The sequence below is a fragment of the Microbacterium karelineae genome (genome assembly GCF_009745985.1).
Taxonomy (GTDB): Bacteria; Actinomycetota; Actinomycetes; order Actinomycetales; family Microbacteriaceae; genus Microbacterium; species Microbacterium karelineae.
Map to the genome: position 1 here is coordinate 1 of NZ_WFIX01000180.1, position 57,671 is coordinate 57,671.

At 71.0% G+C, this 57,671-nt stretch carries 48 protein-coding genes (1 of these 48 running past the window's edge); 22 read left to right on the plus strand and 26 right to left on the minus strand.

What is annotated here, in order from left to right; all coding sequences use genetic code 11:
- Positions 1-159 precede the first annotated feature (159 nt).
- Genes GB932_RS08565 through GB932_RS08575 form a run of 3 tightly spaced genes read right to left on the minus strand, consistent with a single transcriptional unit; the run spans position 160 to position 3,255 of the window.
- Complete coding sequence (locus GB932_RS08565) at positions 160-1,047, minus strand: carbohydrate ABC transporter permease (RefSeq protein WP_156760285.1); 888 nt, start codon at positions 1,045-1,047, stop codon at positions 160-162.
- A complete protein-coding gene (locus tag GB932_RS08570) occupies positions 1,047-1,958 on the minus strand; it encodes a carbohydrate ABC transporter permease (RefSeq protein WP_156760286.1) in 912 nt (303 codons plus the stop codon). Before GB932_RS08570 ends, GB932_RS08565 begins: the two co-directional genes overlap by 1 nt.
- A gap of 25 nt (positions 1,959-1,983) precedes the next feature.
- Entirely contained in the window at positions 1,984-3,255 is a 1,272-nt protein-coding gene (locus GB932_RS08575) for an ABC transporter substrate-binding protein (protein WP_156760287.1), read from the minus strand.
- A 150-nt stretch (positions 3,256-3,405) separates the two neighbouring features.
- On the opposite strand from GB932_RS08575, the gene GB932_RS08580 reads away from it, so the two are divergent.
- The 3 genes from GB932_RS08580 to GB932_RS08590 all read left to right on the plus strand — a co-directional run bounded on the left by GB932_RS08580 (position 3,406) and on the right by GB932_RS08590 (position 5,631).
- Positions 3,406-4,587, plus strand: a complete 1,182-nt coding sequence (locus GB932_RS08580; RefSeq protein ID WP_156760288.1) for an ROK family protein — start codon at positions 3,406-3,408, stop codon at positions 4,585-4,587.
- A 134-nt stretch (positions 4,588-4,721) separates the two neighbouring features.
- Positions 4,722-5,159, plus strand: coding sequence for a TlpA family protein disulfide reductase (locus GB932_RS08585; RefSeq protein WP_156760289.1), 438 nt, complete (start codon positions 4,722-4,724; stop codon positions 5,157-5,159).
- The gene (locus GB932_RS08590; RefSeq protein WP_156760290.1) at positions 5,152-5,631 is read left to right on the plus strand and encodes a DUF4395 domain-containing protein; all 480 of its coding nucleotides are present in this window, start codon (positions 5,152-5,154) and stop codon (positions 5,629-5,631) included. Before GB932_RS08585 ends, GB932_RS08590 begins: the two co-directional genes overlap by 8 nt.
- A gap of 239 nt (positions 5,632-5,870) precedes the next feature.
- Here the strand turns inward: GB932_RS08590 and glgB are convergent, their stop codons facing one another.
- The 7 genes from glgB to GB932_RS19205 form a co-directional block, all read right to left on the minus strand.
- Complete coding sequence (glgB, locus tag GB932_RS08595; protein WP_156760291.1) at positions 5,871-8,078, minus strand: 1,4-alpha-glucan branching protein GlgB; 2,208 nt, start codon at positions 8,076-8,078, stop codon at positions 5,871-5,873.
- Positions 8,075-9,496 carry a maltokinase N-terminal cap-like domain-containing protein gene (locus tag GB932_RS08600; protein ID WP_156760292.1) on the minus strand — a complete coding sequence of 474 codons (1,422 nt, stop codon included), beginning with the start codon at positions 9,494-9,496 and terminating at the stop codon, positions 8,075-8,077. Before GB932_RS08600 ends, glgB begins: the two co-directional genes overlap by 4 nt.
- Entirely contained in the window at positions 9,493-11,256 is a 1,764-nt protein-coding gene (gene treS, locus GB932_RS08605) for a maltose alpha-D-glucosyltransferase (RefSeq protein WP_156760293.1), read from the minus strand. The genes GB932_RS08600 and treS overlap by 4 nt, the downstream gene beginning before the upstream one ends.
- The gene (locus tag GB932_RS08610; protein ID WP_156760294.1) at positions 11,253-13,205 is read right to left on the minus strand and encodes an alpha-1,4-glucan--maltose-1-phosphate maltosyltransferase; all 1,953 of its coding nucleotides are present in this window, start codon (positions 13,203-13,205) and stop codon (positions 11,253-11,255) included. The genes treS and GB932_RS08610 overlap by 4 nt, the downstream gene beginning before the upstream one ends.
- A gap of 248 nt (positions 13,206-13,453) precedes the next feature.
- Positions 13,454-13,804 carry a plasmid mobilization protein gene (locus tag GB932_RS08615; protein WP_156760295.1) on the minus strand — a complete coding sequence of 117 codons (351 nt, stop codon included), beginning with the start codon at positions 13,802-13,804 and terminating at the stop codon, positions 13,454-13,456.
- Complete coding sequence (locus tag GB932_RS19610; RefSeq protein ID WP_306769944.1) at positions 13,804-13,935, minus strand: hypothetical protein; 132 nt, start codon at positions 13,933-13,935, stop codon at positions 13,804-13,806. The genes GB932_RS08615 and GB932_RS19610 overlap by 1 nt, the downstream gene beginning before the upstream one ends.
- A gap of 409 nt (positions 13,936-14,344) precedes the next feature.
- Positions 14,345-14,758 carry an FIG domain-containing protein gene (locus GB932_RS19205; protein ID WP_197517401.1) on the minus strand — a complete coding sequence of 138 codons (414 nt, stop codon included), beginning with the start codon at positions 14,756-14,758 and terminating at the stop codon, positions 14,345-14,347.
- A gap of 113 nt (positions 14,759-14,871) precedes the next feature.
- Here GB932_RS19205 and GB932_RS19210 point away from each other — a divergent pair, with 113 nt between their 5' ends.
- From GB932_RS19210 to GB932_RS08635, 3 genes are all read left to right on the plus strand, one after another.
- A complete protein-coding gene (locus GB932_RS19210) occupies positions 14,872-15,531 on the plus strand; it encodes a TetR/AcrR family transcriptional regulator (protein ID WP_197517402.1) in 660 nt (219 codons plus the stop codon).
- On the plus strand, positions 15,528-16,103 hold the full coding sequence (locus GB932_RS08630) for a P-loop NTPase family protein (protein WP_156760297.1): 576 nt from the start codon (positions 15,528-15,530) through the stop codon (positions 16,101-16,103). The genes GB932_RS19210 and GB932_RS08630 overlap by 4 nt, the downstream gene beginning before the upstream one ends.
- Positions 16,104-16,212: 109 nt before the next feature.
- Positions 16,213-18,105 (plus strand): YhgE/Pip domain-containing protein, encoded by a 1,893-nt coding sequence (locus GB932_RS08635; RefSeq protein ID WP_156760298.1) that lies wholly within the window; start codon positions 16,213-16,215, stop codon positions 18,103-18,105.
- A gap of 105 nt (positions 18,106-18,210) precedes the next feature.
- Here the strand turns inward: GB932_RS08635 and GB932_RS08640 are convergent, their stop codons facing one another.
- Complete coding sequence (locus GB932_RS08640; protein ID WP_156760299.1) at positions 18,211-18,492, minus strand: putative quinol monooxygenase; 282 nt, start codon at positions 18,490-18,492, stop codon at positions 18,211-18,213.
- A 37-nt stretch (positions 18,493-18,529) separates the two neighbouring features.
- On the opposite strand from GB932_RS08640, the gene GB932_RS08645 reads away from it, so the two are divergent.
- The 3 genes from GB932_RS08645 (at position 18,530) to glgP (ending at position 22,641) form a co-directional block, all read left to right on the plus strand.
- The gene (locus GB932_RS08645) at positions 18,530-18,817 is read left to right on the plus strand and encodes a hypothetical protein (RefSeq protein WP_156760300.1); all 288 of its coding nucleotides are present in this window, start codon (positions 18,530-18,532) and stop codon (positions 18,815-18,817) included.
- A gap of 39 nt (positions 18,818-18,856) precedes the next feature.
- Positions 18,857-19,879, plus strand: a complete 1,023-nt coding sequence (locus GB932_RS08650; protein WP_156760301.1) for a DNA glycosylase AlkZ-like family protein — start codon at positions 18,857-18,859, stop codon at positions 19,877-19,879.
- 191 nt (positions 19,880-20,070) lie between these two features.
- Positions 20,071-22,641 (plus strand): alpha-glucan family phosphorylase, encoded by a 2,571-nt coding sequence (glgP, locus tag GB932_RS08655; RefSeq protein WP_156760302.1) that lies wholly within the window; start codon positions 20,071-20,073, stop codon positions 22,639-22,641.
- 18 nt (positions 22,642-22,659) lie between these two features.
- Here glgP and GB932_RS08660 read toward each other — a convergent pair whose 3' ends face one another.
- From GB932_RS08660 to GB932_RS08680, 5 genes are read right to left on the minus strand one after another with little or no spacing between them, the layout of a single operon-like run.
- Complete coding sequence (locus GB932_RS08660) at positions 22,660-23,754, minus strand: Gfo/Idh/MocA family protein (protein ID WP_231916086.1); 1,095 nt, start codon at positions 23,752-23,754, stop codon at positions 22,660-22,662.
- The gene (locus tag GB932_RS08665; RefSeq protein WP_197517403.1) at positions 23,751-24,539 is read right to left on the minus strand and encodes a ThuA domain-containing protein; all 789 of its coding nucleotides are present in this window, start codon (positions 24,537-24,539) and stop codon (positions 23,751-23,753) included. The genes GB932_RS08660 and GB932_RS08665 overlap by 4 nt, the downstream gene beginning before the upstream one ends.
- 38 nt (positions 24,540-24,577) lie before the next feature.
- Positions 24,578-25,441, minus strand: coding sequence for a carbohydrate ABC transporter permease (locus GB932_RS08670; protein ID WP_156760303.1), 864 nt, complete (start codon positions 25,439-25,441; stop codon positions 24,578-24,580).
- A 10-nt stretch (positions 25,442-25,451) separates the two neighbouring features.
- Complete coding sequence (locus tag GB932_RS08675) at positions 25,452-26,369, minus strand: carbohydrate ABC transporter permease (RefSeq protein ID WP_156760304.1); 918 nt, start codon at positions 26,367-26,369, stop codon at positions 25,452-25,454.
- A gap of 52 nt (positions 26,370-26,421) precedes the next feature.
- Positions 26,422-27,639: a sugar ABC transporter substrate-binding protein gene (locus GB932_RS08680; RefSeq protein ID WP_231916087.1), complete on the minus strand. Its 1,218-nt coding sequence runs from the start codon at positions 27,637-27,639 to the stop codon at positions 26,422-26,424.
- A 155-nt stretch (positions 27,640-27,794) separates the two neighbouring features.
- Between GB932_RS08680 and GB932_RS08685 the strand changes: the two genes are divergently transcribed.
- The gene (locus tag GB932_RS08685) at positions 27,795-28,799 is read left to right on the plus strand and encodes a LacI family DNA-binding transcriptional regulator (RefSeq protein WP_156760306.1); all 1,005 of its coding nucleotides are present in this window, start codon (positions 27,795-27,797) and stop codon (positions 28,797-28,799) included.
- A gap of 3 nt (positions 28,800-28,802) precedes the next feature.
- On the opposite strand, the gene glgX is transcribed toward GB932_RS08685, so the two are convergent.
- Entirely contained in the window at positions 28,803-30,953 is a 2,151-nt protein-coding gene (gene glgX / locus GB932_RS08690) for a glycogen debranching protein GlgX (protein ID WP_156760307.1), read from the minus strand.
- Positions 30,954-31,052: 99 nt separating this feature from the next.
- Here glgX and GB932_RS08695 point away from each other — a divergent pair, with 99 nt between their 5' ends.
- The 3 genes from GB932_RS08695 to GB932_RS08705 are packed head-to-tail and all read left to right on the plus strand — an operon-like array spanning position 31,053 to position 36,518.
- Entirely contained in the window at positions 31,053-32,513 is a 1,461-nt protein-coding gene (locus GB932_RS08695) for a DUF3375 domain-containing protein (protein ID WP_156760308.1), read from the plus strand.
- Positions 32,506-33,171: a DUF4194 domain-containing protein gene (locus tag GB932_RS08700; protein ID WP_156760309.1), complete on the plus strand. Its 666-nt coding sequence runs from the start codon at positions 32,506-32,508 to the stop codon at positions 33,169-33,171. Before GB932_RS08695 ends, GB932_RS08700 begins: the two co-directional genes overlap by 8 nt.
- Positions 33,168-36,518 (plus strand): ATP-binding protein, encoded by a 3,351-nt coding sequence (locus tag GB932_RS08705; RefSeq protein ID WP_156760310.1) that lies wholly within the window; start codon positions 33,168-33,170, stop codon positions 36,516-36,518. Before GB932_RS08700 ends, GB932_RS08705 begins: the two co-directional genes overlap by 4 nt.
- Before the next feature lie 9 nt (positions 36,519-36,527).
- Here GB932_RS08705 and GB932_RS08710 read toward each other — a convergent pair whose 3' ends face one another.
- From GB932_RS08710 to GB932_RS08735, 6 genes are all read right to left on the minus strand, one after another.
- A complete protein-coding gene (locus tag GB932_RS08710; protein WP_156760311.1) occupies positions 36,528-37,349 on the minus strand; it encodes an alpha/beta fold hydrolase in 822 nt (273 codons plus the stop codon).
- Between the two features lie 133 nt (positions 37,350-37,482).
- The gene (locus GB932_RS08715) at positions 37,483-37,914 is read right to left on the minus strand and encodes a heat shock protein transcriptional repressor HspR (protein ID WP_156760312.1); all 432 of its coding nucleotides are present in this window, start codon (positions 37,912-37,914) and stop codon (positions 37,483-37,485) included.
- Positions 37,915-37,959: 45 nt separating this feature from the next.
- Positions 37,960-38,916, minus strand: a complete 957-nt coding sequence (locus tag GB932_RS08720; protein WP_156760313.1) for a DnaJ C-terminal domain-containing protein — start codon at positions 38,914-38,916, stop codon at positions 37,960-37,962.
- Positions 38,917-38,988: 72 nt separating this feature from the next.
- Positions 38,989-39,600 (minus strand): nucleotide exchange factor GrpE, encoded by a 612-nt coding sequence (locus GB932_RS08725; RefSeq protein ID WP_156760314.1) that lies wholly within the window; start codon positions 39,598-39,600, stop codon positions 38,989-38,991.
- Positions 39,600-41,456, minus strand: a complete 1,857-nt coding sequence (dnaK, locus tag GB932_RS08730) for a molecular chaperone DnaK (protein WP_156760315.1) — start codon at positions 41,454-41,456, stop codon at positions 39,600-39,602. The genes GB932_RS08725 and dnaK overlap by 1 nt, the downstream gene beginning before the upstream one ends.
- A gap of 109 nt (positions 41,457-41,565) precedes the next feature.
- Positions 41,566-42,762 carry an MFS transporter gene (locus GB932_RS08735; protein WP_231916088.1) on the minus strand — a complete coding sequence of 399 codons (1,197 nt, stop codon included), beginning with the start codon at positions 42,760-42,762 and terminating at the stop codon, positions 41,566-41,568.
- 58 nt (positions 42,763-42,820) lie between these two features.
- Between GB932_RS08735 and GB932_RS08740 the strand changes: the two genes are divergently transcribed.
- The 6 genes from GB932_RS08740 to GB932_RS08765 all read left to right on the plus strand — a co-directional run bounded on the left by GB932_RS08740 (position 42,821) and on the right by GB932_RS08765 (position 53,719).
- A complete protein-coding gene (locus tag GB932_RS08740; protein ID WP_156760317.1) occupies positions 42,821-44,230 on the plus strand; it encodes an MFS transporter in 1,410 nt (469 codons plus the stop codon).
- Positions 44,231-44,254: 24 nt separating this feature from the next.
- Complete coding sequence (locus GB932_RS08745) at positions 44,255-45,091, plus strand: HAD-IIB family hydrolase (RefSeq protein WP_156760318.1); 837 nt, start codon at positions 44,255-44,257, stop codon at positions 45,089-45,091.
- Positions 45,092-45,312: 221 nt separating this feature from the next.
- Complete coding sequence (locus tag GB932_RS08750) at positions 45,313-47,763, plus strand: helix-turn-helix domain-containing protein (protein ID WP_156760319.1); 2,451 nt, start codon at positions 45,313-45,315, stop codon at positions 47,761-47,763.
- 204 nt (positions 47,764-47,967) lie between these two features.
- Positions 47,968-50,556, plus strand: coding sequence for an immune inhibitor A domain-containing protein (locus GB932_RS08755; RefSeq protein ID WP_156760320.1), 2,589 nt, complete (start codon positions 47,968-47,970; stop codon positions 50,554-50,556).
- Positions 50,557-50,705: 149 nt separating this feature from the next.
- Complete coding sequence (locus GB932_RS08760) at positions 50,706-53,132, plus strand: tetratricopeptide repeat protein (protein WP_156760321.1); 2,427 nt, start codon at positions 50,706-50,708, stop codon at positions 53,130-53,132.
- A gap of 131 nt (positions 53,133-53,263) precedes the next feature.
- Positions 53,264-53,719: a nitroreductase family deazaflavin-dependent oxidoreductase gene (locus tag GB932_RS08765; RefSeq protein ID WP_156760322.1), complete on the plus strand. Its 456-nt coding sequence runs from the start codon at positions 53,264-53,266 to the stop codon at positions 53,717-53,719.
- Positions 53,720-53,730: 11 nt separating this feature from the next.
- Here the strand turns inward: GB932_RS08765 and GB932_RS08770 are convergent, their stop codons facing one another.
- On the minus strand, positions 53,731-54,354 hold the full coding sequence (locus tag GB932_RS08770; protein WP_156760323.1) for a TetR/AcrR family transcriptional regulator: 624 nt from the start codon (positions 54,352-54,354) through the stop codon (positions 53,731-53,733).
- A gap of 70 nt (positions 54,355-54,424) precedes the next feature.
- On the opposite strand from GB932_RS08770, the gene GB932_RS08775 reads away from it, so the two are divergent.
- The gene (locus GB932_RS08775) at positions 54,425-55,030 is read left to right on the plus strand and encodes an NAD(P)H-dependent oxidoreductase (RefSeq protein WP_156760324.1); all 606 of its coding nucleotides are present in this window, start codon (positions 54,425-54,427) and stop codon (positions 55,028-55,030) included.
- 4 nt (positions 55,031-55,034) lie between these two features.
- On the opposite strand, the gene GB932_RS08780 is transcribed toward GB932_RS08775, so the two are convergent.
- Complete coding sequence (locus GB932_RS08780) at positions 55,035-55,841, minus strand: MerR family transcriptional regulator (protein WP_156760325.1); 807 nt, start codon at positions 55,839-55,841, stop codon at positions 55,035-55,037.
- A gap of 94 nt (positions 55,842-55,935) precedes the next feature.
- Here GB932_RS08780 and GB932_RS08785 point away from each other — a divergent pair, with 94 nt between their 5' ends.
- Positions 55,936-56,571, plus strand: coding sequence for a GyrI-like domain-containing protein (locus tag GB932_RS08785; protein WP_156760339.1), 636 nt, complete (start codon positions 55,936-55,938; stop codon positions 56,569-56,571).
- On the opposite strand, the gene GB932_RS08790 is transcribed toward GB932_RS08785, so the two are convergent.
- Positions 56,543-57,325, minus strand: coding sequence for a siderophore-interacting protein (locus tag GB932_RS08790; protein ID WP_156760326.1), 783 nt, complete (start codon positions 57,323-57,325; stop codon positions 56,543-56,545). The genes GB932_RS08785 and GB932_RS08790 overlap by 29 nt on opposite strands.
- 74 nt (positions 57,326-57,399) lie before the next feature.
- On the opposite strand from GB932_RS08790, the gene GB932_RS08795 reads away from it, so the two are divergent.
- Positions 57,400-57,671: the beginning of a PhzF family phenazine biosynthesis protein gene (locus tag GB932_RS08795; protein WP_156760327.1), read on the plus strand. Its footprint extends 556 nt past the window's final position; only the first 272 of its 828 coding nucleotides appear in the window; it begins with the start codon at positions 57,400-57,402; its stop codon lies beyond the right edge, outside the window.

Below are 57,671 nucleotides of genomic sequence, written 5' to 3' on the forward strand. Positions count from 1 at the left end.
CGTTCGCATCGGCGAACGACCGGGGATAGATCTGATAGACGGCGGCCTGACGCCACCAGTCGGCATCTCCGGAGAGGATCGTCTCGGCGTGTGAGAGGGCGGTTGTCATAGATGGATCCTTACGCAGATCGGGGTCGTGTGGGGAGTTCTCTCGCATCATCAGCCCTTGACGGCGCCCTGCGTGACGCTCTCCATCACCCAGCGCTGGGTGAACAGATACACGACGATCGCGGGAGCCATCGCCATGAGGTACGAGGCGAACGACACGTGGTAGTTGCTGCTGAACTGGTTCTGGAAGAGGTTCTGTCGCACAGGGAGCGTCTGCAGCGCCGGATCCGAGATGATCAGCGACGGCATCATGAAGTCGTTCCAGGCATAGAGGAACGCGAAGATGCCGACCGTCGCGCTCATGGGCGCGAGAAGCGGGAAGATCAGCTTCCAGAACGTCTGCCACGTCGTCGCGCCGTCGATGCGCGCCGACTCCTCGAGCTCGAGCGGGATCGACCGCAGGAACGCCGTGAACAGCAGCACGCTGAAGCTCAGCTGGAACATCGTCGCGAGCAGGATCACGCCGCCCGGGTTGTCGAGCCCGAGCCGGCCCGTCAGCTGGATCTGCGGGAGTGCGACGACGGGGAACGGGATGAACATCGCCGCGAGCAGGTAGAAGAACGACCAGCGGAAGAGGCGCCGATCCCAGTTGCGCACGATCGCGTATGACGCGAGCGCCGCGAGCAGGATCGTCGCGCACACGGTTCCGGCCGTCACGAGGAACGACATCGCGAAGCCGACGGGGAACTTCGTGAGCTGCCACGCCTCGACGAAGCCCTCGATGCTCAGCGGCATGGGCAGGGAGAACGCCTGCCCGTCGACGGACTGTCCCGCCGTCTTGAACGACATGGAGATCGTCACGTAGAGCGGGATGAGCACCGTGACGGTGCAGAGGAGGAGGACGACCGTGGCCGACCAGTTCACCCGCTCGGGGCGGGTGCGCACCTTCGCGGCGCCGCCCGCGACGAGCGAGCGCGTGGTGGTGTTCTGCGTGGACATCAGAGGGCGCTCCTTCCGCGCGTGACCGAGAGCTGGAGCACGGCGACGAGCACCGCGACGAGGAAGAAGATCGTCGCGTTCGCCATCTGGTAGGCGTAGTCGCCGCCGTTGAAGCCCGTGATGATCGTCATCGCGACGCTGCGCGTCGCCGTGCCCGGGCCGCCGTTCGTGAGGCCGACGATGATGTCGTAGGCGTTGAGGAAGTTCTTGAATCCGAGGATCACGTTGATGAGCACGTAGCCCGCGACGAGCGGGATCGTGATCTGCATGAGCTGCTGCGGCTTCGTGGCGCCGTCGATGTCGGCCGCCTCGTAGACATCACCCGGGATCGACAGGAGTCCGGCGATGTAGATGAGCATGGCGCCGGGGATCGCCTGCCACGCCGTGACGATGACGATCGCGACCCAGGCGAGATCCGGATTCGCGAGGATGCTCGTCTCGAGCCAGCCGATCCCGAGCAGGCTGCCGAGGTCGGTCGCCGAGTTCGAGAACAGGAAGTTGAAGACGTAGGCGATGATGATGCCCGAGACGACCATGGGGATCACGAATACGGTGCGCAGGGCCGCCTTGAAGCGGATCCGCGCCGTGAGACCGACGGCGAGCAGCAGCGCGACGACGTTGACGAGGATCACCGTGGCGAGCGAGAACCCGAAGGTGAACAGGTAGCTCTGGAGGATCGCGGGGTCGCCGAAGGCGGCGACGTAGTTGATGAAGCCCACGAAATCCCAATCGCCGATGCCGATCGAGTTCGTGAAGCTGAAGAAGATGCCGATGACGCCGGGCACCGTGATCGCGAGCGTGAACAGCGCGAGCACCGGGAGGAGGAAGAGGTAGTAGATCGGATCGACTCGGCGCGATGAGCGCCGCACGCGGCTGTCTCCTCGCGTGACGATCGTCGTGGTGGTGGACATGTGAGCGGGACTCCTTCGTTCTGCTCTACTGACGCAGCGCCAGCCGCGCCCAGTCGGCGTCGAGCGTGCGCAGAATCGATTCGGGGTTCGAGCCGAGCACGATGGCCTGCCCGTAGTTGAAGACGGGGATCGTCTTCGGGATGAGCACGGAGGCGCCCTGATAGACCTGGCCGGCGTCGTAGAACTCCTGCATCCCCTCGACGCGCGGGTCGTCGTTCGGGGGTGCGTCGACGGTGGGCACGAAGCCGAGCTGCGAGGCGTTGTACGCCTCGATGATCTCCGGCTGGTACAGGTGCTCGAGGAACGCTCGGGCGGCCTCGGGGTGCTGCGCGTCGGCGGGGATCATCGCCGCGAGGTCGACGTTGACGCGCACCTTCCGGTCGTCCGGATCCTCGGTCATCGGCAAGGGGAACGTGCCGACCTCGAGGTCGGGGGCGATGCGCCCGACCTCGGCGATCGCCCACGGACCCTGCAGGTACATGGCTCCCTCGCCGTTCGCGAAGGCGACGTTGCCGTCGTCGTAGCCGCGGCTCGGCGCGTCGGGGTTCGTGTAGTTCTCGGCGAGGTGCACCATCTGCTCCATCGGCCCCGCGAAGTCCTTCTCGAACGACACGGCCGAATCGGGGCCGACCTCGGTGCCGAGGCCCGCCAGCTGCTCGAAGAAGTCGATCGTGTCGACCTCACCGCCGATCGAGTAGTCGAACCACCCCTGGCCGATCGTCCAGTCGTCCTTGAAGGTCGCGTAGAACGGGGCGACGCCGGCATCCTGGAGCCTGTCGCCGACCTCGATGAGCTCGCTCCAGGTCGTCGGGACCTCGAGGTCGTGCTCGGCGAAGATCTCCTTGTTGTAGATCACCGACGACGCCATGAGCGAGTAGGGCAGGGCGCTCGTCTGCCCCTCGCACACGCCGTACTGGTCCATGAGCGGCTGCAGGTCGGGGCGGATCGTCGCGGCGGCGTCGGTGCCGGAGAGATCGGAGAGCGCGCACCGGTCGACGAAGCGCGAGACCTCCATGTTGTAGTTCGCGAGCATGAGGTCGGGCGGGTTGCCGCGCACGAAGCTCGCCGAGACGACGTCGACGCCCGAGGTGTCGATGACGACCTCGACGTCGTCCTGCGAGGCGTTGAAGTCGGCGACGACCTGCGTCATGAAGTCGATCGCCTCGCGCTTGCTGAAGGTGAAGCGGACCGTCTCGGCTCCGGATCCTCCCGTGCAGCCGGCGAGCGCCGTCGCCGCGAGCGCGAAGCCGATGCCTCCTGCGGCGAAACGCGCCGCGCGTGTGGTGAGTGGGGACACCGTCGTCCTTCCGTCGTGGACAGCTGTCGATATTCGAAACTGTTTAAATTTAGAATGCAAATCAACTGTGACCCGATGGTGCCACCATCTATCGGCAGCTGTCAACCCCCTCCTCTGGGTCCCGCGACCAGCGGACGCTATCGTCGACTCATGCCCCGTTCCTCGGCCACATCGCCGCAGCTCATGCGCAGGATGAACGCGACCCTCGTCGCGCGCTTCGCGTTGCGCGCCGAGGAGTTCACCGCCGCCGATGTCATGGCCGCGACCGATCTCACGCGCGCAACGGTGCTCGGAGTGTGCGCGGACCTGGTCGCCGCGGGGTGGCTCGAGGAGCGCGCGGACTCGCGCGCCGCAGGGCTCACGAGCAAGGGGCGCCCCGCCCGCCGCTACCGGCTCCGCCGCGAGGTCGGCGTGCTCGTGGGACTCGATGCCGACGAGCATCACTACATCGTGCGCGTCACCGACGTGCGCGGCGGTGCGCTCGCCGAGACCACCACGGCCGTGGACTCGCGCACGATCGGCCCCGTAGGCCGCGCCGAAACCGCGCGCGCCGCGATCCGCGAGACGCTCGCGGACGCCGGCCGGGCGCCCGACGAGATCCTGCTCACGGTCGTCGGGATCCCGGCACCTGCCGGACCGTCCGGCGACTCGCCCGCGGGCGAGGGCGGCTACTGGCCGCTCATGAACGCGCACTTCGTGGACGAGCTGGAAGGCCGCGTCATCGTCGAGAACGATGCGAACCTCGCGACCCTCGCCGAGAGCGCCGCGTCGGACGACGGCCTCGGCGACAACGTGGCCACGCTCCTGGCGGATGAGCGCTTCGGAGCGGGCCTCATCGTCGACGGTCGACTCCTGCGCGGTCCGCGCGGCGGAGCCGGCGAGATGCGGTTCCTGCGCCTCATATTCGATGAGGATCACGCCTCCGACGGCCTCGGCGCCCTGGCCCGCCACTGGGCCCGCGAGGCACTGCGCGGATCCGGCGCCCCGAGCAGCCTGCGCGACCTCGACGTCGTCGAGCCGAGCGACGTCCTCCGCGCCGCGCGCGATGGGGATCCTCTCGCGTCCGACATCGTCCTCCGCCTCGGCGCTCGCATCGCCCGGATCGCGTTCGCGCTGACGAGCCTGCTCGATGTCGAGAAGGTCGTCGTCGCGGGCGACCTCTCCGGAGAGCTCGACGACGTCCTGCGCGTCGCGCGGGAGCTGCTCGCCTCTGACTACCCCCCTCCGATCCCGGCCCTCGAGGCGAGCGCTCTGGGCGGCGACGCCATCATCGCGGGAGCGATCGAGCGCGCCCTCGCCGAGGTCCACGAGGATCCCCTCGCGTTCCTCTGACGGCGCACCGCGTCGTTCCCGAGTGCCGCTCTGCCGTTGAGCCGCCGTCACGGGACGTGAACGCGCTCGGGAGCCGGTATGAAACAGTGCGACATCCCACCCCGCGGGAGCCCGCGCGGCAGTACCGTCGTGGCATGTCGCCACTGACCGCGGTCTTCATCGCCCTCGGCGTCGTGCTCGTCGCCGTGGGCCTCGGCCTCACTCTGCGCGCGCGGGACGGCCGGGTGCGCGAGACCGGCCAGGGCGATGTGACCGCACAGGCGCTCGACGTGGATCCCTCCGCCTTCGGCACCCGCGCGACGCTCGTGCAGTTCAGCACCGAGATGTGCGCCCGCTGCCCGGCGACCCGCCGCCTGCTCACCGAGATCGCGGACGAGCGGGACGGCGTCGCGCACGTCGACGTCGACCTCACGGACCGCGCAGACCTCGCCCGCGACTTCCACGTGATCCAGACGCCCACGACCCTCGTCATCGACGGCGCACGCGTCGCCCGTGCGCGCATCGGCGGCGCCCCGAACCGCGAGTCCGTCCTCGCCGCGCTCGATGGTCTGGGGGCACGAGACCATGCCTGAGACCGGAATCGATGTCCGCGGCCCGCGCTTCGGCGCCGCGATCACGACGGCGATCCTGTTCGTCGCCCTGGTGCAGGCGCTCGCCGGATCCGCGTCAGGCGCCGTCGCCGCGCTCCCGCTCAGCCAGCGCGCCGCCGATCCGGGCTTCGTCGCCGTCGCCATCGCCGCCGCGCTCTTCCTGTGGGGCGTCCTCTCCCCGCGCACGGCGCCGTGGGGCGTGATGTTCCGCCGCGTCGTCGCGCCGCGGATCGGCCCCGTGCGCGAGCGGGAGGACCCGCGCCCGCCGCGCTTCGCTCAGGGCGTCGGCCTCGCCGTGACCGCCGTCGGTCTCGCCCTGCACCTCGCGGGCGTGCCGTGGGCCCTGCCGATCGCCGCCGGCGCGGCTCTCGTCGCCGCGCTCCTCAACGCCGCATTCGGCGTGTGCCTCGGCTGCCTGATGTACCTGGGCCTCGCCCGCCTCACGCAGCGCTGACGCTGAGCGCTCCCGAGTGCCGCACCGCCCTTTCAGCGCGGAGGAGGGGCCGGGACGCACTCGGGAGGCGCCTGCTCCCAGATCGCGACACGGTCGCCGCGCGCCTGGGTCGTCCAGCGAATGATCACGCCGCGGTCGCTCGGCGACGAGCACCCACTCGCCTTCCTCCGACGGGTTCGCAGGTGCCTCCCAGTCGCTCTGCGCCCCGAGAGCGACCACACCGCACCCGCGAGCGCCCCTCACGCCACGGAGGTGAACCAGACCGTCGCGAGAGGCGGGACGGTGATGTCGGCGTACGCCGGGAAGCCGTTCCACCCGCCCTCGACGGCCTCGATGGATCCGTAGTTGCCGACGCCGCCGCCGCCGTATGCGGCCGCGTCGGTGTTGACGACCTCGGTCCAGCGGCCCGCGCGCGGCAGGCCGATGCGGTAGCCGGAGTGCGGCATCGCGGCGAAGTTCGCCACACACGCGAGCAGGGACGCATCGTCGTCCGCCGACGAGCGCCGGAGGAACGCGAACACGTTGCCGGCCGCGTCGTCGGCCTGGATCCAGCCGAACGTGGCGGGATCCACGTCCCACGCCCACAGCGCCTCCGCCCCGCGATAGGCGGCGTTGAGGTCGCGGATCGCGGCGTGCACGCCGCCGTGATCGGGCAGGTCGAGAAGCCACCAGTCGAGCTCGCGCGACTCCGCCCACTCCGAATCCTGGGCGAACTCGCCGCCCATGAAGAGCAGCTGCTTCCCCGGGAACGCCCACATGAACCCGTACAGCGCCCGCAGCGTCGCGAGCTGGCGCCAGCGATCTCCCGGCACCTTGCGCAGCAGGGACCCCTTGCCGTGCACGACCTCGTCGTGCGACAGGGGCAGGACGAAGTTCTCGCTCCACGCGTAGACGGCGGCGAACGTCATCTCGTGGTGGTGGTACGCGCGGTGCACGGGATCACGGGTCAGGTACTCGAGCGTGTCGTGCATCCAGCCCATGTTCCACTTGAACCCGAAGCCGAGCCCGCCCGCGCTCGTGGGCTGCGTGACACCGGGCCAGGAGGTCGACTCCTCGGCGATCATCGTGATGCCGGGCACCCGCTTGTATGCCGTCGCGTTCAGCTCCTGCAGGAACTGCACGGCCTCGAGGTTCTCGCGTCCGCCGTGGATGTTCGGCGACCACTCACCCTCCTCGCGCGAGTAGTCGAGGTAGAGCATCGAGGCGACGCCGTCGACGCGCAGGCCATCGGCGTGGAACTCCTCGAGCCAGAACAGGGCGTTCGCGTAGAGGAAGTTGCGCACCTCACGGTGGCCGAAGTCGAAGATGTGCGATCCCCATTCCTTGTGCCACCCGCGCTGGGGGTTCGGATCCTCGTACAGCGGCGCCCCGTCGAAGCGCGCGAGCGCCCACTCGTCGGTCGCGAAGTGCCCCGGCACCCAGTCGAGGATCACGCCGACGCCCGCCTGGTGCAGCCGGTCGACGAGCAGGCGGAATCCATCGGGATCGCCGAAGCGGCTGTCCGCGGCGAAGTAGCTCGTGACGTGATAGCCCCAGGATCCGCCGAACGGGTGCTGCATGACGGGCATGAACTCCACATGCGTGAAGCCCAGGTCGGCGACGTATCCGACGAGCTCGTCGGCGAGCTGCTCGTAGGTGCGGCCGCGCCGCCAGGATCCGAGGTGCACCTCGTAAATCGACACGGGCTCGGCGACGAGCGCCTTCTCGCGCCGCTCCGCGATCCACGCGTCATCGCCCCACGCGTACGCGCTGTCGTGCACGCGGCTCGCGGTCGCGGGCGGCTCCTCCGCCCAGCGTGCGAGCGGATCCGCCCGCTCGTGCCAGACCTCGTCGGCGCCGAGGATCGAGTACTTGTACCGGGCACCGTGGCCGATGTCGGGAACGAACAGCTCCCACACGCCCGACGTGCCGAGCTGCCGCATCGGGTGCTCGCGGCCGTCCCAGCTGTTGAACTCGCCCTTCACCCGGACGCCGCGCGCGTGCGGCGCCCACACGGCGAACGACGTGCCGGACACATCCGGCACGACGCCGGCGCCGTCGAAGGTGCGCACGTGCGATCCGAGCACCTCCCACAGGTGCTCGTGGCGTCCCTCGCCGATGAGGTGCAGGTCGACCTCGCCCAGCGTGGGCAGGAAGCGATACGGGTCGTCCGACTCGTGCGGCGCTCCGTCCGCGTAGGTCGTCACGACACGGTAGGTCGGCACCTCAGGAAGATCCAGGACGCCCGACCAGACGCCGTACGCCTCGTGCACGAGCGGCGCGTCGGACCATGTGCCGTCGGCCGCGAGGATCCGCAGCGACACCGACGACGCGAGAGGGCGCAGGACGCGCACCGTGACGGATCCGGCATGCGGATGGGCCCCGAGGATCTCGTGCGGATCGCCATGGCGGCCGTCCGCGATCATCTCGAGGATCCATGCGTCCGTCGTCTGCAGCTCGTTCGTCATGCGGTGTCTCCCGTGTGTCCGAGGCGCGCGATCGCGGCCAGGGGGATGCCGACCCAGCTGGGCCGGTTGCGCTGCTCGTAGACCGCCTCGTACACGGCCTTGTCGGCCACATACGCGTCGAGCAGCAGGATCTCATCTGCCGGCAGCGCTCCGTCTCCCAGCCCGACCTCGTCGGCGTAGGCCGAGACGAACGTGTCGCGCGCCGACGCCGCCCATTCGTCGCATTCCTCCGCGCCGCGCGCGACGGGATCCCGGCCGTCGGCCGGCGACATGCGCACGACCGCGAGCGCGTAGTCGAACGAGCGCAGCACGCCCGCGACGTCGCGCCACGCGGAGTCGGGCAGCAGCCTCTCGGCGAGCGGCTTGGCGGGCTCGCCCTCGAAGTCGACGATCCGCCACCCCTGCGGCGTGCGCAGCGCCTGGCCGAGGTGCATGTCGCCGTGGATCCGCTGCACTGCGAGGCCCGGCAGCTCGCCGACGCGCGAGAACAGGCCGCGCAGCCGCGGCGCATGGGCGTCGAGCTCGGGGACGGCGAGGATCGCGCGATCGAGACGCTCGCGCATCCGCTCCGCGAGCGCGACCGCGGCGTCCGGGCCGCGCCGCTCGCTCGGGAACACCTCGCGCAGGTGGCGATGGATCCGCGCCAGCGCGCGGGCGAGCTCGGCCGCCTCGCGCGCATATCCCGCGACGCTCGCGCTCTCGTCGACGAGCATCGTGCGCACGCTCGACAGGGCCATCTCGAAGCCGTCCGTCGCCCCTCGCAGGTAGGCCTGCAGCATGGCGAGCTGCAGCACGGATCCCTCGCTGACCGCGTCGGCCCAGCCGATGAGGTCGGGGACGTCGCCGTTGCCGGCCTCCGTGAGGGCGCGGAGGATCTCGATGTCAGGGTTTCCGCCGGGCGTCACCTTGCGGAAGACCTTCATGATCGACTGCTCGCCGAACCGCACGGAGGAGTTCGACTGCTCGCCCGTGAGCGGCGACGACGACGCGTCGGGATCGAGCTCGACGGCGGCCGCCGCCACGCGGTGGAAGCGGGCGCCCGGCACCTCACGAGGCGCCGACGGCGTCGCCACGGCGAAGGCATCGAGCCAGAGGGCCATGGCGTCGCGGTCGTGCACGGCGTCGTATGCCCGGCCGGATCCGCCCGCCAGCACACCGACGAGCGCATGCTCGAGCCGGGCGACGGGTTCGTCGTAGTACGACAGCGGCACCTGATAGGTCTCCTCGCCGCCCTCCGCATCGTCGTACGCCACGTCGATGAGGTGCACGCGCACGGCTTTCAGCCCGCCCGCGGCGTCGTCGGGGCCGAGCTCGGCGATCGTCCTCGCTCCCATGACGCGGAACGGGCGCCCCTTGCCCCCGAACCAGCGCGTGCGCACGAGGTACGACTCGAACGCGTCGGGCGCGAGGGCGATCACAAGACGCCGCCCTCGGGATCCGAGGCGGGTTCCTGCAGTCGGAACCACAGGAACGCGTGCCCGCCGAGCGTGAGGAAGTACGGCAGCTCTCCGATGCGGGGGAAGGGGACGCCGCCGAGGATCTCGACCGGGACGAGACCCTCGAAGCGCCGCAGGTCGAGCTCGACCGGCTGCGGGAACTGCGACAGGTTGTTGACGCAGATGATGATCTCGCTCGAGGTGTCGTCGATCGCGTGCTCGCGCGAGAACGACAGCACCGACGGATTGGATCCGCCCAGGTCGTTGAACCCGCCGAGGCCGAATGCGGGGTGCCGCCGCCTGGCGCGCATCATCTGCCGCGTCCAGTTCAGCAGGCTCGAGTGGTTCTCCTGCTGCGCCTCGACGTTGACCGACTGGTATCCGTACACGGGATCCTGCACGAGCGGCAGCGCGAGCTTGCCGGGGTTCGCGCGCGAGAATCCCGCGTTGCGGTCGCTCGACCACTGCATGGGGGTGCGCACGCCGTCGCGGTCGCCGAGCCAGATGTTGTCGCCCATGCCGATCTCGTCGCCGTAGTAGAGGACGGGCGATCCGGGCAGGCTCAGCAGCAGCGCCGTGAACAGCTCGATCTGGTCGACGTCGTTCTCGAGGAGCGGCGCGAGGCGGCGGCGGATGCCGATGTTCGCCTTCATCCGCGGATCCTTCGCGTACTCGCTCCACATGTAGTCGCGGTCCTCCTCCGTCACCATCTCGAGCGTGAGCTCGTCGTGGTTGCGGAGGAAGATGCCCCACTGGCAGCCCGCAGGGATCGACGGCGTCTGCGCCAGGATCTCGCTGATCGGGAAGCGCGACTCGCGGCGCACGGCCATGAAGATCCGCGGCATGACGGGGAAGTGAAAGCACATGTGGCACTCGTCGCCGCCGACCTGCGGATCCCCGAAGTAGTCGACGACGTCCTGCGGCCACTGGTTCGCCTCGGCGAGGAGCACGCGATCCGGGTACTCCGCGTCGATGATGGCGCGCACCTTCCGGAGGAAGTCGTGCGTCTCGGGCAGGTTCTCGCCGTTCGTGCCCATGCGCTCGTACAGGTAGGGCACGGCGTCGAGGCGGAAGCCGTCGAGCCCCATGTCGAGCCAGAAGCGCATCGCGTCGATCACCGCGTCGTGCACGGCCGGATTGTCGTAGTTCAGGTCGGGCTGGTGGTGGAAGAAGCGGTGCCAGTAGTACTGGCCGCGCTCGGCGTCCCACGCCCAATTGCTCGGCTCGCTGTCGACGAAGATGACCCGCGCGTCCTGATAGAGGTCGTCGGTGTCGTTCCACACGTAGAAGTCGCCGTACGGGCCGTCCGGGTCCGCGCGCGACGCCTGGAACCACGGGTGCTCGTCGCTCGTGTGATTGACGACGAAGTCGATGATCACGCGGATCCCGCGCGCGTGCGCCTCGCGGACGAAGCGGCGGAAGTCGTCGACCGTGCCGACGGCGGGGTGCACGTCCGTGAAGTCGGCGACGTCGTACCCGCCGTCGCGCAGGGGCGAGGGGAAGAACGGCGGCAGCCACACGCAGTCGACGCCGAGCCACTGCAGGTAGTCGAGCTTCTCGGTCAGCCCGCGGAAGTCGCCCTGCCCATCGCCGTCGCCGTCGTGGAACGAGCGCACGAGCACCTCGTAGAACACGGCGGTCTTGAACCATTCGGGCTCGCGGGCGGCGCCCGGCGTATCCGGGAACGGCTCGTCGGCGATGACCGGGATCGACGTGGTCAGCGGCGACGCCTCCGCCGTCATGCGTCGGCCCGGATGGTGAGGACGTGCGCGACGTGGTGGCCGGGATCGAACGAGACGTGGTTGTGCTCACCCCACCACCAGTCCTCGCCCGTCAGGTGCTCGCGCACGCCGAAGTGCTCGGGCAGGCCGAGCGCCTGCCAGTCGAGGTGCACGGTCGTCGCGCGCGCCCCGTTCGGGTCGAGGTTGATGACGACGATGACGGTGTCGACACCGGAGCCCTTCGTGAAGACGAGCACATGGTCGTCGTCGCTCCAGTGGATCCGCAGACCCCTCAGGGTCTGCAGCGCGGGGATCTCGCGGCGCAGCGCGTTGAGCCGCGCGATGTACGGGGCGATCGTCGTGCCGGCCGCCTCGGCGCCCGCCCAGTCGCGGATCCGGATCTGGTACTTCTCGCTGTCGAGGTACTCCTCGCTGCCCGGCCGCACCGCGACGTGCTCGCAGAGCTCGTAGCCCGCGTACATGCCCCAGGTCGGCGAGGCCATCGCGGCGAGCGTCGCCCTGATCCGGAACGCGTTCGGGCCGCCGTACTGCAGGAAGGCGTGCAGGATGTCGGGGGTGTTGGGCCAGAACGCGGGCCGCATCGTGTGATCCGACTCGTTCGAGACCTCGGTGAGGTACTCCTCGATCTCGGTCTTCTCGGTGCGCCACGTGAAGTACGTGTACGACTGGTGGAACCCGGCCGCGCCGAGCCCGTGCATCATGGCGCGGCGCGTGAACGCCTCGCTGAGGAAGATCACATCGGGGTCGGTCGCGCGGATCCGCCCGAGCAGCCACTGCCAGAAGTCGAGGGGCTTCGTGTGCGGGTTGTCGACGCGGAAGATCCGCACGCCGCGCGCCATCCAGAACCGCACGATGCGCTCGGACTCGGCGTAGATCCCGTCGCGGTCGTTGTCGAAGTTGATCGGATAGATGTCCTGGTACTTCTTCGGCGGGTTCTCGGCGTAGGCGATCGTGCCGTCGGCGCGGGTCGTGAAGAACTCGGGGTGCTCGGTCGCCCACGGGTGGTCGGGGGCGGCCTGCAGCGCGAAGTCGAGGGCGATCTCGAGGCCCAGCTCGCCCGCGCGCGCGACGAACGCGTCGAAGTCGGCGAGGGTGCCGAGGTCGGGGTGGATCGCGTCGTGGCCGCCGTGTCGGGATCCGATCGCCCACGGCACACCCACATCGTCTGGGCCGGGGTCGAGCGTGTTGTTGCGCCCCTTGCGGTTCACCTCGCCGATCGGGTGCACGGGCGGCAGGTAGAGCACGTCGAAGCCCATGTCGACGACGCGGTCGAGGCTCGCCATCGCGGTGCGGAACGTGCCGCTGATCGTCCTCCCCGTCTCGGGATCCACACGCGCGCCCTCGCTGCGCGGGAAGAACTCGTACCAGGATCCGTACATCGCGCGCAGGCGGTCGGCCTGGAGCGGGAAGGATCCTTCGACCGTGAGGAGGTCGCGCAGCGGGTGCTCGCGGAACAGCGCCGTCGTCTCGTCGCTCTCGATGACGGCGACGCGCGCCTCTACGGGGCGGTTCGCGTCGGTCAGGGCGGCCCGGAGCGCGGCGGCGCGCGGGTCGGCACCGCGCTCCTCCTCGAGGCGGTCGAGCAGCAGCAGGCCCTCCGTGAACATGAGGTCGACGTCGACGCCAGCGCGGATCTTCACCTCGGCGTTGTGCTGCCAGGTCGCGAGCACGTCGCTGAAGGCGTGGATCTCGAAGCCCCACGACCCCGGGGCATCGGGCGTCACCCACGCCTCCCAGCGGTCGCTGCCCTTCGCGATCTCGCGCATGGGCACGGGCTCCCGGCGCGCGCCGTCGGGCGCGACGAGCACGACCTCGGCACCGAGCCGGTCGTGACCCTCGCGGAAGACGGTCGCGCGGATCGGCTGCGCCTCGCCGACCGTGGCCTTGGCGGGGCGGGCGCCCCCGTGAACGAGCGGGTGGACATCGACAACGGGTATACGGCCGACCATGAGATCAACCTAGTCCGGTGCGAGACCTCCGCGGAATACCTTCGCGGAGAGGGTTCACACAGGGTTCACACGCGGACAGCGCTTGCCGGGGCGCGGCGGCGGCGATCCCGCGTGCGATCCGGCCCCGCCGCGCCGCCCGCGGGTGCCGCCCGGTCGTTCTGGGCGGAGTTGACGACCACCACGCACCCGCGAGCGGGCCCGCGCGCTCGTCTCAGCCGATGCCGACGAGGATCAGGGCCGTCGCTCTGTCACGCGGCGTCGTGGAGCCGAGCGATCTCGGTGCGCAGCGGCGCGATCGCTTCATCCACGATGTGACGGATCTGCTCGACAGGGATCATGCCGTCCCCGCCGAGAGCGTGCCCGTCCGCCGCGAGCGCGCGCGTGATCAGCTCTCGCGCATAGGTCGACACGCCGATGCCACGCGCCGCGGCGGCGTTCTCGAGAGCTGCCCGTTCGCCATCGCTCAGCCGAACGGAGATCGGCGCGTTCCGCGCCGCGCGCCGCTGGACCTCGACCCCGGAAGGGTACGGGTCATCCTTCGTCTGCTCTGCCTCGGCCGTGTGCGCCGACACGAGCGCGGCGATCCTGTCGTCGCTCATCACTGAACCCCCTCGTAGATGCGCAGATCGGCACGGTTCGCCTTCCAGGCGGACGTGCCCCAGAGCTCCTCGCCATCCCGCACTGCGGTGACGGTGATCACGAACCCCGCAGACGGCGAGTACCCGATCACGCGAACACCTCTGCCTGAGTGCGACTTCGGATCGGGATCCATGAGGACGCCGATCGGATCGCTCCATGCTTCAACCGCCCATTCGACGCGGATGTCCGCATCACCGCGCTTTCGCTCGGAACGATGCTCGATGTGCTCACGCGCGTACCTCCAATCCGGAATCGGACCTTCCTCACCAGTGTAGTTCATTTCGAACTACCTTCGCCCGTCGGCATCGTCCAGCTCATGACCCGAGAATGCACGTCACCACCGACACGCGAAGCGCATCGGCCCTGCACCGCCACGCCACCATCGAGCCCGACGGCCACGATTCGCGAGGAAACATTCTGGGACACGACCACCGCGCTCGTCCCCGCGTTCCTCGAGCGGATCCGCCGCGCGAACGGGATGTGAGGGGCGTCTCGGGCGGCTATTCGATGAGCGCCCGGAGCGCCGCGACCGTCGACGGCCGGCCTGTGATGACGAGGTCGCCGCTCGCGTCCGCGTACGTCTCCGCCCCCGCCTCGATTGCGATCAGTGCACCGCCGACGAGATCCCAGGGTTCATTGCGGTACGCGATGAGCGCGCCGGTCCGATCGGATGCGAGCAGACCCCAGTCGACCGACGGAGCCCACGTCCGGAGCACGCGCTTCGCATTGCGCTCCAGCGCATCGAACAGGGCATCGCGACGCGCGTCACCGTGCCCGACCGCATAGCCCTGTGCGAACGAGATCGTGGTGTGCGCCAGGGCCTCGTCGACACCGAGCGCGAGACGCCGCGGCGGCGAATCCCCGTCGGCGAGCCAGGCACCGCCCCCCCCGCGCCCTGCTCGCCGGTGCGCCACCCGCGGGTGCCGCCCGGTCGTTTCGGGCGCTGGAGACGACCGTTTCGCACCCGCGAGCGGGCCCGCGCCGCGCGCTCAGCACAATTTACACAGGAGTGTGTAAGTTAGTGCCCATGACCACCCGTCGCCGCGATGCCGTCGCCAACCGCGAGGCGCTGCTCGACGCCGCGGGGCGCGTGCTGCGCGCTTCACCGCAGGCGTCGATCGACGCGATCGCCGCCGAGGCCGGCCTCACCCGCCGCGCCGTGTACGGGCACTTCGCGTCGCGCGACGAGCTGCTGCGCGAGCTCCTCACCCGCGGCGCCGCGCAGATCGCGGGCGCCGTCGGCGGCGTGCGCGACGACGATCCGTCCGTGCACGTCGCGCTGCTCGGATCCGCCGTGTGGCGCGCGATCGCGCACGTCAAGGTCATCGCACAGGCGGTCGTCTCCGGGCCGTTCGAGGGAGAGGTCGGCGCGGCGCTCGCACCGATCCGCCGATCCCTGCGCGACGCCGTCGATCGCGGATGCGCCCGGGGCGACTTCCGGCAGGACGCCGCCCCCGGCGTCACCGCGCGCCTCATCGAGGACGCCGCCCTCGCCGTGCTCGACATCGCCGTCGCACGCGAGCTCCCCGACGACGAGGCGCAGCGGCTCGTGAGCGCGACCGCCCTCGGCGTCGCCGGGCTGTCGTGGCGCGAGGCGCAGGACGCGATCGCCCGGGCGGGCGCTCCCCTCGCGGGCGACGCGCCCGCTACCGTTCAGTCAGCGGATCCGAACGGAGGCGTCGCGTGATCATCTCAGCCCACAACGTCGCGAAGGGGCCTCTCCGTGCGACGAGCCTCGAGGCCTCGACCGGCGAGGTGACGCTCGTACCCGTCGAGGGCGGTCAGCGCCCGACGCTGCTCGCGCTCATCCTCGCCGGCCGCATGACACCGGCGGCCGGCGAGGTCACCATCGACGGCGCCGCCGATCCGCGGATCCTGAGGCGCCGCGTCGCCGTCGTCGACGCGCCCGACACGAGCGCCCCCGTGGACGACCTGTCGCTCGCCACGGTCGTCACGGAGGAGTTCGTGTTCTCCGGGCTCCGCGGTCCCCGTCGAGCGACCAGGCGGCTGCTCGCCGACGAGGATCTCAGCGACTTCGCGTCGACGCCGATCGGCGACATCCCGGCGGCCGCGCGGATCCGCGTGCTCACCCGCACTGCCGCCGCCCCACCCGAGGTCGAGGCCCTCGTCCTCACCACCCCCGACCGCCACGGCGGCGACACGAGCGACTGGCTCGAGACCGCGCGCGCCTGGGCGGCCCGCCGCTATGCGGTGATCGTCCTCGCCTCCGCCGGGGCCATCGCCGCCGCGCGCACATGACCCGCCACCAGAGTCGGAGAAATCCCCAGCATCGGAGGATTCTCGCGCATCCCTCCGATCCTGTGGATTTCTCCGACCTTCGCGACGCCGCGCCCAGGAGGGCATTCACATGAGATTCCCCATGCTCGTCCGCACCGAGCTGCGGCGGCTCACGTCGTCGCCCATGTCGATCCTCGCCCTCGTGGCGCTCATGATGGTGCCGGTGCTCTACTCGGGCCTGTACCTGTGGGGCAACGACGATCCGTACGGCAACCTCGACAGCGTGCCCGCCGCGCTCGTCGTCGACGACGAGGGCGCGACACAGGACGGCGAGGACGTCAACTACGGCGAGCAGGTGCGGGACGACCTCGTCGACGACGGCACCCTCGACTGGCAGGTGACCGACGCGGATGAGGCGTCCGCCGGCCTGCAGTCGGGTGCGTACGACTTCGTCGTGACCTTCGGCGCCGACTTCTCGCGCTCGCTCACGTCGATCGCAGGCGACGACCCGTCGAAGGCGGTCGTCGAGGTGACGACCAACGACGCGAACAGCTACCTCGCGGGCACGATCGCCGACACCGTGACCGACACGGTGCGCGACAGCCTCACGCAGGAGGTCGGCGAGAAGGCCGCGCGCACGCTGCTCGACAGCCTCGCGACGATCCGGTCCGGCCTGAACGACGCGGCCGACGGGGCCGCCCAGCTCGCCGACGGATCCGCGACCGCGAAGGACGGCGCCGACACGCTCGCCGACGGCGCGTCGCAGGCGGCGACGGGATCCGACGAGCTCGCCTCCGGGCTCGGCACGCTGAACTCGTCCGCTGCGACGCTCCCCGACCAGGTCTCGCAGCTGAACGACGGTGCGCACCAGGTGGCGGACGGCAACGCGCAGCTGAACGCCCAGGTCGCGCCCGCAGCCCAGCGCATCGACGAGGCCGTCGGCCGGCTCCCCTCGGATGACGACATCCGGAACCGGCTCTCCGAGGCGGGCTTCTCGGACGACCAGATCGACCTCGTGGTCGGCATCGTCAGCCCCCTGCACTCCGACATCGCGAACGCCAACGGCGAGGTGCAGGCCGCCGCGGGCGCCGTGCAGCAGCTGGCCGACGGATCCGCGCAGGTCGCCGACGGGACCCAGCAGCTGTCGGACGGAATGCCCGCGCTCGCGGACGGCATCGCGAGCGCCGCGACGGGCGCCACGGACCTCTCGAGCGGCGTGCACCAGCTGGCCGACGGATCCGGCGATCTCGCCTCGGGCCTCGGCGAGCTGAAGAGCGGATCACGAGAGCTCTCCGACAGCCTCGCCGACGCCGTCACGCAGATCCCCGACCAGTCGGAGGACGAGCGCGCGACGGCCGCCGCGATGATGTCGGATCCCATCGCCGTCGACACCGACGCGACGACCGCCGCGTCGTCGTACGGCGCGGGCATGGCGCCGTTCTTCATCAGCCTCGCCGCGTGGATCGGGATCTACGCCCTGTTCCTCATCATCAAGCCGTATTCGCAGCGCGCCGTGACCGCGCTGCGCCGGCCGCTGCCGATCACGCTCGGGGCATGGGCGACGCCGGCGCTGCTCGGTGCCGTGCAGATGGTGGCGGTGTTCCTCATCGTCGCCTTCGCGCTCGGATACTCGATCGCGCAGCCCGTGGCGATGATCGGGCTCATGGCGCTGACGTCGATCACGTTCGCCGCCATCATCCTCACGCTCAACGTGCTGCTGGGCAGCGTCGGCCAGTTCCTCGGCCTCGTGCTCATGGTGCTGCAGCTCGTGACGGCGGGCGGCACATTCCCCTACCAGACCCTCCCGACACCACTGCGGGCGCTGCATGAGGTGCTGCCGATGAGCCACTCCGTGGACGGGATCCGGCAGCTCATGTACGGCGGCGACATGTCGCGTGCCTGGGCGGACGCGGGCTTCCTCGCGATCTGGCTCGTGGTCGCGCTCGTCGCCGCGTTCCTCGCGATCACCCGGATGACCCGGACGCGCACGCTGCGCGACCTCCGGCCGTCGCTGATCGGGTAGGCGCGGCGCATCTGCACAACGACGCCAATTTTCGCGATGGGCACGCCGACACGCCGCTGCCGGCACGAGTCCGCACAGATTCGGCGTCGTTGTGCATCGGGGACCTCACCCGCGCACGTCGTACTCGCGCGGGATGCCCGCGGTCGCGCGGCCCCATTCGCTCGCGGCGACACGCTCCTGGTGGGAGGAGAACGCGTCGCGGTCCGCGAAGCGCTCCGCGACGGCCCACACGAGCGGATCCGCCGTCTGTTCGACCGCGAAGCTCACGCACCCCGGCTCGGCGCGCGTGAGCTCGATGTGCGCCGGCAGGTGACGGTGCACGGTCTCGGCATCGGCCGCGTCGCGGCAGCGGAGGAATCCTGTGAGCGTGACCTCGGTGTCGGGCATCGCCCCACGCTACTGCGCGCCGACCTACGATCGAGGGATGGACTCCCCGGCCCCGGACGTGCAGGCACTCGCGTGCAACGTCGCGATCCCCGAGCACCTGCGGTGGCGGGACGAGCGGCGCGGCGAGCTCTTCGAGCTGCAGTCGATCACGGTGCGCCTGCTCGCCGACGGATCGCTCGCCGCGAAGGCGTACGGCCGCCCCGTCGCGGGCGGCCGGGGCGCGTACGTCTCGTTCGCCGTGAGGGAGAGCCCCGAGATCGATGAGCTCATCACGTCCGCCGCGACGGAGGCCGGGCGCCGCTGGGCCGCCCACGGCGGGCGCTGACGCCCCCATCACGTCACCCGCGCCCCGTACGCTGGCGGCATGCGGACGCTCACCCCGGATGAGGCACGCCGATGGCGCTGGTCGTCGCAGCTGCTCGGAGGATCCGATCTCTCACCGACGCAGGTCGTCGATCGCGCGATCGCGCTGCAGGGGCAGGACCTGCCCGCCGTGCTGCGCGCGATCGCGATCCGCTCGCGGCCCGGCACGACGATCGCCGACGTGCGCGCCGCCTTCGACCGCGGCGAGCTCGTCCGCTCGTGGCCTGTGCGCGGCACGCTGTTCGCGACGACGCCCGCGCACCTGACGGCGCTGCTGTCCCTCACGGCCGATCGGATCCATCGCTCCACCATCCGCCGCCGCGAGCAGCTCGGGCTCGACGACGACACGCTCTCCCGCGCGCACGAGGTCGCGCAGGAGACCCTCGCGGGTGGGCTGACGCGATCCGAGCTGCTCGCGCTCTGGGCTGACGCCGGCATCGAGGCGGCCGGAGGGCGCGGCTACCACCTGATCTTCCACCACGCGGTCGCCGGCCGGTGGCACTGGGGCGCGTTCCGCGGAGACGAGCAGGTGCTCACGCCGTCGCCGGGCGAGTCGCGGGGCGAGGATCCCCTGCCGCGCATCATCCGCGGGCTCGTCGCGGCGCGCGGCCCTGTCACGGACGACGACCTCGCGTGGTGGCTGAAGCTGCCCAAGACCCAGGTGCGGAAGGCCGCGGCGAGCGCCGACCTCGACGCCGTGTCCATCGACGGGGCGGCCGCGTGGGTCGCGGACCTCGGCGCCGATCCTGGCGACACGGGCGTCACGCTCGTCCCCGGATTCGACGAGTGGATCCTCGGCTACGGCGACCGCTCGCTCACGGCGAGCGCCGCGATGCAGGCGGCCCTCGTGCCGGGGAACAACGGCGTCTTCCGCCCGGCCGTGATCGTCGACGGCGTCACGGTCGGCACGTGGCGGGCCCGCGCGAAGAGCCGAAGAGATCCGTCCTTCGAGCTCGTGGAGAAGGTCCCGGCGGCGACGCGCAGGCGCATCGAGCGCGCCGTCGAGGCCTGGCCCCACGACTGACGCGCAGCTCGCCCATACACAACGACGCCAATTCTTCGCTCGGACGCCCGACACGCCGCGTTCTGCCGCTTGCGCATCGAGAATTGGCGTCGTTGTGCAGGGGAGCCTCCGGCGGACGCGGTGCGACGCCTCCGTGAACCTCGCGTGAAAACGCTCGCGCGTCGGGGCCGCGTCCGTCTATGGTCGGGCACATGCGCGCGATCCGACGTTTCACCGTCCGCCCCGTCCTCCCCGAGCCCCTCGCCGCGCTCGGCACCCTCGCCGCGAACCTGCGCTGGTCGTGGGATCCGCAGACGCAGGACGTCTTCGCGGAGGTCTCGCCCGAGGTGTGGGCCGACCGCCTCGACCCCGTCCGGGTGCTCAGCGACGTGCCCGCCAGCCGGTGGGACGAGCTCGCGCGTGACGACGCGTTCCTCGGCCGGCTCGCATCGGCGTCGGCCGGGCTCGACGCGTACCTGACACAGGACCGCTGGTATCAGCGGAACGTGCCGGACGGCCCCGCGTCGATCGCCTACTTCTCCCCCGAGTTCGGCATCGCCGCCGCCCTGCCGCAGTACTCCGGCGGACTGGGGATCCTCGCGGGCGATCACCTCAAGGCGGCGAGCGATCTCGGCGTGCCGATCGTCGGCGTCGGCCTCTTCTACGCACACGGCTACTTCAAGCAGTCGCTCTCGCGCGACGGCTGGCAGGTCGAGTCGTATCCCGTCCTCGATCCGGACGAGCTGCCGGTGAAGGCGCTCCGCGAGGCCGACGGCAGCCACGCGACGATCTCGATCGACATGCCGGGTGGCCCGGCTCTGACGGCGCGGATCTGGGTCGCCGAGGTCGGGCGGGTGCCCCTGCTCATGCTCGACACCGACGTCGAGCAGAATCCGGACCACTACGTCGCCGTCACCGATCGGCTGTACGGCGGCGGCAGCGAGCACCGCCTGCGTCAGGAGATCCTCCTCGGGATCGGCGGCGTGCGCGCCCTGCGCGCGTACGGCCGGATCACGGGCGAACCCGTCCCGGAGGTCTATCACACGAACGAGGGCCACGCGGGCTTCCAGGGCGTCGAGCGGATCCGCGAGCTCACGAGCGAGGATCCGGATCTCGACTTCGAGGCCGCGCTCGCGCTGAACCGCGCGTCGACGATCTTCACGACGCACACGCCGGTCCCCGCGGGCATCGACCGCTTCCCGAAGGACCTCATCGCGCAGTACTTCGCGTCGGACGGCGGCGTCACGCCGGGCGTGCCGACCGAGCGCGTGCTGCAGCTCGGATCCGAGGACTACGACGGCGGCGACCCCGGCGTCGTGAACATGGCCGTGCTCGGCTTCCGCCTCGGGCAGCGCGCGAACGGCGTGAGCCGGCTGCACGGCCACGTGAGCCGCGACATGTTCCACGGGCTCTGGCCGATGTTCGACGAGGCCGAGGTGCCGATCACCTCGATCACGAACGGCGTGCACGCGCCGACGTGGGTCGCTCGCGAGTTCCGCGATCTGGTGTCGGCGCTCGGCGCCGATGCGGATGGCGATCCCGCCGACTTCGCGCGAGCGCTCGACGGCGCCGACCGGGCGCAGGTGTGGTCGACGAAGCGGATCCTGCGCGAGCGCCTCGTGGCCGACGCCCGGGCCCGCGTGCGCCGCTCGTGGCAGAAGCGCGGCGCCGCCGACGCGGAGCTCGGGTGGATCGACGACGCGCTCGACCCCGATGTGCTGACGATCGGCTTCGCACGCCGGGTGCCGTCGTACAAGCGCCTCACGCTCATGCTGCGCGACCCGGCGCGGCTGAAGGCGCTGCTCACGGATCCGGAGCGCCCGATCCAGCTCATCATCGCGGGCAAGTCGCACCCGAACGATGACGGCGGCAAGAAGCTGATCCAGGACATGGTGCGCTTCGCCGACGACCCCGAGGTGCGGCACCGGATCGTGTTCCTGCCGAACTACGACATCGGCATGGCGCAGCCGCTGTACCCGGGCTGCGATGTGTGGCTGAACAACCCGCTGCGCCCCTACGAGGCGTGCGGCACATCGGGCATGAAGGCCGCGCTCAACGGCGGCCTCAACCTGTCGATCCTCGACGGCTGGTGGGACGAGTGGTTCGACGGGGAGAACGGCTGGGCGATCCCGTCGGCGGACGGCCTGCCGGATCCGTCTCAGCGCGACGACCTCGAGGCGGCCGCGCTGTACGAGATCCTCGAGCGCGAGGTCGTGCCGCGCTTCTACGACCGCGATGACGACGGCCTGCCGTCGCGCTGGCTCGAGATGATGCGGCACACGATCGAGTCGCTCGGGCCGAAGGTCCTCGCGACGCGCATGGTGCGCGACTACGTCACGACCCTCTATGTGCCCGCGTCCGAGAGCGTCCGCGCGCTGAACGCGGCCGACGGCGGAGCCGAGGAGTTCGCCGGGTGGCGGCGCCGCGTCGCCGACGGCTGGGGATCCGTCCGGGTCGAGCACGTCGAGCTCGACGGCGTCGGCGACATCGCGGAGGTCGGCGCCACGTTCTCCGTGCGCGCGTTCGTCGCGCTCGGCGACATCGCGCCGGACGATGTCGCGGTGCAGCTGGCCTATGGCCGGCCGAGCGCCGACGACGACCTCGCCGACGTCCGGATCGAGACGCTCGCGCTCGCGGAGGCGTTCGAGGGCGGCCGCTTCAGCTTCGCCGGATCCCACGCGCTCGAGCGCTCGGGGCCGTTCGGCTGCACGGTGCGCATCGTGCCGGCGAACCCGCACCTCGCGAGCCCGGCCGAGACGGGCCTCGTCGCCTTCGCGGAGTAGCGCCCCGATGGGGTCAGGTCACCCCCACCGCTCGAGCTCGGCGCGCACCGACGGATCCTCCTCCACCGCGATCGCGGCGGCGAGCGCGGACGCCAGCACGTCGGGGATCCGCACGCGCGCACCCGTCTCGGACGAGCGCACGGCGGCCTCGACCATCGCGAGGCTGTGCACGTTCGGGAGGGCGGCCGTCGACGGCGTCTCGCCGCTGCGCAGGCAGGCGAGGAACTCCGTGAGGGATCCCGCGATCTCCTGCCGCGCGCCCGGCGCGATCGTCCATGTCTCCGACGCCGCCTCGGGCCGATGCGCGGTCACCGTCGCGTCGCCGTCCCAGAGCGCCGTCCCGCGCTCGCCGCTCACGCGCCACCGCCCGTTCCACGCCGTCTCCTCGCCCGGTGCGCACCAGCTGCCCGTGTACACGAGGCGCTCCCCGCCCGCGAACTCGAACACGGCGTGGGCGCTCGCGGCACCGTCGTACCAGCTCCACGCGGGGTTGTGCTCCTCGCAGTACACCGCGACGGGGTCGGATCCGATGACGGCGCGCGCGGCATCGAATTGGTGGATCGCCATGTCGACGAGGAGGACGTGCTCCATCTCCTCGCGGAATCCGCCGAAACGCGGAGCCTTGTAGAACTCGACGACGACGGATCCGAGCCGGCCCAGCGTCGCCACCTCGTCGCGGAGCGCGTCGAGGGCCGCGAAGTACCGGCGCGACTGGCTGATCATGAGCAGCTCGCCGTGCACCGCGGCGGTGGCCGCCTGCCGAAGCGCGTCGGCGATCGTCGGTGCGGCGGGCTTCTCGCACAGCACGGGCAGCCCGGCGGCGAGCGCCTCGCGGTTGACGGCCTGGTGCGCGACCGGCACCGTGACGTCGATCACGGCGTCGGCCCCGGTCTCGCGCGCGATCTCCGCGACGCTCGTGCCGACGGCGACGCCCTCCGATCCCACCTCCGCGAGAGCCTCGTGCGCGGTGTCGAGGTTCAGATCGACGAGCCCCACGAGCTCGGCGCCGGTCTCGGCGGCGATCGTGCGCAGCCAGGTGCGCCCCATGCCGCCTGCTCCGACCTGCACGAGGCGCAGCGGCCGATCATCCGGGAGGGTGCGGAACCCGCTCAATTGGCCATCGCCCCCTCGTAGCCGTGGCCGTTGTAGAAGTCCTCGGGCTCGTAGCGCAGCAGCGTCGGCGTCGTGCGCTCGGGTCGCAGCGTGCGCGCCCAGGCGACGCCGTTCGCGATCACCTTCCGCACCTCGTCCTGGTGGTACACGGGGTAGTCCTGGTCACCGGGGCTGAAGTAGAAGATGCGTCCGAATCCGCGCCGGTAGGTCATGCCGCTGCGGAACACCTCGCCGCCCGAGAACGTCGAGAGGAACACGAGCTCGTCGGGGGCGGGCACGTCGAAGAACTCGCCGTACATCTCCTGCGCGGGGATGATGAACGGGTGCGGGATGCCCTGCGCGATCGGGTGCGTCGGGTCGACGGTCCAGACGATCTCGCGGTCGTCCTTCGAGCGCCAGCGCAGCGTGCAGGTCGTGCCCATGAGCTTCCCGAAGATCTTGGACCAGTGGCCGGAGTGCAGCACGAGCAGGCCCATGCCGGCGAGCACGTGGCGCTGCACGCGCTCGACGACCTCGTCGGCGACCTCGCCGTGCGCGGCATGCCCCCACCACACGAGCACGTCGGTGTTCTGCAGCACGTCCTCGGTGAGGCCGTGCTCGGGGTCGTCGAGCGTCACGGTCGTCGCGGCGGCCCTGTCGCCGAGGTGCTCCTCGATGCCCTCGCGGATCGTGGTGTGCATCCCGTCCGGATAGATGTCGCGGACCTCCTGCTGCTCCTGTTCGTGTCGGTTCTCACCCCACACGACGACGCGGATGGGCTGGTCGGGGTTCACTGCGGTGGTCATGATGGCCTTTCGTTGCTCAGATCGTGTCGTCGGTTCCGTCACTTGACGGCGCCGCCCATCGCCCCGGCCGAGATGTACTTCTGCGCGAGGAGCAGCAGGAGGATCGCGGGCAGCGACGAGAGCACGGCGGTCGCCATGACGGCGCTCCAGTTCGACACCTGCGTGCCGAGGTACTGGTAGATGCCGAGGGTGACAGGACGGATATCGGGGGTCGTGGTGAGGGTCAGGGCGAACAGGAAGTCGCTCCACGCGAAGAGGAACGCGAACAGGCCCGCCGTGATGAGCGCGTTCTTCGACACGGGCAGGGCGATCGACCAGAAGGCCCGGATCTGCCCGGCGCCGTCGACGCGCGCCGCCTCGAGGATCGAGGGGTGCACGTTCATCATGAAGGCGCGCAGCACGAGGATCGCGAACGGGATGGAGTGCGACGCGTCGGCGAGGATGAGCCCGCCCAGCGTGTTGAGCAGCCCGATGTCGTTGTATGCGGCGTAGAGCGCGTTCGCGATCACGATGCCGGGGATCATCTGCGCGATGAGGATCACGAGCAGCGCGATGCTGATCCAGCGATAGCGGAACTGCGCGAGCGCGTACGCCGCGGGCGCCGAGATCGCGAGGCTCACGACCACGGCGCCGAGCGACACGATCATGCTCGTGACGAGGTTGGCGCCCTGGTCGGCGATCGCCCGCTCGTATCCGGCGAAGCTCGGCTCGAGGGGGATGAGAGCGGCCGAGAGCGTGTTGCCCGACGGCTGCAGGGAGGCGTTGACCATCCAGTAGACGGGGAAGAGCATCAGCGCGAGGAACACGAGCCCGAGCGCCGTGTGGACCGCCTGGCGCCCCCCGAGTCGGTTCGCGCGTCGCGCCGCCCTGGCGTCGACCGTGATGAGTGCTGTCGTCGTCATCGTCGTCTCCTCACTCGTCGACGGGCTTGCGGGTGCTGCGCAGGTAGATGAGCGCGAACACGAGCGAGACCAGGATCAGGATGTTGCTGAAGGCGGCTCCGACGCCGAACTCGAACTCGATGAAGGAGGTCTGATAGGAGCGGATCGCGATCGTCTGCGTGGCGTTCGCCGGGCCGCCGCCTGTGAGGCCGAGGATCACGTCGAGCACCTTGAGCGTGTACACGACGCCGAGCACGAGGGTGACGCCGATGACGGGCCGCAGATTCGGCAGGGTGATGTGCCAGAACGACTTCCAGCCCGTGGCTCCGTCGAGGGATGCCGCCTCGTAGAGCTCGCCGGGGATGTCCTGCAGCCCGCCGTAGAGCAGCGTCACGTTGAACGGGATCCCCACCCAGATGTTCACGAGGATCACCGCGGCGAGGGCGACATCGGGGCTCGTGAGCCACGGCACGGCGTCGAGTCCGATCGCGGTGAGGAACTGGTTGAGGATGCCGCTGTCCTGGTCGAGGATCGACCGCCACGTCGCGCTGGCGACGATGAGCGGCAGCAGCCACGGCAGGAGCAGCAGCGCCCGCATGATGGTGCCGAGCGGGAACCGCTTCTGGAAGAACAGGGCGAGCGCGAGGCCGATCACGAACTGTCCCGCGAGGGATCCGAGCGTGAACAGCATCGTGTTCGCCATCGCGGGCCAGAACAGGTTGCTCGAGATCGCCGTGACGTAGTTCTGCAGCCCGACCCATGGTGCCTCGCCGGTGAAGAAGGTCTTCGTCGTGTACTCCTGGAAGCTCATCGTCAGGTTCTTGACGATGGGGTACCCGAAGAAGAACAGGATGTAGACGCCAGCGGGGATGACGAAGAGCGCCCCTGCGAGGTCGTCGCGCCACCGCCGGCGCCGCCTGGTGGGCGGCGCGATCGCAGCCGAGGTCATGTCGACTCCTTCCGCCGTGGCCCCGGCCGGAAGCCGGGGTCACGGATTCCGATCAGCCCTGGGACGCCTGCTCGAACGCGTCGGCGGCGGACGCCTGGCCCGTGATGGCGAGCTGGATCGCGTCGTAGATGACGGTGGCTGCGTCGGGCCATTCCTCGCCGAGCTGGCCCGTGCGCGAGCGCGCGTTCCTCACCTGCTCCGCGAAGGCCGCCATGTCGGGCACCTTCTCGACGTACTCGTCGATGAGGTCGGTGCGGGTGGGCACGAGGTAGCGGCTCTCGGCGACCGACATCTGGATGTCGGGGCTCGACATGCACTCGACGAACTCGGCGGCGAGGCCCTGCGATGACTCATCGCCGGTCTCGGGGACGGTCCACACCTCGCCTCCGAGCGGCGCGACGGGGGTCTGCCCCTCCTCGTTCACGGGCACCTGCACCGATGCCCACTCGACGTCGGTCTCGGCGAGGGCGGGGATCTGCCAGGGACCGTTGATCATCATGGCGGCCTTGCCGGCGACGAACTGGTCCTTCACGTCGCCCTGCTTCCAGTTGACGACGCTCGGCGAGGCGGATCCGCTGTCGACGAGGTCGACCCAGAGCTGCAGCGCCTCGGCGACCTCGGGGCTCGTGAGGTCGGTCTCGTCGCCCTCGTTGGTCCACATGAAGGGCAGGAACTGCCAGCTGCCCTCGTAGTTCGCGATGGCCGAGAAGGCGACGCCGTAGCGGTCGCCCTGGGTCAGCTCGGCGGCGGCGTCCTTCAGCTCGTCCCAGGTCTGCGGCGGCTCGATGCCCGCTTCGTCGAGCGCCTCGACGTCGTAGAACAGCCCGAGCGTGTTGACGGCCGGGCCGAGGCCGTAGACCTCGCCGTCGTAGGTGGCCGCGTCGAGGATGCCCTGCGCGAAGCCCGCCGTGTCGACGCCGAAATCGCTCAGCGGGGCGAGGCCGCCCGTCGCGGCGATCTCCTGCACATCGGGGTTGTCGAGCATGAGCACGTCGGGCAGGGTGCGCGACGACGAGCGCTGCAGCACCGTCTGGATGAGGTCGGCGCCCGGCACGGTCTCGCGCTCGAGTTCGACCCCGACCTCTGCGGCGCACGTGTCGAGCGCCTCCTGCATGAGCGTCTTGTCGGGCTCGTTGTTGTAGTAGTCGAGGACCGTGAGGGTGCCGTCGTCGGCCCCCTCACCGGATCCGCCGCCCTGGCCGCAGGAGGCGAGGGCGAGGGGGACGGCGGCGAGCGCCGCCACGGCGATCAGGGTCCGGCTTCTGCGCATGAGTGACTCCTTTGTGTTCATGCTCGATCGGTGCGACTCGCGGGGCGGGTCGCGCCACCAGTGCGGTTAAACGCTTAAACTCTGATGCACGAGACTGGCACAGTACGCCCGGCGTGTCAACATGTTTCGATCGACGAATCAGACGAAGGGACATCATGGCGACGATGCGAGAGGTGGCCGCACGGGCCGAGGTCTCGATCGCGACGGTCTCGTTCGTCGTCAACGGCACGAAGAAGGTCACAGACGCGACGCGGAAACGCGTCGAGGACGCTATGCGCGATCTGGGATTCTCACGCAACCCGGTCGGCGCCGCCCTCGCCCGCGGGCGCACGCGGATCCTCGCGATGCTGTACCCGGCCGTCGAACGCCGCCTGTCCCCCACCGCGGTGACGTTCTTCACGAGCGCCTCGCGCCGCGCCCGCGAGCGCGGATACGACCTCGTCATGTGGCCCATCGGCGACGACACAGCGCAGGTCTCCGTGCTCGCCGGCACCGGCCTCATCGATGGGGCCCTGCTCATGGAGGTGCGGCTCGATGATCCGCGTGTCGCGGCGCTGCACGACCGCCGCGTGCCGTTCGCGCTCATCGGCCGCACGAGCGAGCCCGACGACCTCGCCTACGTCGACGTCGACTTCCCCGCCTCGGTGCGCGAGGCGCACGCGCGCCTGCGCGATCTCGGCCACGAGGACATCGCCTTCCTCACGGGCGACGGCAGGGCCTTCTCCCACGGAGCCGTCGCGCGCGCCCGCGAGACATACGAGGCCGCGGCGACCGCGAGCGGATCCCCCGTCACGATGCTGAGCTGCGCCGAGGATCCGGGCGCAGGGCGCGAACTCGGAAGCCGCTTCCGGCAGGAGCACCCGACGACGACGGCGCTCATCGCGATGAACGAGCCCGCCGTACCCGGGCTGCTCATCGCGCTCGCCCACGAGGGCGTGCGCGTCCCCGACGACCTCAGCGTGATCTCGATGGGGTCCACCGCCTTCATGGCGGGCATGACGGATCCGCGCCTCACGTTCATGCGCACGCCGGGCCCCGAGCTCGGCGAGTGGGGCGTCGACGCCCTCATCGACCGCATCGAGACGCCCGACGCACCCCTCCCGCAGCGCCTGCTGCCGTGCGAGTACGTGGCGGGAGACTCGGTCGCGTCCCGCGGATGACGATCAGTCGACCGAGCGCACGACCACGACGCTGCGGGCCGCGACGACATCCTCCTCGCCGACCGCGAGGCGCTGGCCCACGGCGTACGCCGGATCCGTCGACAGCACGACCTCGCCGGCCGAATGGAAGCGGTTCACGGGGCTCGCGACCGTCACGTCGCGATCCGCGGGGTTGAACCAGATGAGGAACGCCCGGTCGACGATCTGCTCGCCATGCGGGCCCGGATCGCGCAGCGGCTTGCCGGACACGACCATGCCGAGGGTGCGGAGGGATCCGTCGCCCCAGTCCTCGTCGCGCATGAGACGACCATCGGGGTGCAGCCACAGCAGATCCGCCTGGCCGCCCTCGACCGCAGGCGCCCCCTCGAACCAGTGCCGCTGGCGCAGGGCGGGATGATCGCGCCGCAGCTGCAGGGCGCGGCGGGTCTGCTCGTACACGTCGAGCCACGCGTCGCCCGCTGACCAGTCGATCCAGCTGATCTCGTTGTCCTGGCAGTAGGGGTTGTTGCTGCCGCCCTGGGTGCGCCCGCGCTCGTCGCCCGCCGTGATCATGGGCACGCCCTTCGACAGCGCGAGCGTCGCCATGATGTTCGCCGCCTGCCGCCGCCGGACGGCGACGATCTCGGCGTCGTCCGTCTCGCCCTCGACGCCGTGGTTCGCCGACCGGTTGTCGTCGGATCCGTCGCGGTTGTCCTCGCCGTTGGCCTCGTTGTGCTTGCGCTCGTAGCTCACGAGGTCGCGCACCGTGAAGCCGTCGTGCGCCGTGACGAAGTTGATCCCCGCGAAGGCCCAGCGGCCGTCGTCGCGGTACAGGTCGGAGGATCCCGCGAGTCGCGTCGCGACGGTCGCGATGTCGCCGGCGCCGCGCCAGAAGTCGCGGATCGTGCCGCGGTACTGGTCGTTCCACTCCACCCACGGGGCGGGCATCTGCCCGACGAGGTAGCCGTCCATCGACACGTCCCACGGCTCGGCGATGAGCTTCACGTGCCGCAGGATCGGATCCTGATCGACGGCCGTGAGGAACGCGCACGCCATGTCGACGTCGTAGCCCGTACGGGTCAGGGCGCTCGTGAGGTCGAAGCGGAAGCCGTCGACGTGCATCTCGGTGACCCAGTACCGCAGCGAGTCCATGATGAGCCGCAGCGTCATCGGCTCGGAGGTGTCGACCGTGTTGCCGCACCCCGTCACGTCCCAGTACGAGTCGTCGAAGCTCGCGTCGCCGTGCGGGATGACGCGCTTGTACCAGCCGCGGTCGTCGAGGCCGCGGAACGAGACGACGGGCCCGGCCGACCCCGCCTCCGACGTGTGGTTGTAGACGACGTCGAGGATCACCTCGAGCCCCGCCTCGTGGTACGCGCGCACCATGTCCTTGAACTCGGCGACCTGGCCGCCGCGATCGCCGCGCGACGAGTACGCGCTGTGGGGCGAGAAGAAGCCCGCCGTGTTGTAGCCCCAGTAGTTCGTGAGGCCGCGCTCGGTGAGGGCGGGCTCGCTGAAGAACTGCTGCGTGGGCAGCAGCTCGACTGCGGTCACGCCGAGATCCTTCAGGTAGTGGATCACGTGCGGGTGCGCGAGGCCCGAGTAGGTGCCGCGCAGCTCCTCCGGCACCTGGTCGTGCAGCTTCGTGAAGCCCTTGACATGCAGCTCGTAGATGACGGTGTCGCGCCACGGGGTCTTGGGCTGCCGGTCGCCGTGCCAGTCGTACGCCGGATCCACGACGACGCTGCGCGCCATCACGGGGGCCGAGTCATCGTCGTTGCGCGCGGTGTGGTCGTCCCAGTCGTGCGCGTAGAGCGCCTGCGTGGGGGTGATGTCGCCGGCGGTTGCGTAGGCATACGGATCCAGCAGGAGCTTGTGCGGGTTGAAGCGGTATCCGTTCGCAGGATCCCACGGCCCGTCGGCTCGGAATCCGTACATCTGCCCCGGCTCGACGCCCGGCATCGCGCCGTGCCAGATGCCGAGGTGGTGCTCCGTGAGGGGCAGCCGCGTCTCGGCTCCGTCGTCGTCGAACAGGCACAGCCACATGCCGGTCGCGTCGGGCGCGTAGACGGCGAAGTTGGTCGACTCGGCGCTCCAGTCGGCGCCGAGCGGCCAGGTGCGCCCCGGCCAGACCGCCGTGCGCTCGCCGAGAGTGCTCCAGGTGTGCGGGCTCATGCGCTCATCATGCCCCGTGCGGCCCCGGACGCCGAATCCCCGACGGCGAGCGGGGCTCTTCCCGCCTCTCCGTCAGGGGCTGTCGGTAACCTCGCCTGCATGACTTCCACGCGATCCGAGGCGGCATATGCGCGCGCGCTCGCCGCGTTCAAGACGCCCACGCTCGACCTGCTCCACGGGCGGTACGCGCCGTTCGTCGTCGCGGCGCTGTCGTCCCTCTTCTCGGCCGACCGCCCGGCCGTCGCCGTGAGCGACGCGCACGTCGAGGTCGACGAGATCCTCGACGAGCTGCGCGCCGCGGGCTACGGCGACGATGAGCGCGGCCTTCCGGCCGGTCAGGCGCGCGAGATCTGCCGCTACTGGGTGCGCGTCGGCTGGCTCGTCCCTCAGATCGACGACGGCGTCGAGGTCTACCGCCTCTCGGCGCACGCCGTCGGCGCCCTCGAGATCACGGGCCGCACGGGCGGCCGCACCCGCGTCTCGAACTCCCGCGTCCGCACCCTGCTGGAGGCCGTCGAACGCCTCGCCGGCGACGCCGAGAACGACCCCCAGCGGCGCCTCGAGCGGCTGCGCGGCGAGCGCGACCTGCTCGATGCCGAGATCGATCGCGTCGAGGGCGGCCACGCCGATCCCGTCGACGACGACGAGCTGCTGGAAGAGGCCGAGAACATCCTGCATCTCGCGCGCGAGCTGCCCGCCGACTTCACCCGCGTCGCCGAGTCGATCAAGGCGATGCAGCGCGACGTCGTCGCCGATCTGCGCCGCGATGTGCGCCCCACGGGCGAGGTGCTGCGCGAGTACCTCCAGCGCGGCCAGCACGTCATCCAGTCCACGCCGGAGGGCCGCGCCTTCGCCGGCGCCCTGCGCCTCATCGGCGATCCCGAGCGCATCGACGCGCTCACGAGCGACCTCAGGAACGCGCTCGCGCAGCCGTTCGCACGGCTGATGGATCCGGCGCAGCGCGCCGAGCTCGATGCCATCAGCCGCCGCGTCGAGCTCGGCGTGCAGGAGGTGCTGACGGCGCAGCGCCGCGCCTCGCACGTCATCACCCAGCAGGTGCGCACGCACGATCCCGCGCGCGATCGCCAGGTCGACGACCTCCTGCGGGACGTCATGGCGGGGCTGCACTCGTGGGCGAGCACCTCGGCCGACGCCGTCGTCGACCCGCTGCGCGGCATGCCGGTCGCGGGCGTCGGCCACCTGCGCCAGAGCCTCGGCGACATCCGCCCGCCCGGCGCCCCCGCACCCCTCACCGCGGCAGGCGACGTCGAGTTCCTCGACTCCGACACCCGCGCCTGGGGCGGCCCTCGGTACTCGGAGCTCGAGGCGCACGTCGCGACGCTCGGCTCCGAGTACGATCTCGCGGGCGCCTTCACCGGCGCCCCCGACGGCACCCGCCGGCCCGTCGACCTCGTCGGCCTGCTCGAGATCGCCCATCGCGGCGAGATCGACGAGCGCGGCGAGGTCTCGATCGTCGAGGCCCTGCGCCCCGACGGCACCACGAGAAGGTTCGCGTTCGGATCCGTCACCGCACGCACGCCCGAGGAGGACGATGACTGACACCGAGACCGCGTTCATCGCGCCCGTCGCGATGGAGGACGACCCCGATGAGCTGTTCGCGGGCGACCGCGGCGTGCTCGACGGCGATGTGCGGCGCGTGCTCGTGCACCTGCTGCAGCGCCGCTTCCTCTCGGCCGAGCGCAGCCGCGCCGAGTGGACGACGCTCCTCGACAACCAGGGCCTCATCGAATCGCGCCTCGGCGACCTGTTCGTGCGGCTCGTCATCGATCACGAGCGCGGATTCGCCTACAAGCAGCAGGTGCGCAGCGACGAGCTCGACGTGCCGATCCTGCTGCGCGACAGCGCCTACACCCGCACCGAGACGCTCGTCCTCGTGCACCTGCGGGCCGTGTTCCAGCGCGAGCGGGTCGCGGGCGAGACGCAGGCGCGCGTCGACATCGAAGATGTCGAGCAGACCGTGCTCAGCTACTTCGCCGATGCCGAACGCGAGACCGCGAAGCGGCAGAAGGCCGTGCGCGCCGCCGTCGCACGCCTCGACCGCGACGGCATCATCGACGAGGAGACCGAGGGCCGCTACCGCATCAGCCCCCTCATCGAAGTCGTGATGAGCGCCGAGAAGCTCCACGAGCTCCGCGGATGGCTCCGCGCCCAGACCGTCACGGGCGATGAGCCCGCCGAGGAGGACGACGAACTGTGACGATGCTCGACACGCTCTTCGGGCTCATCCCCGCCGCATCGCGCGGCCAGCAGTGGGTCGCGGAGGACCTGCAGCTGGTCAACTGGGGCGGCTACGACGGCCCCCACGCCGTGCGGTTCTCACCTGGTGCGACGCTGCTCGTCGGCGGATCCGGAACCGGGAAGTCGACGCTCATGGACGCGTACATCGCGCTCATGATGCCCCACACGACGCCCTTCAACGGGGCCTCCAACGGCGGCGTCACGGGGCGCCCGCGCGGCGAGGACCAGCGCAACATCCTCTCGTATGCGCGCGGCAAGATCGACGAGACCCGCACCGACGAGGGCACGAAGGTGCGCGTGCTGCGCGGCGACGGCGAGGACACCTGGACGGCCGTGTCGATGACGTGGCTCGATCACGACGGATCCCGCTTCACGGCCGTGCGCGCCTGGTATGTTCCGGCCACGGCACGCGTGCTGGAGGACACTGTGCGGGTGCGCGCGACGACCGATGCGGCGTTCGATCTGTCGAGCCTCGAGGAGGCCGCGGCCCGTCGCTTCGGCGACACCGCGCTCCGGGCCGCGGGCCTCGAGCCGGTCGCGACCGACCGCGAGTTCTCGGCGCGCCTGCACTCGGTTCTCGGCATCGGCGCCGCCGGATCCGGGGCGAAGGCCATGAGCCTGCTCGCCCGCATCCAGGCCGGTCAGCAGATCACGACCGTCGACGACCTGTACAAGCACATGGTCCTCGAGGAGCCGGAGACGCTCGCGGCCGCCGATGCCGTCGTCGCGCACTTCGACGAGCTCGAGAAGGTGCGCACCCGCATGGTCGAGGCCCGGCAGCAGGTCGAGGCGCTCGAGCCCATCCGCGAGCTGCAGACCAAGATCTCAGGCGCCGCCGAACGCTCGGCGCTCGTCGACGAGGTCGGCGACTTCTCGGACCACGACTCGCTCGCGACGCTCTGGCGCGCCCGCCGCCGCCTCGGCCTGCTGCGCGCCGTCGAAGACGAGCTCGGCGGGCGGCACCGCTCGCTCAGCGCCGACGTCCGCGAGCGCGAGGCTCTCGCCGATGCCGCCGAGGCGGAGCGCGACGCGGTCCGCGAGATGCTGCGCCAGTCCGGAGGAGACCGCCTCGAGACCGCCCAGCGCGAGCGGCAGGCCGCGGAGCGTCGCCTCTCCGAGGTCACGCGCGCCCGCGAGAGGTTCGACGACGACGTCCGCGAGCTGGGCGTCGAGGTGACGAACAGGACGGGGTTCCAGGCCCTGGTCGTCGAGGCGCGAGCCGCCATCGCCGACGCCGATTCCCGCGACGGCGCCCGCCGGGCGTTCGCCGAGGTCGCGGCCGAGCGCACCGCCGCCCGCCAGCGGATCTCAGAGCTCGAGCGCGAGAAGCGGGCCGCCGAATCCGCGTCGGGCGCGATCCCGGCCGTCCTCGCCGATGTGCGTCAGCAGCTCGCGGAGGCCGCGGGGCTCTCGCCCGCCGACCTCCCTTTCGTCGGCGAGCTCGTCGAGGTGCGCACGGAGTTCGAGCCGTGGCGCGAGGCGTTCAACCTCGCCCTCGGCGGCTTCGCCACGCGGATCCTCATCGACACCGCCCATGTGGCGGCGTTCCGCGCCGCGATCGACAGCGTGCGCACGTCGCAGCGCATCAGCTACGACGGCGTGCCCACGGGCATGGCCCTGGCCGCGCGCCCCGACGCCCGTACCCTGCCTGGTCGGCTCGACTTCGCGGAGAGCCCCTTCGCCGGTTGGCTGCAGCAGCGCCTCGTCGAGCGCTACGGGTATGTGTGCGTCGACAGCGCGTCCGAGCTGTCGGACCACCGCCTCGCGCTGACCATCCGCGGGCAGGCCTCGCAGGGCAGCGGCGGATCCCACGGCGGCCACGGCCGCCGCAATGTGCTCGGCTTCTCGAACGACCGCGCCCTGCGCGAGCTCGACACCGACCTCGCGGCCGCGCAGGCGCGGTATGCGCGCGCGGAGCGGGCGGTGGCTGAGGCCGAGGCGGCGCTCGATGCCGTCGACATCCGTCGCGCCGCCCACGAGAAGGTCGTCCAGGCCGTCTGGGAGCAGATCGACGTCGCCGCGGCGACCGCCGAGCGCGACCGGTGGGCGTCAGCCGAACGCGAGCTCGCCGAGGGCAGCCCCGAGATCCAGAGGTTCACGAGGCAGCTCACCGCGGCGCGCGAGAAGGCCGCGAAGCTCCGCGAGGGCATCGCCCGCGCGAGCCTCGAGCGCGATCAGGTGAACGAGCGCTGGGCCGAGGTCACCGACGCGGTCGACGAGAGCCAGGAGGTCATCGACCACGCCGAGGCCGCCGGGCGCGAGCTCACGGATGCCCAGGCCGCCTTCCTCGACGACCGCTTCGCCCACGGCGGCGGAGCGGCCGCGGACCCGACGGCCGCGCTCAGCGCCTTCGACGCGGCGCTGCAGACCGCGACGCGTCAGCTCCACGAGGATCGCCGCGCCGCGCTCGAAGCACACCACGAGCATCGCGAGAGCATGCGCCGCGTGATGGCGGGCTTCCTCGCGCGCTGGCCCAACCCCAATCTGCTCGCCGACCCCGATGCGTCGGTCGCCGACTTCGAGCGGATCCTCGTCGCGCTTGAGACGAGCGGCCTGCACGAGCTCGAGGCCGAGTGGCGGGCGAGCCTCATCCGCATGTCGGGCGACGACCTCACGAACCTCGACTCGACGCTCAGCCGTTCGATCCGCGAGATCCGCGACCGCATCGAGCCGATCAACCGGATCATGGGTGATCTGCCGTTCTACGACGACGGCAGCCGCCTGCAGATCATCACGCGCGAGAACACGTCTGAGTCGCGCCGCCGCTTCCGCCGCGATCTGCGGGAGGTGCGGCAGATGATCGAGCAGGCGTCGAGCGATGCCGACCGCGAGGCGGTGTATGGGCGCATGACGAAGCTCATCGCCCGCATGCGCCAGACGGCGCCCGAGTTCGCCGAGCTGATCGATGTGCGCCGTCACGTGCGGGTCAGCGCCGAGCGCATCGACGCGACCTCCCGGCAGCACCTCGCGCTCTACGATCACATCGGCGAGAAGTCGGGCGGCGAGTCGCAGGAGCTCATCGCGTTCATCGTCGGCGCGGCCCTGCGCTACCAGCTGGGCGACGCCGGATCCGAGCGCCCGCGCTACGCGCCGGTGTTCATGGACGAGGCCCTCATCAAGGCCGACGCGCACTTCACGAAGCGCGCCATCGGGGCATGGCGCGGCCTCGGCTTCCAGCTCGTCATCGGCGCGCCCAACGACAAGTACAGCGCGATCGAGCCCCACGTCGACGTCGAGTACGACATCCTCAAGGACACGAAGGGCCGCTCCTGGGCCAAGCCGAAGGTCGCCCTCCCGGCGGAGTAGCGGGGGCGGTCACTCCTGCCCGACGGATGCCGGAGCGTGCCGGAGCAGGAACCGGACCACAGCGCGACCGGCTGCCTCCGGCTCCTGTTCCAGGGGGTAGTGACCGGAGTCTTCGAGCACGAGACCGGTCACGTCCCGGGCGATCGGGCGCATGCCGTCGGCGACGGCGGTGCCGAACGCGAAGCGCCCGCCGATCGCAAGAACCGGCGCTCCGATCGGTTCTGCGGTGAGAGCCTGTGTGTCGCCGAGGTCAGCGTCGCGAGTGCGGTAGTAGGAGAGCGACGCGTTCAGAACGCCTCGTGCGGAGTACGCGTCGACGTAGGAACGCGTGACGGCGGGGTCGAGCATGTCCGGTCCTGCGCTCTGTTCGAGGAACGCGCCGAAGTAGATGGCTTCCCGGCCGGGGAGGAGGTGCTCGCCGAGACCGACCGCACGATTGAATGCTCCGTGCCAGGTCGGGTAGTGCTCGCAACCCGGCACGGGGACCTCGACGTCGATCCCCGGGAGGATCTCCTCTTCGATGACGAGCGCGATCACCGCGGGCCCCATCTCGGCGGCGAGATGCACGGCGACCGTGGCGCCCCAATCATGACCGATCAGCGCGAACTGCGAGATCCCCCGTCGAGCGATCTCGCCCCTCAGCCATCGCGCGAGGTCAGCCTTGCGAAAGCTCTGATCGCGCTCCGGCCTCGTGCCGAGACCCGGGAGTGTGATCGGAACCGGGGTGAAGCCCGCTCCGTCGAGCAGCGGCATCAGATGCCGCCAGTGCGCCTCGGTGACAGGCCAGCCGTGCACCAGCACGACCGGCAGACGATGCGATCGCGCGTTCATCGTCCTATGATGCCCGCTCTCTCGCGCTGCGACGATTCACGCGCGTCGTCCCGGAGCGCCGCCACCCCGATGCGATGACCGTCGAGCGACGTGGCTCGAGGGCACCGCGCACCCGCCGGCGAAGCAGCGGGGCTCAGCCGTGGGGCGGGTGCCAGACGACGATGTCGGTCTGGCGGCGCACGCGCGTCGTGCCCGTGAGGGTGACGACGCCGCCGGCCGCGTTCGTCGCGAAGACGCGCGCGCCGGGCCGCGTCTCGCGCTCCTCGCGGAGCTGCGCGGCGAGGGCGCGCACCTCGCCGCGCAGCTCCTGCACCTCGTTCTCGAGGTCGAGCATGCGCTGGATCACGGCGAGCGGCACGCCCTCGCCCGACAGACGCGCCACCTCGCGCAGCTGCACGATGTTGCGCGCCGAGTATCGACGCGATCCGCCTCGCGTGCGGCCGGGCACGACGAGCCCGATGCGGTCGTACTGGCGGAGCGTCTGCGGATGCATGCCCGCGAGCTCGCTCGCGGCCGCGATCGGGAAGATCGGGTCGGATTCGCTCACGCCCTCGGGCAGCTGCATCTCACACCTCCGTCAGTCTCATTCCACCATGACCCCGGCGGGCCGTCAGTGGAACAGGTCGGCCCGCGGATTCTCGGACGGTTCGACGGCGCGGTACCGCTCGAGCGCCTCGCGCTGCTCGTCGCTCAGGTGGTCGGGAACCGCCACCTGCACCTCGGCGAGCAGATCGCCCGCGCCCTTGGACGTCGAGATGCCGCGGCCCTTGACCCGCAGCACCCGCCCAGAGGGCGTGCCGGGGGCGACGCGCAGCTTCACGGGCGTGCCCTCGAGGGTCGGCACCTCGATCGTCGTGCCGAGGACGGCCTCGGTGAAGGTCACGGGGACCGTCAGTCGGAGATTGCGCCCATCGCGCGAGAACACCCGATGGGGGCGCACCGTCACCTCGACGACGATGTCGCCGCTCTCACCGCCGTTCGGCGAGGGGCGCCCGCGGCCCCGCAGCCGGATCTTCTGGCCGTCGCCGATGCCCGCGGGGATCTTCACCTTGAACGGCTTGCCGTCCTCGCCCCGCAGCGAGATCGTCTCGCCCTTCGCGGCCGTGAGGAAGTCGATCGTCGTGCGGGCGCGCACATCGCTGCCCTTCTGCGGGCCCGGCGCGCCGCCGAAACCGCCGAAGCCGCCGCGGCCCCTGCCCGACCCCGTCGCCCCATTGAACATGGAGAAGATGTCGTCGAAATCGGGGGATCCGCCGCCGCCGCGCGAGAAGCGGCTGAAGACGTCCTCGAAGCCGCCGGCGCCGGCGCCGCCCGCGGTGAAGCGCGCGCCGGACCCCATCGCGCGGAGCTCGTCGTATTCCTTGCGCTGTTCGGCATCCGACAGCACCGAGTACGCCTCGCTGATGTCCTTGAACTTCGCCTCCGCCGCCGCGTCGCCCGGGTTCGAGTCGGGGTGATAGCGGCGCGCGAGCTTGCGGTAGACCTTCTTCAGCTCGGCGTCGCCGACGTCCTTCGAGACGCCGAGGATCGTGTAGAAGTCCTTGTCGAACCAGTCCTGGCTGGCCATGTGCACCTTCTTGCTCGTTCGGCGGCCGGCGGGCGGAGGTCTTCCCTCCGCCCACCGACCGGACGCGTGCCGTTACTCGGCCGGAACGGCCACGACCACCTTGGCCGGGCGCAGCTCGATGTCGCCCAGACGGTAGCCGACCTCGGCGACCTCGAGGATCGTCGACTCGGCGGCCCCGGGTGTGGGCTGCTGGAAGACGGCCTCGTGCTGCTGAGGGTCGAAGACCTCCCCCGCCTCGCCGTAGGCGACGAGGCCCGTGCGCTCGGCGAGGCCGCGCATCTTCTCGGCCACGAGGGCGAAGGCGGATCCCTCTTCGAGGTCACCATGCTTCGCGGCCCGGTCGAGATCGTCGAGCACGGTCAGCATGCCCTTCGCGACCTCGCCCTTCGCGCGGTCGATCTCGACCTGGCGCTGTTCCTCGGTGCGGCGGCGGTAGTTGGCGTACTCGGCCTGGATCCGCTTCAGGTCGTGCAGGAGCTGCGTCTCGTAGTCGCTCTTCTCCTGCTCGGCCGCCTCGTCGGTCTGATCGGCGTCGAGGATCTCGTCGATCGTGAGGTCGTCGCCCTCGGCGCCGCCATCTCCAGCGGGTGCGCCCGCGGCGGGGGCCTCATCGACCCCCGCCTCGGCGTCCGGCTGGACCTGGTCGTCGCCGTCTGCGGGCTCGATCGGGTCCTTGTCGGTCATTACTTCTTCTCGTCCTCGTCGTCGACGACCTCGGCGTCCACGACGTCCTCGTCATCCGATGAGGCCTCGCCGGCGGCATCCGCCTGCGGCGCCTCGGCCTGCTCCTGCTGCGCCTGCGCGTAGATCGCCTCGCCCAGCTTGGTCTGGCTCTCGTTCAGCTTGTCGAGCGCGGACTTGACCGCGTCGTCGTCATCGCCGGCGAGCGCCGCCTTGAGCGCGTCGACGTCGGCGGTCACGGCCTCCTTGACGTCGGCGGGCAGCTTCTCGTCGTTCTCCTCGACGAGCTTGGCCACCGAGTATGCGAGGGTCTCGGCCTGGTTGCGGGTGTCGGCGGCCTCGCGGCGCTTCTTGTCCTCTTCCGCGTGCTCCTCGGCCTCGCGCACCATGCGGTCGATGTCGTCCTTCTCGAGCGACGAGCCGCCCGTGATGGTCATCGACTGCTCCTTGCCGGTGCCCTTGTCGGTCGCCGACACGTGCACGATGCCGTTCGCGTCGATGTCGAAGGTGACCTCGACCTGCGGCAGCCCGCGCGGGGCCGGCGCGATGCCGGTCAGCTCGAAGGTGCCGAGCGGCTTGTTGTCGCGAGTGAACTCACGCTCGCCCTGGAACACCTGGATCGCCACCGACGGCTGGTTGTCCTCGGCCGTCGTGAAGGTCTCGCTGCGCTTGGTCGGGATGGCGGTGTTGCGCTCGATGAGCTTCGTCATGATGCCGCCCTTGGTCTCGATGCCGAGGGACAGCGGCGTGACGTCGATGAGGAGGACGTCCTTGCGCTCGCCCTTCAGCACGCCTGCCTGGAGCGCGGCGCCGACGGCGACGACCTCGTCCGGGTTGACGCCCTTGTTCGCGTCCTTACCCGTCTCCTTCTTGACGAGCTCGGCCACGGCCGGCATGCGCGTGGATCCGCCGACGAGCACGACGTGCGCGATGTCGCTCAGCTTGACGCCGGCCTCGCGGATGACGTCCTCGAAGGGCTTCTTGGTGCGCTCGAGCAGGTCGCTCGTGAGCTCCTCGAACTTGGCGCGCGTGAGCGTCTCGCTGAGCGAGGCGGGGCCCTGATCCGTGAGCGAGAGGTACGGCAGGTTGATCGTGGTCGACGCGGAGCTCGAGAGCTCCTTCTTCGCCTGCTCCGCGGCCTCCTTGAGGCGCTGCAGCGCGATCTTGTCGTTCGCGACGTCGACGCCCGTCGTGTTCTTGAACTGCGTGATGAGGTGGTCGACGATCCGCTGATCCCAGTCGTCACCGCCGAGACGGTTGTCGCCGGCCGTCGCGCGGACCTGGATGGTCGAGAAGTCGTCGTCCTTGCCCACCTCGAGCAGCGAGACGTCGAAGGTGCCGCCGCCGAGGTCGAAGACGAGGATGAGCTCGTCCTCCTGGCCCTTGTCGAGGCCGTACGCGAGGGCGGCCGCCGTCGGCTCGTTGACGATGCGGAGCACGTTGAGGCCCGCGATCTCGCCGGCCTCCTTCGTGGCCTGGCGCTCGGCGTCGTTGAAGTACGCGGGCACGGTGACGACGGCGTCGGTCACGGTGTCGCCGAGGTACTGCTCGGCGTCGCGCTTGAGCTTCATGAGGATGCGCGCCGAGATCTCCTGCGGCGTGTACTTCTTGTCCTCGACCGTGAACGTCCAGTCGGTGCCCATGTGGCGCTTGACGGACGCGATCGTGTGGTCGACGTTGGTGACGGCCTGGCGCTTCGCGGTCTCACCGACGAGCACCTCGCCGTCCTTCGCGAACGCGACGACCGAGGGGGTCGTGCGCATGCCCTCGGCGTTCGCGATGACCTTCGGCTCGCCGCCTTCGAGGACGGACACGACCGAGTTGGTCGTTCCGAGGTCGATACCCACAGCACGTGCCATGTTCTGCTCCCATTCGTTGACTGGTAAGTCTTCTCGCGAGACTTGAGTCGCGATGGCTCAAGCGTACGCCACCCGCGATGGGCTGTCAACAAACTTGATATGGGTAAGCTCAACTTCTGCGATGAGGATCCCGAGAGGGCATCACGAAGGCCAGCACGAGCACGACCACGCCACCGACGAGCGATACCGTGAGGCCGGCCCGCAGCGAGCTCGCGTCGGCGATGGATCCCACGAGGGGCGGGGCGAAGAGGAACGCCAGGCGCATGAGCCACGTGACGATCGTGAGCCCCACACCCGGGCGCAGGCCCGGCAGGCGGTCGGCCTCCTGCATCGCGAGCGGGATGGTCGGCGCGCAGCCGAAGCCCGCGAGGGCGAAGCCCGCACACGCCGCCCAGACGTTCGTCGCGCTCATCGCGAGGCCGATGCCGCAGACGATGAGGATCCCCGCCGTCGTGACGACCAGGCGCGCGCCGAAGCGGTCGACGAGCCGGTCGCTCACCATGCGCCCGATGAACTGCGCCGAGACGAGCCCCACGAAGCCGGCGGCCGCAAGCTGCGCCGGCGCGCCGATCTCGCCCCGCAGGTAGAGGGCGACCCAGCTGAACCCGACCTCCTCGACGAGCCCGCCGCCGATCGCCACGAGGAGCAGGGCGATGACGATGAGGACGACCTTGGGCGTGACGCCGCCCGCCTCGCGCGCGACCCGGATCTCCTCCGTGCGGCCGACCTCGGAGTCGGGGCCCGGCAGCGCCCACCGCAGGGCGAGCACGGAGACCGCGCCGAGGCAGACAGAGGAGATGGCGAGGTGCAATGTGAGCGGCAGGTCGAGGGCGATCGCTCCTGCGGCGAGCGCGCCGCCCGTGACGGCGCCCGCCGACCAGATCGCGTGCATCGAGTTGATGATGGTCTTCCCTCGCCGCTCCTGCACGCGCAGGGCGTTGGCGTTCTGCGCCACGTCGGAGATCGCGTCCATCGCGCCCGCGAGGAGGAAGGCGCCCGCGAGGAGCAGGATCGACGGCGCGGCGGCGGCCGCGAGCGTGCCGAGCGCGAGGCCCACGCTCGTGAACGCCGCGACCCGCGCGGATCCGAATCGCCGGATCAGCGCGGCCGCCGCGACGCCGGCGAGCATCGCCCCCACGGGGTTCATCGCGATGACGATGCCGTACACCGTCGCGCTCATGTCGAGCTGGTCCTTGAGTTCGGGATAGCGCGGCACGAGGTTCGCGAAGACCGCGCCGTTGACGAAGAAGAACGTCGCCGCGGCGATGTGGGCCCGCCGCAGCGCGGGATCGGAGTTCGGCTTCACCCGTCGATTCTGCCCGGTCGCCCCCGTCATGTCACACGTGCGCGCTATCGTTCGCGCTATGAGCGAGAAGTCACCCGGCGAGGTCCCCCGCCCGCAGGCGGCGGCCGACAGCGAGGCCGTGCCGGTGCTCGGCCTGCAGGCGCGCCTCGGCGAGAAGCCGACGAAGCGATCGACCATCCTCGCGTGGGCGTTCTGGGACTGGGGCCTGCAGCCGTTCAACACGGTGATCGTCACGTTCATCTTCACGGCCCTGTACCTCACGACCGACGCCTTCCTCCCGGCCGAGGTGCAGGCCCTCGGCGACGAGGATCCCGTCCGCGATCAGGCGCTCGCGGGGCTCGCAAGCGGCCTCGGCCTCGGCACGACGGTCGCGGGGCTGCTCATCCTCGCGCTCGCCCCCGTGCTCGGTCAGCAGGCCGACGCCCAGGGGCGGCAGAAGCTGTGGCTCGGCATCGGCACGATCGGCACGATCGGGTGCATGCTCGGCCTGTGGTTCGCCGAGCCGGTACCCGCGTTCTTCTGGTTCGCGGTCGCCCTCATCTCGGCGGGCACCGTGTTCAACGAGATCGGCAGCGTCAACAGCAACGCCCTGCTCGTGAGCATCGCGAACCCGAAGAACATCGGCCGCGTCTCCGGCCTCGGCTGGGGCTTCGGGTACGTCGGCGGGGTCGTCGCGCTCGTGCTCGTCATCGCGTTCTACGCCGCCGACTGGTTCGGCGTCCCCGACGAGGGCGGCCTGCCGTTCCGCCTCATCGCGGTCGGCTGCGCCGTGTGGGCGATCCTCTTCGGGCTCCCCGTGTTCCTGAAGGTGCCCGAGCCGGCGCCGCTCGGCAAGCCGGAGCGGCGCGTCGGCTTCCTCCGCAGCTACGCCCTGCTGGTGCGCGACGTCGTCGGCCTGTACCGCTCGCGAGCGACGCGCAACACGTTCTGGTTCCTCCTCGCGAGCGCCGTCTTCCGCGATGGGCTCGCGGGGGTGTTCACGTTCGGCGCGATCATCGCGGGGCAGGTGTTCGGCTTCGAGTTCCTCGAGCTCGCGATCTTCGGCATCGCGGCGAACCTCATCGCCGGCATCTCGACCATCACCGCGGGCCGGTGGGACGACCGATTCGGGCCGAAGGCGATCATCGTGTTCGCCCTCTCGGGCATGGTCATCGCGGGCCTCGCCGTGTTCTTCCTCGCCGACGCGGGGGCGATCGTGTTCTGGGTCTTCGGGCTGCTCCTCACGGCCTTCGTCGGCCCGGCGCAGTCGGCGGGACGCTCGTTCCTCGCCCGCGTCACCCCCGCGGGACGAGAGGGCGAGATCTTCGGCCTGTACGCGACGACGGGCCGCGCGGCGAGCTGGATGTCATCGCTGCTGTGGACCGTGCTCGTCGCCGCAACGGGCGCGACCGTCTTCGGCGTGCTCGGGATCGTCGTCGTGCTGCTGATCGGCCTCGTGCTCGTCATCCTCGTGCGCGACGCCCGCTGACGCGGCCCCTGAGACACTGGATCCATGGCCCAGCGCATCGCCTTCCTCGACATCGACGGCACGATCATCGACCATGCGGGTGGGGTGCCGGATTCGACGGCCTCGGCCGTGCGACAGGCGCGCGCGAACGGGCACCTCGTCTATCTCGCGTCAGGGCGCACCCCGAGTGAGGTCGAGGGGCGTCTCGTCGAGATCGGCTTCGACGGGGCGATCCTCGGAGCCGGCGCATACGCCTGGATCGGCACGCTGTGGAGCGAGGGAGGGTGGCGCGTCGAGCGCCTCATGGATCCCGAGCGGGTCTCCGAGATGGTCACCGCCCTGCGCGCCGTGGGCGCCGACTTCGTGCTGCAGGGGCGCGACGAGGTGTGGGCGTCGCAGAGCGCCCTCGACCGGGTCACGCGGGCGCTCGATGCCGAGGGGCGGCTGTCCGACGCGACGCGCGAGGCGCTCCTCGATCATGTGACGGTGACCGACGACCCACCGCTCATGGGGGTCGCGAAGTCGGCCTTCTCGAGCGACGACCTCGGCTGCTACGGCGCCGTCACCGCCCGCCTCGGCGACGACTTCAGCGTCATCACAGGCACCATGCCGGGCCTCGGCACGGCGGGCGGCGAGGTCTCGCCCGCCGGCGTGAACAAGGGCTCGACGATGCTCACGGTCCTGGGCGAGCTCGGGATCCCCGTGGGCGACGCGATCGCGATCGGCGACAACAACAACGACCTCGAGATGCTCCGGCTCGCGGGCACCGGGGTCGCGATGGGGAACGCGACGGAGCAGGCGCGCGCCGCAGCCGACGATGTGACGACCGCGGTCGACGCCGACGGCATCTGGAACGCATTCGCGCGCCACGGGCTCGTGTAGCCGGTTCCGCGACGAAGAGAGAACCCGGGCTGCGCTCCCCCGACCGCTGCCCGGGCCTCGAACCTTTCGGCTGTCGGCGCGGCCGTGCCGCGGGATCCGACGCTTCGACGATACGGCGCGCGCCGCCGCCGAATCAGCGGTTCGCCGGGGTTTCACCCGGCCGTCACCCGTGAATCACGCGGCGTCACCCCCGTGAGATCATGGGCGATGAGGAGGAGCCTGTGCACGCGTCGAACGACGATCGGCTGAGCCGACCCCGCCTCGTCTCCATGTGGCAGCGCGTCGCCCCCGGAGCCACGGTCCTCGTGACCGCGCAGCACCGCAGCGGCGTCGCGTCGAGCATCCGCGAATGGCTCGCGGGCTCCGGCGCCTCCCTCGTCGTGTGGTCCTCCAATCGCACGGACGTCCCCGCCGAGGCGCCTGACGCGGACGTCGTGCTCCTCGAGCTCGAGGGCATGCGCGACGACCACGTCACGGCGACGCTGGCGGTGCGCGACCGCTGGCCCGCCGCGACGCTCATCGCGGTCTCGAGCACGCAGTGGCCGCCCGGGCTGCTCGACGCAGGTCTCCGCCCCGAACGCGTCTTCTCCGGTGCCCTGTTCGGCTTCACCGCCGAGGAGGTGCTCGACCGCGCAGCCCAGCTCGGCCTGTCGCTGTCGTGGGACACCGCGAGCGCCCTGCTCGACAGGGTCGGCACGCACGCCGGATTCGTCGACGCGGTTCTGCGCGCCGCGGGCTCGCGCGGATCCCTCGACGACGTCGCCGTCCGCACGGGCTGCGACGAGGCGACCTCGCACTTCGCGAGCTCCGCCGCGGCCGGCGTCTTCCGACCGAACGGCTGGCGCGCCCTCCTGGTCACGGCCCGCATCGGTCCGATGCCCCGCCGCACCCTGCTCGCCGTCTGGGGGCAGGACGAGGTCGTGCGCGCCGCGCTCGACAACATCCTCCAATCGGGTTTCTTCACGCACGATCTGACTGACGACACGATCGAGCTGCGGCCCGACATCCGCGCCGCCGTCATCGAGCGGATCGAACGCGAGGCGCGGGTGCAGGCCGTCGACGAGGCGGTGGCCGCGCTCGCCTCGCGCCTGCTGAGCGAGGGCGACACCCGCGAGGGCTGGGCCGTCGTCGCCGATCTCCCCGGCGCGCGCACGCGCCTCCTCGCACGCCACTGGTGGCAGCTCGGCGAGTTCGACGTCGATCGCGCACGCCCGTGGCTCGACGAGGCCGTCCAGCGCGATCCGGATCCCGTCCTCCGCCTCGCGCTCGCGCGCGCACTCATCGACGTCACCTGCGCGCGCCACTCCGGAAGCGTGCCGAGAGGCGACCGCCTCCGGGCGAGCCTGCTCCTCGACGAGCTCGACGCCGCGGACCTCGACCCCGACGCGCGCTTCGTCGCCGACATGCTCCGCGGCATCCTGCCGCGGCTCGAGGGGCGATTCGCCGAGGCACTCGAGATCCACGAGCGCCTCGCGGACGGCACAGCGGGCTCCCCCGGTCCGCACGACGCGGCTCCTTGCGGGCTCGTGCAGGCGTCCGCGCTCATCCAGGCGGGCCTGAGCGCCCTCGATGCCTACCGCCGCGACATCGCGTCCGATCGCTTCGCGGCCGCCGCTGCGCTCGCCCACCAGGCGCGCCACGAGCGGCTGGCGACGTTCGCCCACGAGATGCTCCTCGTCGTGCGATCGAACGGCGCGCCGATCGCCTCGCCGCAGTCGCGCATCGACGACCTGGTCGGCGCGCAGGTGAGCTCGCGGCCGCTGCAGAGCATCGTGGCGCTGAGCAGCGCCCTGTATGTCGTCGATCCCCGCGCGCTGCAGGACGCGCTCGACGCCGCGGACGACGCGCCCCCGCTCGACGACCCCATCACGCTCCGCTTCGTGTCGGTCACGCTGCGGTCGATCGCCCATAGTCTCCTCGGAACCTCGAACCTCGCGATCCGCCGCCTCGAGCTGTTCGAGCGCGGCCTCGCGGGGCATGAGCTCTCGATGAATCACCGCGCACTGCTGCTGTGGGCGCGCACCGAGGCCCTCCTCCCCGTCGGCGCGGAGGGCCGCGCGATCGCTCTCCTCGCGGAGGCGCCCGCCGATCTCGCCCGCGTGATCCCGGTCGACATCCTGCGCGCGCGAGCCCACCTGCGCGCCCGCGCCCCCGAACGCGCGCTCGCGTGCCTCGCGACCGCCCCCGAGACCCGTGAGACGGGCGTCCTCGCCGTCTGGGCGCACGTGCTGCTCTTCCTCGCCTACCACGCGATCGGATCCGAATCCTCGGCCGCCGTCGCGCGCGAGCACCTCTCGACCGCGATCGTCACGGCCTCCCGCGCGCGCCCGCTGCTGCCGTTCGCGATGCAGGGCACGGGCGCGCTCAGCACGATCATCGCGCAGTCCGCGGAGATCGCCCTCGACCCCGCCGGCCGTCGGCTCGTCGGCGACCTCGTTCGCGTGCGAGACGCGCTCCAGGTCTCGACGGGGGCGCCGCTGACCCTGAGCGAGCGGGAGCGGACGGTCGTGGCCCACCTCGCCGTCGCGACGTCCACGAAGGATCTCGCGCAGCGCCTGCACGTCTCGCCGAACACCGTCAAGACCCAGTTGCGCTCGATCTACCGCAAGCTCGACGTCTCGTCGTGGGCCGACGCCGTCGCCACGGCGAAGCGCCTCGGGCTGGCGGAATAGCCCTCGCCGACGCCACCCTCGGGACCTCCGCGCAGACTGCGCACCTCTCTGCCGGAAATCTCGCCATCCCGGCGTGGGAGATCCATCCGCAACGTGCAGTCTGTGAAAGTGATGTGGTTGCGCCGCACGAATGCTGAGTGCTCTGCTCGGTCTCTCGCGCGGTTCCCCGGGCGCTCGCGCCCGATTCATCGATTCCGGAGGAACATGAAGATTCGCACCACGTGCGCGCTCGGGGCAGCTGCGCTGCTCGCAGGGTCGCTGCTCGTCCCCAGCGCCGCGACAGCGGCACCCGCACCGAACATGCCCGACGAACAGTCGGCGGCTCCCGCCGACAACCGCCCGGACCCGCTCGCCGAGAAGCGGAGCGCGGAGAAGCAGAAGGCTGCCGAGGCCGTCGCCCTCGGCGACGCCGAGGTGTCCGACCGCGGCCGCGGCTCGCAGAAGAGCAAGGTCGTCGAGCTGAAGCCCGGCGAGTACGTCGAGTACGGCACGGCGGAGACCGCCGAGCTGTTCACGATCCTCGTCGAGTTCGGCGACGCCGCCGATGAGCGCTTCCCGGACGCCCCCGTCGGGCCGCGCCACAACGAGATCCCCGAGCCGGGCCCGTCGGACAACTCGACGTACTGGCTGTCCGACTTCTCGAAGGCCCACTACGAGGACATGTTCTTCGGCGAGGGCGAGTCGATGGCGGGCGTCTACGACGAGATGTCGTCGGGCCGATTCGACCTCGTGGGCGGCGTCTCGGACTGGGTTCAGGTCGAGAACAACGAGGCCTCGTACGGCGGCACCGAGTCGCAGGCGGACATGACGCGGTTCGTGCAGGACACCGCGAACGCGTGGTACGACGCGCAGATCGCGGCGGGACGCACGCAGGACGACATCGTCGCCGAGCTGCAGTCCTACGACGTGTGGGACCGCTACGACGCCGACGGCGACGGCATCATCAACGAGCCCGACGGCTACATCGACCACTTCCAGGCCGTCCACGCCGGCGAGGGCGAAGAGGCCGGCGCGCCCGAGTGGGCGATCTGGTCGCACCGCTGGGCCGCCGGACAGGCCGGTCTCGGCGTCGAGGGTCCCTCGGACTACCTCCCGCTGGGCGGCGTGCAGATCGGCGACAGCGACATCTGGATCCGCGACTACACGACCGAGCCCGAGAACGGCGGCCTCGGCGTCTTCGCACACGAGTTCGGCCACGACCTCGGTCTGCCCGACTTCTACGACACGGAGGGCGGCGACAACGGCACCGCATACTGGACGCTCATGAGCTCCGGCTCCTGGCTCGGACACGGCGACGGCGACATCGGCACGACGCCGAACCACATGGGCCCGCACGAGAAGCTGTTCCTCGGATGGCTCGACTACGAGATCGTCGACGCCGGCGCCGACGGCTCGGTCGACCTCGGGCCGTCGTTCCACGCCTCCACCCGCGGCGCACAGGCCGCGATCGTCGGCCTGCCCGACGCCGAGACGCACATCGAGGTCGGTGCGCCCGCCTCGGGCAGCGAGCACCTGTACTCCGGATCGGGCAATGACCTCGACGTGACGGCGACGAGCCCCGAGTTCGTCGTCCCCGACGGCGGCGAGCTCACGGCGAGCGCGAGCTACGACATCGAGATCGACTGGGACTACGCGTTCCTCGAGGCGACGACCGACGGCGGATCCACGTGGACGCCCGTCGAGACCAACCTCTCGACGTCGACCGACCCGAACGGCCAGAACGCGGGCTTCGGGATCACAGGCGCGTCCGACGGCTGGACCGCGCTGACGGCCGACCTCTCGGCCCTCGCGGGCGAGACGGCGCAGGTGCGCTTCCGCTACTGGACCGACGTCGCCGAGATGCGGTCGGGCTTCCAGGTCGACGAGATCGCCGTGGGCGACGCCCTCACGACCGATGACGGCGCGAGCGACTGGACCCTCGCGGGCTTCGAGCGCGTCGTGGACGGCAGCTACGCCCAGCCGTACAGCCACTTCTACATGGTCGAGAACCGCGTCTACGGCGGGTACGACCGTGTGCTCGAGACGGGGCCGTACAACTTCGGCTGGAGCCAGTCGAGCCCCGACGAGGTCGAGCACTACCCGTTCCAGGACGGCATGCTCGTCTGGTACGTCAGCACCCTGTACGAGGACAACAACACCTCGCTGCACCCCGGCGGCGGCGAGGCTCTCCCCGTCGACGCGAACGCCGCGGCGCTCACCTGGTCGGACGGCGAGGTCGCGCGCAACCGGATCCAGTCGTTCGACGCGACCTTCAGCCGCAAGAAGACCGACGCGATCTCGTTGCACCGCGAGACCGCCGACGGCGCGGCGACCCTCGAGGTCCCCTCGCGCACGGGCATCGCGACGTTCGACGACACGGATCCTCACGCCTACTACGACGAGGCGAACCCCTGGGGATCCGTCATCGTCGGCGGCACGGGCACGTCGGTGTCGATCGCGAAGCAGAACGCGAACAAGGGCACGATGACGATCGACGTGCGGCGGGCGGGCGAGCTCCCGACCCCCGACGCGTGGAGTGCGACGGCGACCTATACGGGCGGCGAGATCGTGACGTTCGACGGATCCGAGTGGCTCGCGACCTGGTACGCGCACGGCGATGAGCCGGGCGACGTGAACGGACCGTGGCAGGAGCTCGGCACGGAGAACGCCGACGGCGTGCCGGCCTGGACCGAGTCGCGCATCTTCAACACGGGCGATGTCGTAACGTTCGACGGCGCCGAGTTCGAGGCGAAGTGGTGGACCCGCGGCCAGGAGCCCGGCGACGCCCACGGACCCTGGGCGCCGGTCGGCTGACGCCCTCACCCCCCGATGGCCGTGTCCCTCCCGAGGGGCGCGGCCATCGACCGTCTCCGGGGCGTTCCTCAGCGCCGGGCGGAGCGCCGGAGCGCGGCGGCCTTGATCCGAATGCTCGCTACGATCGTGGTCGAGATGGGGAAGCGGGTATGAAGACTCTCGATGACATCGCGCGGCAGCTGCGAGAATGGCGCATCCGCGCCGGCTCGCCGTCGTACGCCGACCTCGCCCGCCGCGTGGGCGAGCTGCGCGGGGGCAGGCCCGGCGCGACCTGGCAGGGCGCGCCGGGCCGCGTCACGGTCTACGACTGCTTCCGCGAGGGCCGCACCCGGATCGACGTCGAGCTCGCGAGCGACATCGCGGAGGCGCTCGGGATCACGGGCGTCGAACTCGACGCGTGGCGGATGCGCTGCGCCGACGCGCTGCGTCCCCGCTCAGCCGAGTCGGCCGGGCGAGGCGCGGCCGGTCTCGTGACGGCGACGAGCGCGACGCTGCGCCCCGCCGAGCCCGGGATCGGATCGCTCGACGCGCACGGTGCGGACGGCGTCCTGTTCGCCGGAATCGGCGGTTCCGGGAAGACCCAGGCGGCGCTGCGTGCGCTCGACCGGGCGCGGGTCGCCGGGGAGATCGACGGCGTCGTCATGCTGCACATCGACGGTCCGGGAGCGTCATTCGACTCCGTTCTGCAGGCCGCCGCGCACGAGCTCGGAGTCGGGGTCCCCGAAGGGGACGGCGCCGCGGCGCGGATCCTCGACGTCCTCGCGCGGCGTCGTCGGGGTCTCCTCGTCGACGACGTGACCGATGGGGCGCAGGTCGCGCCCTTCGGATCCGCCGAGCGCGCCGTGCCGTTCGTCGCGACATCCCGCGCCGCCCTCGACGTGCCCGGCATGACGCGCGTCGATGTGCCCCCGTGGACGCCGGGCGAGGTGCGCGGCTACTTCGCGCGCGCCGTGGATCCGTCGTGTCTCGCCGCCGATCCGCCGGCCGCGGACGCCCTCATCGCCCTCATGGGCGGCCTGCCGCTCGTCGTCGCCCTCGTCGCGGCGCGGGTGCGCTCCGCCGCGGGGTGGTCGCTCGCCGACCACGTCGACGCCCTGCGCGAGCGGCGCGAAGGCGGCCGGCTCGAGGACGCCGTGCGCGCGTCGATCGACGCGACGTGGCGCGGACTCACGGGCGAGGCGCGGACGCTCCTGAAGACCCTCGCGGCGGGACCGCGCGCGGGGCTGTCCGACAGCGCGGTGCGCGCCGTGGTCGACATCGACACCCCGGCGGCCGTTCGCGACCTCACGCGGGCCTTCCTCCTCACCAGGACGGGCGGCCGTTACCACCTCCACGATGTCGCGCGGGCGTTCGCGCGCGACCGCGCGAGGGAGGAGGATCCGCCGAGCGCACGCATCGCGCTCGAGGATCGACTGCTCGATCGCATCTGCGCGGAGGCGTGGGGCATCGCCCTCGCGCTCGGCCGCAGCGACCACGAGGGACGCCGCGCGTCGCGCGCGGAGGCGACGGTGCCGGATCCGAGCGGCTGGCTCGCGACCGATCTGCCGGGCGCTCTCGAACTCGCGCGCGGTGCCGCGGCACGACGGCCGTCGGCCGTGATCGAGCTGTCCGAGGCGCTCACCACTTCGCTCGAGAGGGCCCGGCTCCCCGGGCTCGCGGAGAAGCTCCAGCGCACGGCCCGCGACGCGGCCATGCGAATCGACGACCACGTCGGCGTCGCCCGGGCCCGGACCGCGCTCGCCGTGACGGCGATGCGCGCCGGCCAGGAGGGCGAGGCGGTGGACGCCCTCGCCGAGGTCGCCGAGCGCGCGGGCGACTCGTGGACGATCTCGCGCGTGCGGAACCTCGCGGGGATCCTCGCCTGCCGGACAGGGGACCTCGCCACGGGCGAGGCGCACTTCCACGCGGCCCGCGAGCTCGCGGAGCGCGACGGCTACGACGCACTCACGACCGCGATCGCGGGGAACATCGCGATCGCGCGGGCGTACTCGGGCGAGCTCGAGCAGTCGCTCGCGTGGGACGAACGGGCGCTCGAAGGGGCCCTGCGGTCCGGCAACCGCGGCCTCGCGGCGACGACGCTGAGCAATATGTGCGAGGCGCAGCGCATGCTCGGTCGGTACGGCGACGCGATCGCCTCCGCACGGCGCGCGATCGACTTCGCGGAGTCGGCGGGCGACCGGCTGGCCCTCACCCACGCGCTCGCGAACCTCGGCCTCGCCCTGACCCTCGCAGGCGACAACGACGAGGCGGTGGCGTGCCTCGAGCGCGCGACGGTCACGGCGGCCGACGCGGGATACCGCGAGATCGAGGCGACGCTGCACAACAACATCGCCGAAGCGCACCTGAAGGCCGGCCGGACGCACGAGGCGGGGATCGCGTTCGCCCGCGCGCGCATCGCCCCGAACGACGGCCCGTTCGAGCCCGCCCGCGCGCTCCACGGCCTCGGCCGGCTCGCGGCCGAGGCGAACCCCGAGCGCGCCCGCACCCTCTTCGCGGAGGCGCTGTCCGCGCTCGGCGACGCGTCGGAGCCGCTCGCGGCGGAGATCCGCGAGGCCGCGGCAAGCGTCACCCCCTGACCAACCCTTCATTTCTGGCACATCTCCGCGCGGTAATACGAGTAGATATGTGCCAGAAATGACGGGTTGGGGGCGCCGGATCGGCCGTGTGGCCGATGTGAGGCCGGGCGGCGAGTGCGAGCATCGAGCGCATGAGCCCCTGGAAGCCCTTCGTTCCGCCGCGGTTCGTCGTGACGACCGCGTGGCGGATCCACCGGGCCATCGCGCGACGCGGGCCTGGCCGCGGGCTGTGGGAGCCCGGCACCCGGAACGCCTGGGGCGCCCTGGCGCTCACCACCACAGGGCGCCGCAGCGGCGAGGCGCGTGATGCGATCGTCGGCTATCTCGACGACGGCGACGCGCTGCATACGCTCGCGATGAACGGCTGGGGCGAGGGACATCCGGCCTGGTGGCTGAATCTCCGGGCCGCGCCGCGCGCCCGCGTGACGATGCCCGACGGATCCTCGCACGACATCGTCGCGCACCGCGCGGCCGGCGACGAGCGCGACCGACTCTGGCGCGAGTGGCAGCGGATCGAGCCGCAGATCGACGCGCTCACCGCGCGGCGCACCACCCCGACTGACATCATCGTGCTCGTGCGGGCGTGACGTCGCGCGGATCAGTCGCCGGGCGACGGATCCTGCGAGACCGGGGCCGCCCCGGGCGCCGCCAGCAGGGCGCTGAGCCCATCGATCGCGGTCTCCGCCGCCGCACGCGGGAGATGACCCGTCGCGATCAGCTGCGACAGCCCGTGCACAAGCGCCCAAGCGCCCTGCGCGGCCGCCTCGTGCATGGCCGGATCCGCGTCGCCGAGTCTGTCTGCGACGACCTCGGCGATCAGCGCCTCGTTCTCGGCGATGAGGAGTCCCATCTCGGCCGTCGGTGCGCCCGGCACGCAGATCTCCGGATCGAAGACGATGCCGAAACCCGCCGGCTGATCGAGCGCGTAGTCGATGTACGCACCGGCGACGGCGCGCAGGCGTCGGTCCGGGTCGCTCTCCTGCTGCGCCGCTCGCTTCTGTCGATCGAGCAACCGCTGCATGTGACGTTCGGCGAGCCCCTTCATCACCGCGATGCGATCCGGGAAGTGATGGTATGGCGCATTGTGGCTGACCCCCGCGCGCCGCGCGACCTCGCGGAGGCTCAGTGCGGCGGATCCGCGCTCCGCCAACAACGCGTCCGCGGCATCGAGCAGCGCCCGCTGCAGGTCGCCGTGGTGATATCGCAGATCCGATGTTGACACGCGCAAGATTCTCCCACATCATGACAGTGTCCAGTTTGTGGGCATTGTCCAGATCACCACAGGAGGAACCATGTCGGCGCTCGTCATCGACGGACACCCGAACCCCGATTCGCTCACGTCTGCGCTCGCGCGCCGCTACGCCGACGCGCATGGCGATGCACGCCTGCTCGCCGTGCGGGACCTCGACTTCGACCCGATCCTGCACCAGGGCTATGTGGGAGATCAGACACTCGAGCCCGATCTGCGTCGGGCGCTCGACGATCTGCTCTCCGCCGATCACGTCGCCATCGCGACGCCGATCTGGTGGGCGTCGACCCCCGCACTGCTCAAGGGCCTCCTCGACCGGATCCTCATCCCGAAGGTCACCTATCGCTACCGCCCGAACGGCTTCCCCGAGGGGCTCCTGCGCGGGAGGACGGGGCGGATCCTCATGACGTGCGACTCACCGCGGTGGTTCCTCGCCCTCAGCGGTGACCCCGCGGTGAAGGCCCTGAAGCGACAGACGATGCAGTTCTGCGGGATCCGCCCCGTTCGGCTCACACGCTTCACGAACGTTCGTCACGCGGACGAGGCGCGCCGCGCGAGCTGGCTCGATCGCGCAGCCGTCGACGGATCCGCCGATGCCTGCCGCGGCGTCCAGGAGGTCTCGCGGACAGGCCCCCTCGTCCGCGCCTGACACCTCACTCCGCGCGGGCGACAGGCTGCTGCAGCTCCGTCACCCACTCGCTCTGATCATGGTCGGGCTCCGCACGGACATAGAACTCGCGGCACGGGCCCGCCGGGGCCATCCCGCGGGCCGCGATCTCGACATGCACAGCCTGCCAGCTGGCACCGATCCCCGCCATCGGGCCGAGATGCACGCCGCACACGGCCTCCGCCACGGCGGGGAGCTCGGCGATCTCGAGCCCGTCCGGCGCCGGGCCCGACCACTCGAAGCCAGCCGTGACCTGCATCCCTCCGTCGACGAAGTCGTACTGCACGATGGGCACCTCGAAGGCGCCCTTGACGTTCCCGATCGCACCCTGCACGCGATCGAAGAGCCCTTCGACGAGGCCCGCCATGTCGCCGTTCTTCGGAGAGCCGATCGCGGCCGCGAGGCGGATGGCGGGGAGGGGCTTCTCGATGATCTCGATGGCGCTCATGGTGTTCTCGCTTTCGATGACGTGGAGCCGGCGTTCGACGTCCGCCAGGCGCTCGGCCGCGATCCGATACTCGCGCTCGACCTCGTCGCGACGCGTCCGCAGCAGTGCCGCGAGACGGTCGGCGGCGACGCCGGCCGCGAGGTAGTCGCCGATCTCCGCGATGCCGAACCCCAGCTGCCGCAGCGCGACGATCCGATGCAGCCGTTCGAGCTGCGACGGATCGTACGAGCGGTACCCGGTGAACTCGTCGATGTGCGCGGGGACGAGCAGTCCTGCGGCATCCCAGTGGCGCAGCATGCGATGCGTCACCTGGCCGATCTGCGCGAAGGCTCCGATGGACAACATGGATGCCACGCTCCCGTCTCTCACAGTGTCAGGGTCAAGTATCCGCGCCGGGGGGGGCGACCCTCACACCGTGTCAGACGGCAGGATCGGATCCATGAAGACGGATCCGAAGAAGTCCTTGCCGTCGTATCGCGCGGCGAGCGGGCGATTCGGGATCCTCACGGTGCCTCCCCTGCGCTATCTGGCGATCACGGGATCCGGGGATCCCAACACGGCGGTCGCGTATCGCGACGCGCTCGCGACGCTGTACCCCGTCGCGTATCGCCTGAAGTTCCGCAGCAGGGACGAACTCGGCCGCGACTACGTCGTGCCACCGCTCGAGGCGCTGTGGTGGGCGGACGACATGCGGGCATTCACGGGGGAGCGCGACACGTCGGCGTGGCAGTGGACGGCCATGATCCTCGTGCCGGAGTGGATCCCGGATGCCCTCGTCGGCGACGCCCGGCGCGACGTCGAGAAGAAGGGTGCGCCGTCTCTCGATGCGCTCGGCGTCGACACCCTCGACGAAGGCCTGTGCGTCCAGACGCTGCACATCGGGCCCTACGACGCGGAGGGACCCGTACTCGCCCGGATGCACGACGAGTTCATCCCCGCGAACGGCCTGCGCATGACCGGTCGGCACCACGAGATCTACCTCGGCGATGTGCGGCGCGCGGCGCCCGAGCGGCTCCGCACGATCCTGCGCCAGCCCGTCGAACGGATCAGCGGCGCCAGTAGCCCGAGAACGTGACGCCGCCCTTGGGGACGCCGCGCTGCCTCACGAGGTGCCGCCGGGCCCCCGCCGCGAGCGCCTGCTCGCCCACCGCGAAGGCGTAGGGCGTGCCGTCCGGGAAGTCGAGCGCCTCCAGGGCGGGCAGCGCCGCCGATCCGGGCTCCGCCGCCTCCGCACGGACGAGCCAGTGGACCTCGACGCCCACGGGAGCGTCGACGTCCTGCCGATCGCGCTCGTCGAAGAGCTCGATGATCGCATGACCGGTCGCGGCGCGCGGGAGGTCGCGCAGGATCCCGAGGGCCGCCGGCAGGCCGCTCTCGTCGGCGACGATCAGGTTCCAGTCGGCGTCGAGTCCGCGCCAGCCGCAGCCCTGGTCGATGAGGGCGACGCGTTCCCCCGGCACCGCGCGCGCCGCCCACGGACCCGCGACCCCCTCGGATCCGTGGACGACGAAGTCGATGTCGAGCTCCCGCTCGCTCTCTCGGTAGTCGCGCACGGTGTAGTTGCGCACGACGGGGCGCTGCCCCTTCGGGATGCTCAGATACGACAGATAGCCGCCGAAGCCGAACCTCTGCGGCATGCGGTCGAGGGCGCCCTCGTCGCCGATGGGGAGGGCGAGTCGGAACCACTGGTCGAAGCCCCGGAACTCGAAGCGCGCGACATCGGGCCCACCCAGGGTCACGCGCGTCATGTGCGGCGTGATGCGCTCGCGGCGTACGACCTCGGCGTGCACGAGACCCGATTCGGCGTGCGTGACGGTGATGTTGCTCATGCGCTCCCCTTTGTGTTGTAGGTAAGCCTTACCTGATCGATGGGGCGCGTCAAGCGGCGGGCTATCGTGAGCACATGCCCTTCGAGTTCCGCCAGGTCGATGTCTTCAGCCCCGAGCCTCTCCTCGGCAACCCCGTCGCGGTCGTCCACGACGCCGATGCCCTGACAGACGAGCAGATGGCCGCGTTCGCCCGCTGGACCAACCTCTCCGAGACGACGTTCCTCCTCGCGCCGACGGATCCGTCCGCCGACTATCGGCTGCGCATCTTCACACCGGGCGGCGAGCTGCCGTTCGCGGGCCACCCGACGCTCGGATCCGCGCACGCCTGGCTCGAGGCGGGCGGCGC

Excerpts from the sequence above, each read along its gene's own strand:
- GB932_RS08565 (WP_156760285.1), bottom strand. The coding sequence starts at position 1,047 with ATGTCCACGCAGAACACCACCACGCGCTCGCTCGTCGCGGGCGGCGCC.
- GB932_RS08570 (WP_156760286.1), bottom strand. The coding sequence starts at position 1,958 with ATGTCCACCACCACGACGATCGTCACGCGAGGAGACAGCCGCGTGCGG.
- GB932_RS08580 (WP_156760288.1), top strand. The coding sequence starts at position 3,406 with ATGCCCCGTTCCTCGGCCACATCGCCGCAGCTCATGCGCAGGATGAAC.
- GB932_RS08585 (WP_156760289.1), top strand. The coding sequence starts at position 4,722 with ATGTCGCCACTGACCGCGGTCTTCATCGCCCTCGGCGTCGTGCTCGTC.
- GB932_RS08590 (WP_156760290.1), top strand. The coding sequence starts at position 5,152 with ATGCCTGAGACCGGAATCGATGTCCGCGGCCCGCGCTTCGGCGCCGCG.
- glgB (WP_156760291.1), bottom strand. The coding sequence starts at position 8,078 with ATGACGAACGAGCTGCAGACGACGGACGCATGGATCCTCGAGATGATC.
- treS (WP_156760293.1), bottom strand. The coding sequence starts at position 11,256 with ATGACGGCGGAGGCGTCGCCGCTGACCACGTCGATCCCGGTCATCGCC.
- GB932_RS08610 (WP_156760294.1), bottom strand. The coding sequence starts at position 13,205 with ATGGTCGGCCGTATACCCGTTGTCGATGTCCACCCGCTCGTTCACGGG.
- GB932_RS08615 (WP_156760295.1), bottom strand. The coding sequence starts at position 13,804 with ATGAGCGACGACAGGATCGCCGCGCTCGTGTCGGCGCACACGGCCGAG.
- GB932_RS19210 (WP_197517402.1), top strand. The coding sequence starts at position 14,872 with ATGACCACCCGTCGCCGCGATGCCGTCGCCAACCGCGAGGCGCTGCTC.
- GB932_RS08635 (WP_156760298.1), top strand. The coding sequence starts at position 16,213 with ATGAGATTCCCCATGCTCGTCCGCACCGAGCTGCGGCGGCTCACGTCG.
- GB932_RS08640 (WP_156760299.1), bottom strand. The coding sequence starts at position 18,492 with ATGCCCGACACCGAGGTCACGCTCACAGGATTCCTCCGCTGCCGCGAC.
- GB932_RS08645 (WP_156760300.1), top strand. The coding sequence starts at position 18,530 with ATGGACTCCCCGGCCCCGGACGTGCAGGCACTCGCGTGCAACGTCGCG.
- GB932_RS08650 (WP_156760301.1), top strand. The coding sequence starts at position 18,857 with ATGCGGACGCTCACCCCGGATGAGGCACGCCGATGGCGCTGGTCGTCG.
- glgP (WP_156760302.1), top strand. The coding sequence starts at position 20,071 with ATGCGCGCGATCCGACGTTTCACCGTCCGCCCCGTCCTCCCCGAGCCC.
- GB932_RS08665 (WP_197517403.1), bottom strand. The coding sequence starts at position 24,539 with ATGACCACCGCAGTGAACCCCGACCAGCCCATCCGCGTCGTCGTGTGG.
- GB932_RS08670 (WP_156760303.1), bottom strand. The coding sequence starts at position 25,441 with ATGACGACGACAGCACTCATCACGGTCGACGCCAGGGCGGCGCGACGC.
- GB932_RS08675 (WP_156760304.1), bottom strand. The coding sequence starts at position 26,369 with ATGACCTCGGCTGCGATCGCGCCGCCCACCAGGCGGCGCCGGCGGTGG.
- GB932_RS08680 (WP_231916087.1), bottom strand. The coding sequence starts at position 27,639 with ATGCGCAGAAGCCGGACCCTGATCGCCGTGGCGGCGCTCGCCGCCGTC.
- GB932_RS08685 (WP_156760306.1), top strand. The coding sequence starts at position 27,795 with ATGGCGACGATGCGAGAGGTGGCCGCACGGGCCGAGGTCTCGATCGCG.
- glgX (WP_156760307.1), bottom strand. The coding sequence starts at position 30,953 with ATGAGCCCGCACACCTGGAGCACTCTCGGCGAGCGCACGGCGGTCTGG.
- GB932_RS08695 (WP_156760308.1), top strand. The coding sequence starts at position 31,053 with ATGACTTCCACGCGATCCGAGGCGGCATATGCGCGCGCGCTCGCCGCG.
- GB932_RS08700 (WP_156760309.1), top strand. The coding sequence starts at position 32,506 with ATGACTGACACCGAGACCGCGTTCATCGCGCCCGTCGCGATGGAGGAC.
- GB932_RS08710 (WP_156760311.1), bottom strand. The coding sequence starts at position 37,349 with ATGAACGCGCGATCGCATCGTCTGCCGGTCGTGCTGGTGCACGGCTGG.
- GB932_RS08715 (WP_156760312.1), bottom strand. The coding sequence starts at position 37,914 with ATGCAGCTGCCCGAGGGCGTGAGCGAATCCGACCCGATCTTCCCGATC.
- GB932_RS08720 (WP_156760313.1), bottom strand. The coding sequence starts at position 38,916 with ATGGCCAGCCAGGACTGGTTCGACAAGGACTTCTACACGATCCTCGGC.
- GB932_RS08725 (WP_156760314.1), bottom strand. The coding sequence starts at position 39,600 with ATGACCGACAAGGACCCGATCGAGCCCGCAGACGGCGACGACCAGGTC.
- dnaK (WP_156760315.1), bottom strand. The coding sequence starts at position 41,456 with ATGGCACGTGCTGTGGGTATCGACCTCGGAACGACCAACTCGGTCGTG.
- GB932_RS08740 (WP_156760317.1), top strand. The coding sequence starts at position 42,821 with ATGAGCGAGAAGTCACCCGGCGAGGTCCCCCGCCCGCAGGCGGCGGCC.
- GB932_RS08745 (WP_156760318.1), top strand. The coding sequence starts at position 44,255 with ATGGCCCAGCGCATCGCCTTCCTCGACATCGACGGCACGATCATCGAC.
- GB932_RS08755 (WP_156760320.1), top strand. The coding sequence starts at position 47,968 with ATGAAGATTCGCACCACGTGCGCGCTCGGGGCAGCTGCGCTGCTCGCA.
- GB932_RS08760 (WP_156760321.1), top strand. The coding sequence starts at position 50,706 with ATGAAGACTCTCGATGACATCGCGCGGCAGCTGCGAGAATGGCGCATC.
- GB932_RS08765 (WP_156760322.1), top strand. The coding sequence starts at position 53,264 with ATGAGCCCCTGGAAGCCCTTCGTTCCGCCGCGGTTCGTCGTGACGACC.
- GB932_RS08775 (WP_156760324.1), top strand. The coding sequence starts at position 54,425 with ATGTCGGCGCTCGTCATCGACGGACACCCGAACCCCGATTCGCTCACG.
- GB932_RS08780 (WP_156760325.1), bottom strand. The coding sequence starts at position 55,841 with ATGTTGTCCATCGGAGCCTTCGCGCAGATCGGCCAGGTGACGCATCGC.
- GB932_RS08785 (WP_156760339.1), top strand. The coding sequence starts at position 55,936 with ATGAAGACGGATCCGAAGAAGTCCTTGCCGTCGTATCGCGCGGCGAGC.
- GB932_RS08790 (WP_156760326.1), bottom strand. The coding sequence starts at position 57,325 with ATGAGCAACATCACCGTCACGCACGCCGAATCGGGTCTCGTGCACGCC.